Source organism: Streptomyces sp. enrichment culture, from assembly GCF_964272855.1.
Classification (GTDB): domain Bacteria; phylum Actinomycetota; class Actinomycetes; order Streptomycetales; family Streptomycetaceae; genus Streptomyces.
Genome location: NZ_OZ186847.1, coordinates 4416320 through 4470616, shown reverse-complemented (window position 1 = coordinate 4470616; position 54297 = coordinate 4416320). Strand labels below are relative to the sequence as shown.

The window sequence follows — 54297 nt, the reverse complement described above, 5'->3', positions numbered from 1 at the left end:
GCCTCGGCCAGCCGCCGGGTGCCGTCGGCGATGTCGGCGGCCCGGTCGGCCGTCGCGAAGGGCCACTCCAGCAGGGTCAGCTCCGCCTTGGCCGGCTCGTCCCGCTCCAGATTGCGGCTGACCGTCTCCAGGGCCATGGTCACGTGCGCGGCCAGGTCCCTGACGGTCCAGTCGCCGAGCCGGGTCGGCGACGCCAACTGCTCCGCGTCGAGGGTGCGTACGGCCTGCCGTACCTGCTCGAACTGGGCGAGGACCGCGGCGCGGGTCTTGACGGGGTCGTAGCTGCGGGTGCGCTTCTTGGCCGGCATGACGGTGAGCCTAGGCCAAGGCAGGCGAAGGCCCCGCCCGGTTCTCGACCGGCCGGGCGGGGCCTTCGTACGGCCTGCGGTTACGCCAGGAGCGCCGGGATGGTGCTCTCGTGGGCGGTGCGCAGCTCCTCCAGGGAGAGGCTGAACTCGCCCTGGATCTCCACCGTGTCGCCGTCGACGACACCGATGCGGGTGGCCGGGAGGCCCCGGGCGCCGCACATGTCGTTGAAACGGACCTCCTCCGAGCGGGGCACGGCGACGACCGCGCGGCCCGCCGACTCCGAGAAGAGGAAGGTGAAGGCGTCCAGGCCGTCGGGGACGACCAGGCGGGCGCCCTTGCCGCCGAGCAGCGCCGACTCCACGACCGCCTGGATCAGACCGCCGTCGGACAGGTCGTGCGCCGAGTCGATCATGCCGTCGCGGGAGGCCGAGATCAGGATCTCGGCGAGCAGCCGCTCGCGCTCCAGGTCCACCTGCGGGGGCAGGCCGCCGAGGTGGTCGTGGACGACCTGGGACCAGGCCGAGCCGCCGAACTCCTCACGCGTGTCGCCGAGGAGGTACACCAGCTGGCCCTCCTCCTGGAAGGCGACCGGCGTGCGGCGGGCGACGTCGTCGATGACGCCCAGCACGGCGACGACCGGCGTCGGGTGGATGGCCGCCTCGCCCGTCTGGTTGTAGAGCGAGACGTTGCCGCCGGTCACCGGGGTGCCGAGCTGCTGGCAGGCGTCCGCCAGGCCGCGCACGGCCTCCGCGAACTGCCACATGACCGCCGGGTCCTCGGGGGAGCCGAAGTTCAGGCAGTCGGAGACGGCGAGCGGCTTGGCGCCGGTCGTCGCCACGTTGCGGTAGGCCTCGGCGAGGGCCAGCTGCGCGCCCGTGTACGGGTCGAGCTTGGCGTACCGGCCGTTGCCGTCCGTCGCGATGGCGACGCCGAGGCCGGTCTCCTCGTCGATGCGGATCATGCCGGAGTCCTCGGGCTGGGCGAGGACCGTGTTGCCCTGCACGAAGTGGTCGTACTGGGACGTGATCCACTTCTTGGAGGCCTGGTTCGGGGAGGCGACCAACTTCAGGACCTGGTCCTTCAGCTCCTCCGAGGTCTCCGGGCGCGGCAGCTTGTTCGCGTCGTCCGCCTGGAGCTCGTCCTGCCAGGACGGGCGGGCGTACGGGCGCTCGTAGGTCGGGCCCTCGTGGGCGACCGTGCGCGGGTCGACGTCGACGATCTTCTCGCCGTGCCAGAAGATCTCCAGACGGTCGCCGTCGGTCACCTCACCGATGACGGTGGCGATGACGTCCCACTTCTCGCAGATCTCGAGGAAGCGCTCGACCTTCTCCGGCTCGACGACGGCGCACATCCGTTCCTGCGACTCGCTCATCAGGATCTCCTCGGGGGAGAGAGTCGAGTCACGCAGGGGGACGTCGTCCAGGATGACGCGCATGCCGCCGGAGCCGTTGGACGCCAACTCGCTGGTGGCGCAGGAGATTCCCGCGGCGCCCAGGTCCTGGATGCCGACGACGAGCTTCTCCTTGAAGGCCTCCAGGGTGCACTCGATGAGCAGCTTCTCCTGGAAGGGGTCGCCGACCTGCACGGCGGGACGCTTCGAGGGCTTCGCGTCGTCGAAGGTCTCGGAGGCCAGGATCGAGGCGCCGCCGATGCCGTCGCCGCCCGTGCGGGCCCCGTACATGATGACCTTGTTGCCCGCGCCGGACGCCTTCGCGAGGTGGATGTCCTCGTGCCGCATGACGCCGATGGCACCGGCGTTGACCAGCGGGTTGCCCTGGTAGCAGGAGTCGAAGACGACCTCGCCGCCGATGTTCGGCAGGCCGAGGCAGTTGCCGTAGCCGCCGATGCCGGCGACGACCCCCGGCAGCACACGCTTGGTGTCGGGGTGGTCGGCCGCGCCCATGCGCAGCGGGTCGACGACCGCGACCGGGCGGGCGCCCATCGCGATGATGTCGCGGACGATGCCGCCGACGCCGGTGGCCGCGCCCTGGTAGGGCTCGACGTACGACGGGTGGTTGTGCGACTCGACCTTGAAGGTGACCGCGTAGCCCTGGCCGACGTCGACGACACCGGCGTTCTCGCCGATGCCGACGAGCATCGCGTCGGACTGGGGGGCCTTCTCGCCGAACTGGCGGAGGTGGACCTTGGAGGACTTGTACGAGCAGTGCTCGGACCACATGACCGAGTACATGGCGAGCTCGGCACCGGTGGGCCGGCGGCCGAGGATCTCGACCACGCGCTCGTACTCGTCCTTCTTCAGGCCGAGTTCGGCCCAGGGCAGCTCGACGTCGGGGGTCGCGGCCGCGTGCTCGACCGTGTCCAGAGGCGTCCGGCTCATGCGTTGACCAGCTTCTTGAGGATCGAGGTGAAGAACGGGAGGCCGTCGGTGCGGCCGGTGCCGATCAGCGGCTCCACGGCGTGCTCCGGGTGCGGCATCAGGCCGACGACGTTGCCCGCCTCGTTGGTGACGCCGGCGATGTCGCGGAGCGAGCCGTTGGGGTTGAAGTCCACGTAGCGGAACGCGACGCGGCCCTCGGCCTCCAGCTTGTCGAGCGTGTACTCGTCGGCGACGTACCGGCCGTCCATGTTCTTCAGCGGGATGTGGATCTCCTGGCCCGCCGCGTAGTCGGTCGTCCAGGCGGTGTCCGCGTTCTCCACCCGCAGCTTCTGGTCGCGGCAGATGAAGTGCAGGTGGTCGTTGCCGAGCATCGCGCCGGGCAGCAGGTGCGCCTCGGTGAGGATCTGGAAGCCGTTGCAGATACCGAGGACCGGCAGGCCGGCCTTCGCCTGGTCGATGATCGTGTCCATCACCGGCGAGAAGCGGGCGATGGCTCCGGCGCGGAGATAGTCGCCGTACGAGAAACCGCCGCACAGCACCACGGCGTCGACCTGCTTGAGGTCCTTGTCCTTGTGCCAGAGAGCGACGGGCTCGGCACCGGCGAGACGGATCGCCCGCCGGCTGTCCCGGTCGTCGAGAGAGCCCGGGAAAGTGACGACGCCAATACGAGCGGTCACTTCACGGCCTCCGCGACTTCCTCGATCCGGACGGTGAAGTCCTCGATCACGGTGTTGGCGAGGAAGGATTCCGCAAGATCGTGGATGCGGGCGAGCGCGGCCTCGTCGACGGGCCCGTCAACTTCCAGTTCGAATCGCTTTCCCTGACGTACGTCGGAGATGCCGTCGAAACCCAGCCGCGGCAGTGCGCGCTGCACCGCCTGGCCCTGGGGGTCGAGGATCTCCGGCTTGAGCATGACGTCGACTACGACGCGTGCCACTGGCACTCCCGGTGTGTGGTGCTGAGCAGGTTCCTTCAGACTACCCGCACAAAATTTCTACGCGAGTAGAGTTGTAGGAACCTACGGAACGATCGTCACGATCCGGCATCGGAGCCACCCCTTCACGAAAAGTTCAGGGAAAGATCCCGGATCGACCCGGGATAGCTATTGCGCCGGGACACGCGGGGAGATTTAGTCGGGCTTCACATTGCTTTGCCAGGCACTGTACAAATGAATTGGCAATAGCCGACACTCGGCACGTCATCGCAGATGAGCTGCATTGAGGTGCCGCACGAAGGGACCGATATTCGTGGCGCAAAAGGTCGTGGTCACCCTCTTTGACGACATCGACGGCTCGGAAGCGGCGGAAACGATCGCCTTCGGACTCGACGGCAAGTCGTACGAGATCGACCTGAATGAAGCCAATGCCAGGAAACTGCGTAAGGCGCTCGCGCCCTACGTGGAGGCCGGCCGCAAGCGGTCGAAGTCGGGCAAGGCCTACAAGCAGACCGAGGTGGCCCCCGACCCGGCGGCGGTACGCGCCTGGGCCCAGGCCAACAAGATGGACGTGCCCGCGCGCGGCCGCATCCCCAAGAAGGTCTACGAGGCGTTCACCGCCGCGCAGTGAGCCGTTTGCGTGGGCCGTCCGCGCCGTCCGTGCCGTGCGCGCCGGCCCCGCGCGCCCCGCGCGCGGCGGGCCCGCCGACGGCCGCTCAGCCGCCCCTCACGACAACCGACTTGCGCAGCACCCCCGCTGATCAGCTAGAGTCTGGAGCACGCCGAGGGGCGAGGCCGAAAGGCCCGGCTCACGGAGTACATGCGGGTGTAGTTCAGTAGTAGAACATCCCCCTTCCAGGGGGAAGGCGCAGTGTGCAATTCCTGTCACCCGCTCTGCACCGCCGTACGGACCACTCTTGTGGATCAGGTAGGCTGGTGCTCGCGCCGGTCAGTGAGAGCTGATCGGAGGCAATGCGGACGTAGCTCAGTTGGTAGAGCGCAACCTTGCCAAGGTTGAGGTCGCGAGTTCGAGCCTCGTCGTCCGCTCCAGTCACCAAGGCCCCGGTCACCGACCGGGGCCTTCGGCGTATGTCCCACGTATCGCGCGCGATCTCTCTGACATTTGTCATGTCCGCCTATGACAGCGCGCACTGCCGAACGGCCCCGGCCGCCGGGACGCTGAAGTCATGAAAACCGACGAACACGAGCACGTGATCGAGGTCACCGACCTCAAGCGTGTGTACGGGGGCGGGTTCGAAGCTGTGCGCGGGATCACGTTCGGCGTGACCCGCGGTGAGGTCTTCGCGCTGCTGGGCACCAACGGCGCCGGCAAGACGTCCACGGTCGAGCTGCTGGAAGGGCTCGCCCCGCCGACCGAGGGCCGGGTGCGGGTGCTCGGGCACGATCCGCACGGCGAGCGGGAGGTCGTACGGCCGCGCACCGGGGTCATGTTGCAGGAGGGCGGGTTCCCGGCGGAGCTGACCGTCGCCGAGACCGTACGGATGTGGGCGGGCTGCACCAGCGGCGCCCGGCCGGTCGGCGAGGCGCTGGAGACCGTCGGGCTCGGGAAGCGGGCCAAGGTACGGGTGAAGCAGCTGTCCGGCGGCGAACGGCGGCGGCTGGACCTGGCGCTCGCGCTGCTCGGCGACCCCGAGGTGCTGTTCCTCGACGAGCCGACGACCGGACTGGACGCCGAAGGCCGCCGCGAGACCTGGGACTTGGTGCGCGCGCTGCGCGACGGCGGTACGACCGTGCTGCTCACCACGCACTACCTGGAGGAGGCCGAGCAGCTGGCCGACCGGCTGGCGATCCTCCACGAGGGGCGCATCGCGGCGAGCGGCACCCCGGACGAGGTGACCGCGGCCCAGCCGTCCCGGATCTCCTTCGAACTGCCCGAGGGCTACTTCCTCGGCGACCTGCCCGCCCTCGGCGAGCTGGGCGTCGTCGGCCACGACGTCGACGGCAGGACCGTACGGCTGCGGACGTACGAGTTGCAGCGGGCGGCCACCGGCCTGCTGGTGTGGGCGCGGGACGCCGGGGTGGAGCTGCGGAGGCTGGACGCGCGGTCCGCGTCGCTGGAGGAGGCGTTCCTGGGGATCGCCGGGCGGGCGTCGGCCCTCGCGGCGCACAAGGAGGGGTCCGGCGTATGAGCACCACGACTGTCGCGGGGCGGATGGGCGCGCTGGCGCGGGCCGAACTGACCCTGCTCGGGCGCAGCAAGGCCACACTCGTCGCCGCGGTGATCGTGCCGCTGGCGCTGCCGTTCAGCGTGCGCGGCGCGGTCGACGAGATGGACCTCGAGGGCGCGGGGCTGACCGTCGGCACCGTGATCCTGCCCGCCGCCGTCGGCTTCTCCCTGCTGTTCGCCGTCTACGCCTCCCTCACCACCGCCTACGTCACCCGCCGCGAGGAGCTGGTGCTCAAGCGGCTGCGCACCGGCGAGCTGCGGGACCGGGAGATCCTGGTCGGCGCCGCGCTGCCGGCGTCCGGGATCGGGCTCGCGCAGTGTCTGCTGGTCGCGGTGGGCAGTGCGGTGGTGCTGGACGTCGGTGCCCCGTCCGCGCCCCATCTCGCCGTGGCGGGCGTGCTGTTGGGGATCGTGATGTGCGGGGCGCTGGCCGGGGTCACCGCGGCCTTCACCAGGACCGCGGAGAGCGCCCAGGTGACCGGGCTGCCGATGATGTTCGTCTCCATGCTGGGCTCCGGCATCACCGTCCCGCTGGAGGTGCTGCCCGAAGGGCTGGCGTCCGTCTGCGAACTGCTGCCGCTGACCCCGGTGATCGCACTGGTGCGGGGCGGCTGGACCGGGGACCTCTCCGGCTCCGAGGCGCTGGGCGACCTCGCCACCGCGCTGGCCTGGACCGCACTCGCCGTGTTTGCTGTACGGCGGTGGTTCCGGTGGGAGCCGCGACGCTGACGGACGGGGGTGGCGGGCAGGTGTCCGGGCCGGGGAGATGGTGGCGGCGCAAGAGCACGCCGGCGAAGGTCGAGACGTACACGCGGTGGTCGTTCCACTTCTTCGCGGTGGCCGAGGTTGCGGTGTTCGGCCTCCCGGCCCTCGGCGAGGTGCCGCTGCCGTACGCGCCCTGGGTGTGCCTGATGGTGTGCGCGCACGCGGCGTTCGGCGCGGTGGTGGGCAGCCGGGCGCTGGACTGGACGCGCGGGCGGCGGGCGCAGCCGCTGCGGCTGATGTCGGCGTTCGGGGTGACCAGCGCGGTGTTCGCGGGCGTCACGCTCTGGCTCGTCGACCGTGGCCTGGACGGTGAGGAAGCCGCGACCGCGCTGGGCGCGGTGACCGGTGGTCTGGTCTTCTTCGGCGTCGGGATGATCACGCTCGGCATCCGCAGCAGGCGCCGGGTGCCGGCGCTGGTGCTCGGCTTCTCGGCGGGCCTTGGCCTGTTCGCCCTGGCGCTGGGAGCCGTCATGAGCGCCGCGCTGATCACGGCGCTGACGGCACTGCTGGGCACCGGCTTCTTCGCCATGACCTCGGTGTTCTCCGTCTGGCTGCTCAACGCCGTCTACGAACTCGACGAGGCCCGCGAGACCCGGGCCCGGCTCGCCGTCGCGGAGGAGCGGCTGCGGTTCGGGCGCGACCTGCACGACGTCATCGGCCGGAACCTCGCGGTCATCGCCCTGAAGAGCGAGCTGTCCGTGCAGCTCGCCCGGCGGGGGCGGGAGGAGGCCGTCGAGCAGATGATCGAGGTGCAGCGGATCGCGGCGGAGTCGCAGCGGGAGGTGCGGGACGTCGTACGCGGCTACCGGGAGGCGGACCTCGGGGTCGAACTCCTGGGCGCGCAGGGTGTCCTGAAGGCCGCCGGGATCGACTGCGAGGTCACCGGCGAGACGGCCGGACTGCCCGCCGAGGTGCAGTCGGCACTCGCCTGGGTGGTGCGCGAGGCCACGACGAACGTGCTGCGGCACGGAGATGCCCGGCGGTGTTCCGTGGGGCTGCTGATGTCCGAGGGACGTGTGGTGCTGACAGTGGAGAACGACGGCGCCGAGACCGCCGCCGGAAGCGGCGGCGGAGGCACCGGCCTCGCGGGACTGCGGGAGCGGCTGCGGGCGGTGGACGGCACGCTGGAGGCCGGGCCGGCCGGGGCCGGGGTGTTTCGGGTGGTGGCCAGGGTGCCGGTGGGAGAGGCCGTGACCGGGGACGCCGTTGCCTGCGCGCCCGTGGCCGTGGACGTCGTCGCCGGGGAGGCCGTGGCCGACGAGCGGGGGGCTGCGGCGTGAGTGTGCGGGTGTTGCTCGCCGACGACGAGCACCTCATCCGGGGGGCACTGGCCGCGTTGCTCTCGCTCGAGGACGATCTGCTCGTCGTCGCGGAGGCGGCGAGCGGGCCGGAGGCGCTGGCGATGGCACGGGCGCACGCGCCCGATGTGGCGGTGCTCGATCTGCAGATGCCGGGCGCCGACGGTGTGAAGGTCGCCACATCGCTGCGGACGGAGCTGCCCGGGTGCCGGGTGCTGATCGTGACCAGTCACGGGAGGCCCGGGCATCTGAAGCGGGCCCTCGCGGCCGGTGTGCGGGGGTTCGTCCCGAAGACGGTCAGCGCCCAGCGGCTCGCCGAGATCATCCGGACCGTGCACGCCGGAAACCGGTACGTGGATCCGGAGTTGGCCGCCGACGCGATCTCCGCCGGGGACTCGCCGCTCACCGCGCGCGAGGCCGAGGTGCTGGAGCTGGCCGCCGACGGGGCGCCGGTCGCGGAGATCGCCGAGCGGGCCGCGCTGTCCCAGGGGACCGTCCGGAACTACCTCTCGTCGGCCGTCTCGAAGCTCGGCGTGGAGAACCGGCATGCGGCGGTGCGTCTCGCACGCGAGCGAGGTTGGGTATAGTTGCTCTCGCGCCACGGCGCAACGCGGACGTAGCTCAGTTGGTAGAGCGCAACCTTGCCAAGGTTGAGGTCGCGAGTTCGAGCCTCGTCGTCCGCTCCAGTCACCAAGGCCCCGGTCACCGACCGGGGCCTTCGGCGTGTCAGCTCCAGGCGAGGCCCGTCAGGCGCTCGTACGCCTCCACGTACTTCGCCCGGGTCGCGTCCACGACCTGCTGCGGCAGCGCGGGCGGCGGCTGCTCGCTCTTGCGGTCCCAGCCGGACTCGGCGGAGGTCAGCCAGTCGCGCACGAACTGCTTGTCGTACGACGGCTGCGCGCGCCCCGGCTGCCACTGGTCGGCCGGCCAGAAGCGGGAGGAGTCCGGGGTCAGCACCTCGTCGGCGAGGATCAGGGTGCCGTCCTCGTAGCCGAACTCGAACTTGGTGTCCGCGAGGATGATGCCCCGGTCGCGGGCGATGTCCCGGGCCCGGGAGTAGACGGCGAGGGTCGCCTGGCGCAGCTGGGCGGCGGTCTCGGCGCCGACCTGGCGGGCGACCTCCTCGTAGGAGACGTTCTCGTCGTGCTCGCCGACGGCGGCCTTGGTCGCCGGGGTGAAGATCGGGGCGGGCAGCTCGGAGCCGTCGGTGAGGCCTTCGGGGAGGGCGAGGCCGCAGACCGTACGGGACTCGTTGTACTCGGCCAGGCCGGAGCCGGTGAGATACCCGCGGGCCACGCACTCCACCTGGACCATCCGCAGCGACTTGCACACCAGGGTGCGGCCCGCCCAGTCGGCGGGGGCGCCCTCGGGCAGCTCGGTGCTCAGGACGTGGCTGGGTACCAGGTCGGCGAGCTGGTCGAACCACCACAGGGAGAGCTGGGTGAGGACCCGGCCCTTGTCGGGGATCTCGGTCGGCAGCACCCAGTCGTAGGCGGAGATGCGGTCGCTGGCGACCATCACGAGGTCGCCCGCCTCGTTCTGGTACAGGTCGCGCACCTTGCCGGTGTGCAGATGTACCAGACCCGGAACCTGGAGCGGCTCGGGCTTTTCGACGAATCCGGACACGGTTCCTCCCCGTGGTTCTGTCCAATGGCTCGATTCTCCCGTACGGGAGAGTGATCACGGACAGTGGGTCAGTCACGTTTGCAGATGCGGTCCAGAAGGTTGGCGGTGGCGCGCTGGATACGCCGGTCGACGTGGCCCGGGCGGTCCAGTGCCGGGGACCAGGCGAAGGTTCCGGACGCGAAGACCCAGGCGCCGGAGGGGGCGCGGTAGAGGGACGTCTCCTGGTGGCGGGTGACGCCGTCGGCGTCGGTGTAGGGCGAGTGGGCGAGCAGGACGCGCTCGTCGTGCTCGGGGAGCGGGGCGCGCGGGAAGTACCGGTCGGCCTCACCGGCGACCAGGCCCGCGATCTCGTCGCCCTCGTGGGCGCCGGTCGCCTCCCACAGCCAGTGGCCGGCGTTGCGGACGATCAGCGGGTGGGGCTCGGGGACCTGGCCGGCGTACTGGATGCCCAGCAGTTCCTGTTCGGGGCGGTCGATCTCGCGCCACAGCACGGGCTTGCCGGGGCCCTGGCGCTTGCGGCAGGTGAGGAGGCGGTCGGGGCTGCCGGACGGGGACGGGCCCAGTTCGACCTGCCAGTACACCGAGTTGGAGGAGAGGAACACCAGGGAGGTGCCGTGGTCGCGGGCCTGCTCGGCGGCGCGGCGCATCGGCACGGACCAGTACTCGTCGTGGCCGGGGAAGATCAGGGCCTGGTAGCGGGCGGGGTCGATCCGGCCGGCGTGCAGATCGCGGGCGTCGGCGTAGGCGAGGTCGTAGCCGTAGCGCTCGGCCCAGCGGATGACGTCGTAGGCGTGTCCGACGTGCAGCGGGAGGCCCGCGCCGGCGTATGGCCGGTCGAAGGAGACGGTCGTCGCGGCGTCGCGCTCGCCGAGCAGCCGGCCGTCCTCGTCCCAGGCGTGGTAGAGGCTCGCGCCGGTGCGGCCGTCCTCCGGGTAGAGGTTGTACGCCTGCCAGGTGACGTCCGGCAGCACCAGCAGGAAGTCGGCCGGGCGGTCGTCGCGGACCGTGAAGGGCACGTGGGAGCGGTAGCCGTCGGCGGTGGTGAGGACGGCCACGTAGGCGCCGATGGGCCAGTGGGGCGGGACCTGGAGCCGCCAGGACAGCCACCAGTGGTGGCAGGAGACCGTGCGCTCGGCGGCGAGCGGCGCGGACTGGACGATGCCGGAGAGGCGGGGGCTGGTGGTGATCTTCGCGGCGCCGTCGCCCCCGTAGTGGCCGATGCGGTAGACGTCGACGCCGAATTCCTGGGGCGGGTCGACGGTGATGTGGAAGTCGACGGCCTCGCCGGGGGCGACCGCGCCGGTGGAGGCGAAGCCCTTGATCTGCCTGCGCACGTCGTCGGCGGAGCGGATGGCGCCGGGGGCGCTGCGGGGGGCGGGGACGCGGGCGCCGGTCCTGCGGCGGCCGTCGGGGGTGTCGGGGGCCGGCTCCACGTCGACGTACCAGGGGACGACCTGGCCGGTGTCGTCGAAGTAGGTCTCGCTGCCGCGCAGCCAGGGGAGCGGGCCCTGGCCGAAGGGGTCCGTCACGGCGTGCGCGAGTGCTCCCGACTCCCAGCGGCGGATGTGGTCCGAGCCCATGGTCCGTGCTCCCCTCCCTTGGGCCCCCGTGTGCCGTGGTGCGTGTGCGTGCGGTGCCTGGTGCCTGCGGTGCCTGATGCCTGCGCTGCCTGCGGTGCCTGCGATGCGTTTTCGGTGTGCTGCTGTGCCGCCTGTGCGTAGCGGTGGGGTGGCGATCTGGTGTGGCGTTCTTGTGCTTGTCGTATGTCGCAAGCCTTTGCCATGTGCCTGTTCGGTCCCAGCACATCACATTACGCACGGACTCCGTCACCGTTCGTTTCGAATTGACCGAAAGCGGAACTGCGGGCTCCGGGAAAGGGGGTTCTCGGGAGGGCCCTCAGACGAGCCGTACCGGCTTCTCCGGGCGTATGCCGACCTCGGTCAGCCAGGCACGGAGCGGGGCCGGATCGCCGTCCTCTATGAGGCTCAGGACCTTCGGGGCCAGATCGGCCGCCCGTTCGCCCTTGATCAGGAGGGAAGGGCCGTCGAGCCAGTCCAGGCCGGGAGTCGCGCCCGCGGTGTCCATCGCGGCGCAGCAGACCATCGCCGTGATGTGGTCGGCGAGCAGTTCGCGTGGGGTGCGCGGGGACTGGAGGGGGAAGAGCGGGAGGGTGCCGTCGTCCCAGAGCGGGATGTCCGGCGTCGTGGCGGCGGGGGCCGCCGTCGGGGGTGCGGCGGTGGCGGCGGTCTCCTCCTCGCGGGTGAGCTCGTCGGTGAGGCCGGCGGCCAGCGCGGCGCAGCGGGGGTTGGAGGGGGAGAGCTGGTCGGGGTCGGTGCCGTCGTCCAGGTCCGCGTCGAGGTTCGTGTCCAGGTCCGGGTCCAGGTCCCGGGGGGCGGGGGCGGCCGGGTCCGTGGGCGGCTGGGCGTCGGGGGCGGGGTGCCTGCGGGGCTGCGGTGTCAGGCCCTCGCGAGGTTGGTGGGGGTCATGCGGCTGGTGAGGCCGGCCCGTGAGGTGGTCGAGGACGCGGGCCAGGGTCGGGCCCTGCGCGTCGGGCGCGGTGCGGCGCACGCCGAGGGTGTCGAGGACGCGGTGCAGCCGGGCCGCGTCGGTACGCCATTTGCGGTCGACGACCTCCTCCGGGTACTCCTGCCAGTCCACCGGGGACCAGTCCGGGCCCTGCTCAGCCGGGCCGCCGTGGAAGAGGCGGGCGGCGAGCAGCGAGGCGGCCTCGTCCACCGCGCCGGGCTCCTCCAGCAGGTCACAGGCGGGCCGCTCGCCGAGGCGGGAGGTGAAGCCCTCGGCCAGCCGGTCCCGCCGGGAAAGTTCGGTGAGGGCGGCGACGACACCCGCGTCCAGCCGGGAGGGCCAGCGACCCATCCGCCAGGCGGGCAGCGCTACCCGGGTGAGCAGGCGGTCCCAGCCCGCGTACGCCAGGCCGACCTGTTCCTGCGCGACGATGCGGAGTCCGTAGTCCACGGCCTGTGCGCGCTCGGCGGCGGCAGCGGCGACGCCGCGCTCCATCTCGGCGGCGTGCTCCCGGCAGCCGCGCAGCAGCAGCCGGGCCAGCCAGCCTGCGCCGGCGCCGGGCAGGCGGGTCAGCGGACCGCGCCCGGGAGCGGAGGCGACGGCCACCGCGGCGTCCAGCCCCCGCACGAAGCGCCGGGCCGCGGCCAGGTCCGGGTGGGCCGAGGGGCCCGTACCGGCGACGACCGGGGCGAGGACGGCGCGCAGCTCGCCGACGCGCATCCACCACAGGAAGGGCGAGCCGATGACGAGGACGGGCGCGGCCTGCGTACGCCGGTGGACACGGCGGCCGAGGCCGGGCGGCTCGTCGGGGTCGTCGGGCGGCGGAGGCGGGCCGTGGGCCGGATGCGTGCGGTCCTCCAGCCAGCTGTCGCAGTCCGGGGTGAGGGCTATCGCCGAGGGGGCCGGCACGTCGAGGCGGTCGGCGAGGTCGCGCACCAGCCGGTACAGGTCCGGGGCCGCCTGCTCGGCGATCGGGACCGTGGGGCTGACGGCGGGGCGGGCGCGGGCCACGACCAGCGCGAAGGCGCCCGCGGCGAGCAGTACGAGCAGCGCGACCACGCAGACGGCCCAGCGGGCCGCGTCCCAGCCCGGCCCCGTCAGCCGGCCGGTGGAGCCGCCGGCCAGCAGGACCACGGCGACGGCGGCCGGCAGCAGGGCCACGGCCAGCGCGCGGCTGCGTATCCGCAGCACGGCGAGCGCACGGGACCGCGCGGCCTGTGCTCCCGCCTCCACACCCATACCTGTCACGACCCGACCTCACCCCCTCCCAAGCGGGCTGCTCTTGCTGTCCTGGCGTTGCTCACTCCCCCACTGTGGCACCCACGACTGACATCGCAATGCCGGTGGGCCAAGTGCCGGAACACTTGCGCCGCACCCTAGTTGGGGTGTCGCCGCCCGTCAGCCGGATAGGGGATCGGTCACTCGATGGAATGGCTTTGGGGAAAGGTGAGCGACGCAGGGCAAGGGTCAGGCCCCGGATTCTCTGGGAGTCCGGGGCCTGTGCGGTGCGGGTGTCGATGGAGGTCCGGGGCGCTTTACGCGCCTGCCGCCGCCTTCGCCGCGATGTCCGTGCGGTGCTGGGAGCCGTCGAGGCGGATGCGGCCGACCGCCCGGTAGGCGCGCTCGCGGGCCTGGGTGAGGTCCTCGCCGGTCGCGGTGACGGACAGGACGCGGCCACCCGCGCTGACCACGTCGTCGCCGTCGCGCCTGGTGCCGGCGTGCAGCACGTACGCGTGCGGGGCGTCCTGGGCGGCCACCTCGTCCAGACCGGTGATCGGGTCACCGGTGCGGGGGGTGCCGGGGTAGTTGTGCGAGGCGACGACCACGGTGACCGCGGCCTCGTCACTCCAGCGCAGCGGCGCCAGATCGCCGAGGTTGCCGGTCGCGGCGGCCATCAGCAGACCGGCCAGCGGGGTCTTCAGCCGGGCCAGCACGACCTGGGTCTCCGGGTCGCCGAAGCGGGCGTTGAACTCGATGACCCGCACGCCCCGGCCGGTGATGGCCAGACCGGCGTAGAGCAGACCGGAGAACGGCGTGCCGCGGCGGCGCATCTCGTCGACCGTCGGCTGCAGGACGGTCTGCATGACCTCGTCCACCAGCTTCGGGTCCGCCCACGGCAGCGGGGAGTAGGCGCCCATGCCGCCGGTGTTCGGGCCCTCGTCGCCGTCCAGGGCGCGCTTGAAGTCCTGGGCGGGCTGGAGCGGGACCACGGTCTCGCCGTCGGTGACGGCGAAGAGGGAGACCTCGGGGCCGTCCAGGTACTCCTCGATGACGACCCGCTCACAGGCCGCCGCGTGCGCGCGGGCCTGGTCCAGGTCGCTGGTGACGACGACGCCCTTGCCGGCGGCGAGACCGTCGTCCTTGACGACGTACGGCGCGCCGAAGGCGTCGAGGGCCTCGTCGACCTCCTGCGGGGTCGTGCAGACGTACGAGCGGGCCGTGGGCACGCCCGCGCCCGCCATGACGTCCTTGGCGAAGGCCTTGGAGCCCTCCAGCTGCGCGGCCTCCTTCGAGGGGCCGAAGACCGGGATGCCCGCCTCGCGCACCGCGTCGGCGACGCCCGCGACCAGCGGGGCCTCCGGGCCCACGACGACCAGCTCGGCGCCCAGCTCCGTGGCCAGCGCGGTCACCGCCGCGCCGTTGAGGGCGTCGACCTGGTGCAGTTCGGCCACCTCGGCGATGCCGGCGTTGCCGGGTGCGCAGTGCAGCGCGGTCACGGCGGGGTCGAGGGACAGGGAACGGCACAGGGCGTGTTCGCGGGCGCCGCTACCGATGACGAGGACCTTCACGGGGTCAGCCTAACCGGCGCGGGGCGGGTCGGTTTGTGCGGGCTGCTGAAGGGGTGGGGGCGGGGGGATTGTGGGTTTGTCCAAAAACAGGGGTTGGGCAGGGGTCGGACGGGAGTCCGCGGGGCGGACCGCAGGCGTCCGCCGGGGGGCTGACAGGGGTCCGCCGGGGCCTACTCGTTGGTGAACTCCTCCATCACCGTCGCCCCCAGCTCCCTCACGATCAGCTCCTGCCCGGAGAGTGCCGACTCGTCGAGGTCCGGGTCGTCGTCCTCGGGGATGTCGTCCTCGGGGGCGACCGGCACCGGGGCCGGGTCCGGGGCGGGCGGCGCCGGAGACACGGGGGTGGGCGCCGCGGCGGGGGCGGACGCGGAGGCGGAGGCAGAGGCACTGGGGGCGGGCGGGGCCGGGGGCTGCGGCTGGGCGGGGCGCTGGGGCGCGGCCGTACCGCCACCGCCGTAGCCGCCGGTGGCCGGGCCGCCGCCGTAGCCGCCGCTGCTGAAGCCGGGGGCGCCGGAGCCGCCGGTCGGTGCGGAACCGCCGGACGGGTCGACGATCGCGTCGATCTTCCACTGCACGTTGAACTGCTCGGCGAGCGCCTGCCGCAGCACGTCCTCGCTGCCGCTGCTCGCGAAGTTGTCGCGGGCTCCCGCGTTGACGAAGCCGAGCTGGAGGGTGGTGCCGTCGAAGCCGGTCACCTGGGCGTTCTGGCTGAGCAGGATCCAGGTGAAGCGGCGGCGGTTCTTCACCGCCTCCAGGATGTTCGGCCACAGGGCACGGGGGTCGAGCCCGCCGGGCGCGGGGACCTGGGCGGGAGACGGTGCGGCGGGGGGCGCGGACGGGGACGGGGCGGTCTGAGCAGGGGCGGGGGCGGGGGCGGCGGCCTGGGGGCGGCTCGCGCCGCCGCCCGGGGACGTGGCGGTGGGCCAGCCGCCGGGCCGACGGCCACTGCCCGCGGCGGTGGCGGTGGGCCAGGCGCCGGGAGCGGGTGCGGCCGCGGCGGCCGCGGGGGCAGCCGGGGCCTCCGTGGGGGCGGGCTGCTGCGGCGGGGCGGCGGGAGGCGCGCTGGGGGCGTGCACGGGGGTCGGCGCGGGTGCCGGAGCCGGGGCCGGTACCGGGGGCTGCGCGGCAGGCGGGGGCGGCGTTCCCTGGCCCTGTATGGGGGCCACGGGCGCCCCGGAGCCCCGTACGGCTGCGCGGGCCGCGGCGGCGCCGCCACCCGGCGGGACGGCCGCGTGTGCCGCGTGGGCGTCCGGACCCGGCGCGTAGGCCATGGCGGGCGCGCCGGCACCCGCCGAGAAGTTCACGCCGCGTTCCAGCCGGTCCAGACGGGCCATGACGGACCGCTCGTCCCCGTAGGCGGCGGGCAGCATGACGCGGGCGCAGATCAGCTCCAGCTGGAGCCGCGGGGAGGTGGCGCCGCGCATCTCGGTCAGGCCCTCGTTGACGAGGTCGGCGGCACGGCTCAGCTCGGCGGCGCCGAAGACGCCGGCCTGGGCCTGCATGCGTTCCAGGACGTCCGCCGGGGCGTCGATGAGGCCCTTCTCGACGGCGTCCGGGACGGCGGCGAGGATCACGAGGTCGCGGAGCCGCTCCAGCAGGTCGGCGACGAACCGCCGGGGGTCGTTGCCGCCCTCGATGACACGGTCCACGACCTCGAAGGCGGCAGCGCCGTCACCCGTGGCGAAGGCCTCGACGACGGAGTCCAGGAGGGACCCGTCGGTGTACCCGAGCAGGGAGGTGGCCATGGCATACGTCACACCCTCCTCCCGAGCGCCGGCGAGCAGCTGGTCCATCACGGACATCGAGTCACGCACGGAGCCGGCACCCGCGCGCACCACCAGCGGCAGCACTCCGTCCTCGACCGGGATGTCCTCCTTCTGGCACACCTCGCCGAGGTAGTCGCGGAGGGTGCCCGGGGGGACGAGCCGGAACGGGTAGTGGTGCGTACGCGACCGGATGGTCCCGATGACCTTCTCGGGCTCGGTCGTGGCGAAGATGAACTTCAGATGCTCCGGGGGCTCCTCGACGACCTTCAGGAGCGCGTTGAAACCGGCCGACGTGACCATGTGGGCCTCGTCGATGATGTAGATCTTGTACCGGCTGGAGGCGGGGCCGAAGAAGGCCTTCTCCCGCAGCTCACGGGCGTCGTCCACACCACCGTGGGAAGCGGCGTCGATCTCGATGACGTCGATGGATCCGGGACCGTTCCTGGCGAGGTCACGGCACGACTGGCACTCCCCGCAGGGTGTCGGGGTGGGACCTTGCTCACAGTTCAGGCAGCGGGCGAGGATCCGCGCGCTGGTCGTCTTGCCGCACCCGCGCGGACCGCTGAACAGGTACGCGTGATTGACCCGGTTGTTCCGCAGCGCCTGCTGCAACGGGTCGGTGACATGCTCCTGCCCGATGACCTCGGCGAACGACTCCGGGCGATAGCGGCGGTACAGCGCGAGAGACGACACGCTTACGAGGTTATAGGCGCCCACTGACAACCTGCCCCGCCCGAAGATCCACACCCCGGAACGCAAGCGCCCCCCACGCACCCGCCAGAGCCGACCTACCCTTGCTGCCTTCCGGCCCTGGGGGAGTTCAGTCAGATAGCGCCGCGTGAGGGGCTGCGCCAAGGCTACCTGATGCGAGGGGTCGGGAACGAGTTCGCGAGCACTCCTCTCGGTCATGTAATGTTTCCGGCGGAGGATTCGCCTAGAGGCCTAGGGCGCACGCTTGGAAAGCGTGTTGGGGGCAACCCCTCACGAGTTCGAATCTCGTATCCTCCGCCTCCGCCCAGCAGGGCAGTCGAGGGCCCCGACCGGTTCGCCGGTCGGGGCCCTCGTCGTAGACAGGGGTCAGTCCGTCGACGGCGGCGCGGACGAGGTTTCGGGAAGCGGGCTTATGCCGGGTTCGTAATGGGCCCGCAGGTAGATGCGGGTGCGGTCCGGGGCGTAGTCGTGGGCGTACAGGCGGACGCATTGTTCGTCCGATGCCGAGGCGTCGTACGCGGGCGCGCCGGGATCCTGGGAGGCCTCCGTGGCGCCCGGGCAGACGTAGCCGTAGCGCATGCCGGTGCTGAACTTCTCGGGTTCCGGGAGGCCGAGGTGGGCGAAGTCGTGGGGTGGGACGTCGATCACGGCGGCCGTGGGCTTCAGCCACCTGATGCCCTCGGCCCATCTGGAGTCGGTCCGCCGGGGCGTCTCCTGGCTGCCGGCGCACGCGGTCGGGCCGACCGGGACGGCCAGCACCACGACGGCCGTCCACGTGAGTCGCCGCACCCGGGGCGCCGGGTGCCGGGTTCCTCGGGGCGGCAGTGGCCCCGCTGGTGACGTCTGTGTCCGATCTGGTGTTCAAGGGATCAGTCGCTGTTCCTTCGCCGTCGCCACCGCGCCCGCGCGCGTGGTGACGCCCAGTTTTTCGTAGATGCGGCGCAGGTGGGTTTTGACGGTGGCCTCGCTGATGAAGAGGGTGCGGGCGATGTCGCGGTTGGTGAGGCCCTGGACGAGGTGGCCGAGGATGTCGCGTTCGCGTGGGGTGAGGGTGGGGCGTGGGGTGCGCAGGTGGGCCATGACACGACCCGCGACGGGGGGTGAGAGGGCCGTGCGGCCCTGGGCGGCGGCGTGGATCGCGGCGAAGAGTTCCTCGGGGCGCTCGGCCTTGAGGAGGTAGCCGGTGGCGCCGGCCTCGATGGCGCGGGTGATGTCCGCGTCGGTGTCGTAGGTGGTGAGGACCAGGACGTGGGGTGCCGGGTCGGTCATGGCGAGGATGCGGCGGGTCGTCTCCACGCCGTCGATGCCCTCGCCGAGCTGGAGGTCCATCAGGACGACGTCCGGGGACAGTTTGCGGGTCAGCGCGATGGCCTCCTCGCCTGTCGCCGCCTCGCCGGTCACCTCGATGTCCGGGGCGCTCGACAGCAGGGCGCGCAGGCCGGCGCGGACGACCGCGTGGTCGTCGCAGAGGAGGATCCGTACGGTCGTCGCCGTCATCGGGGCTCCGTGGGGGTCGTCAGCGGGATCGCGGCCGACACGACCGTGCCTTCGCCGGGGGCCGACTCGATCGTCAGGGTGCCGCCCAGCTGGCGGAGGCGGGCGCGGATGGCGGGGAGGCCGTGGCCGCGCACGTCGCGTGCGGGGGCGGGTGTGCGGGGGTCGAAGCCGCGGCCGTCGTCGGCCACGTCCAGCACGATCTGGTCGTCCAGGCAGGTCAGGGTGAGGGTCGCCGTGGTGGCGGCCGCGTGTTCGCGGACGTTGGCGAGGGCGCCCTGCGCGATGCGCAGCAGGGCTGATTCGACCAGGGCGGGCAGCGGGGCCGCCGGGGTGCCCTCGGTGTGCAGCCGGACGGTGAGGTGGGCGTCGCTCTCCCGCTCGGCCAGCGCGGCGAGGGCGTGGCCGATGCCGGTGCCGCCCGCGAGGTCGGCCGGGGTGAGGTCGTGGACGAAGCGGCGGGCCTCGGCGAGGTTGTGTTCGGCGACGGAGGCGGCCGTACGGATGTGGGAGCGCGCGGTGGCCGGGTCGGTCTCCCAGACCCGGTCCGCCGCCTGCAGCAGCATCCGCTGGCTGGACAGGCCCTGGGCGACGGTGTCGTGGATCTCCCGGGCGAGGCGTTCCCGTTCGGCCAGCATGCCTTCGCGGCGTTCGGTGGCGGCGAGGACGCGGCGGGTGCGGACGAGGTCGTCGATGAGGGCGCGCTGGCGGGCCGACTGGCGTTCCATGGTGACGAACACCGTGGTGGCGATCGCGGCCACGGCCGGGGGTGCGAGGAGGACGTTCGGGTCGGCCCAGCCCGCCAGTTTCAGCTGGGCCGCCACCACGAGTGCGGTGAGCAGCACGACCAGGGTGATGGCCGCGCGGAGCGGCAGGGTGCGCAGGCCGGTGTAGAAGAGCGGGACCGCGCACCAGGCGAAGCTCGGCGCCAGTGCCACCAGCGCGGCCCAGGCGGCCACCACCGCGCCGAGCCAGATCATCCGGCGCGCGGTGAGGCGGGCGCCGAGGGCCGGGCCCAGCACGTACAGCGCGGCCAGCAGCACGGACAGGGCGATGATCCACGGGGTGCGGGGTTCGGGGCCGTGCCGGGCGAGGTAGCGGGCGAGGGAGGCGCCGAGCAGCACGAAGAAGGCGGAGTGCATGACGACGGCGAGGGTGGTGCGGGCATCGCGTCCGGTCTCCCGTACGTCGCGGTCGTCCGCCGGGGCATGCGTCACGGGCTTCACCGCCTCTCGCGCCGAATCCTTCGCCGCTTCCGCACTGAGCTGGGCAAACACCTTCATTGTCGGCCCTGGGAGGCGGGGTGGGGTCAGCCGTTCGGATGACCCGGGTCAGCTGATCCGTACCGGGCGGGCCACCGTCACCTGGTCGAACTCCGACAGCCGCACGGTCGTCCTCATGGTCCACGTGCCCGGGACGGGCAGGTCGAGGCTGTCGGTGGCCCAGTAGCCGCCGCGGTCGGCCAGTTCGGCGTCGATGGGGCCGATGTCCTGGGCGGGCAGGGTGAAGGTGAGGCGGAGTTCGGGGACCGTGGCGACGCCGCCGTCGGCGCCGAAGACGACCGCCTGAACGGAGTTCTCGCCGGTGCGGGCCGGGTCCAGGGTGATCTGCACCTTGCCGCTGCCGCCGGGGGTGCCCACGTCGAAGGGGACGGTCGTGGTCGTGGTGGGGGGCAGCACGGTCGTCTGTCCGGCCGCCGCGGCCTCGTTCTCGGCGCGGCCCGGGAGGGTGCCTGTCAGGAGGGTGGTGATCAGGAGCACCGCCACGCCCACCGCTGCCTCGACGAGGACCGAGCGGCGCAGACGGCGCTGGTCGAGCGGACGCTCCGGCTCGGAAGCGGCCCCGGGCCCGGGCCCCGGCTCGGGCTCCGGCTCGGGAAGCGGTCCGCCCACCGGCTCCGGCACCCTCTCCCGTACGGTCGTCCGCTCCCCCGGCACCCGTATCAGCCGCCGCGACACCCCCGCCGCCGCCAGCAGCAGCGCGACGCCGGCGAGTTTGGCGAGCAGGAGACGGCCGTACGACGTCTGAGTGAGCGCGTCGAACGAGCCCAGGCCGCGCCAGGACTGGTAGGTGCCGGTGACGGCGAGGACGGTCACGGAGGCGAAGGCGAGCCGGGAGAAGCGGTGCACGGGGCCGGCGGGGAGGGTGCCGTGGCGCAGGCTGGTCAGCAGCGCGGCGAGGCCGCCCAGCCAGGCCGCCGTCGCCAGCAGGTGCAGCACCGAGGACGTCATCGCCACCGGCACCTGGATCCCCGCGGAGGCGTGCTCGGCGGCGGCCCAGGTGAGGGCCAGGCCCACGGCGAGGGGGACGTGGACGGCCGGCAGGGGGCGCCTGGGGAGCCGTACGAGCAGCAGGAGCAGGGCCACTCGGGCCAGCAGGGCCATGCCGGGGCGGCCTGTCAGGGTGCGGGTGAGGGCGGCGGGGTCGAAGGCCGTCCAGGGTGCCGTGCCCGTCTCGTACGGGGCACGCAGCAGGAACAGGGCGAGGGTGGACAGCAGCAGGGCCCACCAGCCGGTGACGAGCAGGCGGCGCAGCGGGCGGGGGTCGGGTGGGCGGCAGACTGCGATGAAGGCAGCCGTGCCGAGGAGCAGGGCGGCGGCGAGGTACGCGAGGTGGCGGGCGAGGGTGTGCAGGGCCTTGGTCGCCGGGTGCTCGGGCGGGCCGGTGTCCGGTACGGCCGTCGTGCGGGTGGCCTTGCCGACGGAGAAGGTGAAGACGCCGGAGACGGGGTGGCTGTCGGCGGAGACCACCCGCCAGGCCACGGTGTAGGTGCCGGTGCGCAGGCCGTCGGGCAGGGTGACGCGGACCCGGTCGTCGCCGCCGGGTACGTGACGCGGCTCCTCGACGTGGACCCGCCGATTGTCTGGGCCGAGGAGCCGTACGGAGCCGTCGAGCAGGCCGACGGACTCGGTGAAGTCCAGGGTGAGGGCGCGCGGCGCCGATTTCAGGACGGTGCCGTCGCGGGGGTCGGTGCCGGCGAGGGCGGCGTGCGCGGAGGCGGGGGCGGCGGAGCCGAGGAGGAGCAGGATCAGCAGTACCGCCGTCAGCGCCGGCCGGCGGCGCGGTCGTCCGCCCGTGTGCATCAGATCCGTACTCCCGGTGTCCGCGGCTGCCCTTCGGGAGGGATACGGACGCCGGGCTCCGGATGTTCAGTCGGCTCACCAGGCCGGCCGGGCCGTCACCCCGCCGTCCACCACGAGGTCGTGTCCGGTCACCCAGGACGCGAGCGGCGAGGCCAGGAACACGCAGGCGTCGCCGATGTCCTCCGGCCGTCCCAGCCGGCCCAGCGGCGCGGCCTGCCGCCAGCGTCGTACGCCGTCCGGCCAGGCCTCCGCCAGGCCCTCGCGGTCGATCAGGCCGGGCGAGACGGTGTTGACGCGGATGCCGAGGGGGCCGTACTCCAGGGCCGCCGCGCGGGCGTGCATCACCACGGCCGCCTTGGATGCGCTGTAGTGGGCGTGGGCCGGGGCCGGGGCGCTCGCCTCGATGGAGGCGATGTGGGTCACCGAGCCGCCCTCCCCCATGACGTCGACGGCCGCCTGTGTGCACGCGAACACGCTGCCCAGGTTGGTGTCCACGACGGTCCGCCACTCCTCGGCGGTCATCCCGGCCAGTTCGCGCATCGGTTGCACGCCCGCGTTGTTGACCAGCGCGGTGAGCCGTCCGCCGGCCCACTCGGCGGCGTGGCGGACGACACGGTGGCACGTGTCCTCGTCGGTGAGGTCGCCGCGCAGGACGACGGCCCGGCCGCCCAGGTCGTGGATGCGGCCGGCCACGGCCCGCGCCTGTTCCACCGCCGTACGGCAGTGCACGGCGACCGCCGCGCCGTGTTCGGCGAACCGCAGCGCGATGCCTCGGCCGATGCCGCCGCCCGCGCCGGTGACCAGGGCGGCCTGGCCTTCCAGGAGCCTCATGGACGGCAGAGTTCCATGATCCGCGCGGCCTGCGCCGGGTAGCGCGCCGTGAGTTCGGCGGACTCGCCGTGCTCGTAGTCGGCGTAGGTGAAGCCGGGGGCCATGGTGCAGCCGAACAGCGTCCAGGAGCCGCCGGCGGCGACCCGGCCGCCCATCCAGGTGCCGGCGGGCACGGTGAACTGGACGTGCTGGCCGCCCAGGACATCCGCGCCGAGCACGACACTGCGGGTGCCGCCGTCGGGGGCGAGCAGCAGGAGTTCCAGTGGGTCGCCGAGGTAGAAGTGCCAGATCTCGTCGGCGGGGAGGCGGTGCAGCGCGGAGTGGTCGTCCTGGGTGAGCAGGGCGATGATCGCGCTGCCCTCGGGCCGGCCGTCCGGGCGTTCGGGCCCGGCCCAGGTGCGCCGGAACAGTCCGCCCTCGCGCGGGATCGGTTCGAGTCCGTAGTGGGCGACGAGGGCTTCGGGAGTGGGTGACGTGGTCTCGTGGTCCGGGGTCACTCCGGGAAGGCTACCTCCCGGCTGAGGAAGCCCAGTTGTGCCCGCTTCTCCGGCAGGTGCACCTCCGGCAGATGGATCTCCGGCAGCACGACCGCCGGGCCCGCCACGAAGCCCTGCTTCACGAAGCGGGCTATCGCCTTGTCGTTGCGGACGTCCGGGTCGACGACGATCCGCTGCCGGCCGAGCGTGCGGAAGACGTACCCGGTGATGGCCATCGTCAGCCCCGCCGTCCAGCCGGCCCGCGCGCCGTCCGCCGGGGCGGGCGCGAGGAGCAGGTGGATGCCGATGTCCCCGGGTTCGACCGGGTAGCACTCGCCCACCCGGTCGGCCTCCGGGGCGTAGGTCTGGAGCAGGGCCGCCGGGACGCCGTCCTTGACGAGGAGGAAGGCGTGGTGGGTGTCGAGGCTGTCCAAGTGGACGTAGATCTCGGCGACCTGGTCTTTCGTCAGGTCGTTCATGCCCCAGAAGAAGGCCCGCTCCTCGCTGACCCAGCCGTGGATCAGCTCGGCGTCGCCCTTGGCGTCGAGGGGGAGGACGCGGACGGTGCCGAAGCCGGCGACCGTCTCCTCATGGACGGTTTCACGTGAAACATACGGGTCAGACATCGGTCTCCTTCATGAGCTGGTCCCAGTCGGTGACGACCGGGACGAGTTCTCCCTCGACCCATCGCGGGAGTTGGTCACGGTGGTGCGGCGAGCCGGGCACACCGGACGCGCCGAACGGCACCACCCAACGGCTGTCCTCGCGTCGGGCCAGATCCCACACGTAGCGGGCGGCCGGGCCGCGCGCGGCGAGGTCGGTGAGGCCGGGGACGGCGGAGGTGCACAGCACACAGTCATGGTCGCCGGACAGGCCGGGTTCCGCGAACGAGGTGGTGGTCAGGGCCCGCCAGGGTGCGAGGCGGTGGGTGTCGCCCCAAGTGCCCTGCGGCGGACGCGCGGCGGTCTCCTCCAGGGCATCGCGGGCCAGTGCCGCGCGGTCGACGCCGTACAGCTCCCGCGCGCGCAGCAGGTGTTCGAGGGCGTAGCCGATGCGCACGGTGAGGTTCAGCCAGGGCAGCAGGGCCTCCGGGTAGGCGGGCACGTCGGTGAGCGGCGCGAACACCGGGTGGGCGGCGAGGCTGCGGACGAGCGCGCTCCGAACGGCCGCGAAGGCGGCGGCGTCGGCGCTGGTCGCGTCCATACGGCGGTCCCAGCGCAGCAGGCGCTCGCGCAGCCGTTCCGCCCCGGGGCTGAGGCCGTCGAGGCCGGCGAGGAGGTCCAGGAGGGGCGCGGCGGAGGCGAGATGGGTGTCCGTGTGGATCGCGGGCATGTCGCCGGCCGCCCAGTGCTCCTTCTCGGCGAGCAGGGCGGCGATGCGGTCGGCGCGGTGCGGTGGGGCGAACTCGATGCCGAGGGGGGCGGCGGGGCCGCGCTGGTTGGCCATGACGGCGATGCCGTCGGTGAGGCCCGCGCGGGGCGTCTCGTGCCAGCCGGTCCACTCGTGGCCGGGTTCCCAGGCGGGCACCGGGCCGAGGCGGTTGGCGAAGGAGCGTTCCGGCACCCGGCCGGCGACCCGGTGCAGGGTGCCGCCCTCGGTGTCGGCGGCCTGGACGACGTTGACCGGCTCGGCCCACTGGTCGAAGGCACGGTCGACGTCGGCCACCGTGCGGGCCCGCAGCAGCGGCAGCAGGGCGCCGAAGCCGAGGTCGGCGGTGACGCGGGGCGGCTGGCGCAGGCTGAGGGCGAGCGGGGTGCCGTCGTCGAGGCCTTCGGGGCCCCCCGCGACGACGGGACCGCGGTCGGTCTCGATCACCTCGACGGGCACGCGTTCCTCGCCGCACACGTCGACGTACTCGGTGTGCCGGGTGGCGTGCCGCCAGGTGCCGTCGGGTCCGAGGGCCTCCACGCCCGCTCCGGTGCGGCGCAGCCGCTCCTCGTAGAGGTCCTGGTAGTCGGCCATGGCGTTGGTGATGGCCCAGGCGACGGTGCCGGTGTGGCCGAAGTGGGCGATGCCGGGGACGCCGGGCACGGCGAGGCCGACGACGTCGAACTCCGGGCAGGACAGGTGGATCTGCTGGTAGACGCCGGGATCCTCGATCCAGCGGTGCGGGTCCCCCGCGATGACCGCCTGTCCGGTGACGGTCCGCTCACCGGACACCAGCCAGCCGTTGCTGCCGGAGGTGCCGGGGCCGTCGGTGGCGAACAGGCCGACGGCCTCCGGACCGAGGTGCCGTGCGGCGTGCGCGCGCCAGAGCTTCGCGGGGAACCCGGCGAAGAGGACGTGGGTGGACAGCCAGACGGCGAACGGGGTCCAGGGCTCCCAACGGCCGGGGACCAGGCCGGTCTCGGCGAACTCGGGTGTGCGGCGGGCACCTGCCGCGAGACCGTCGTTGACGCCGTCGACGTACGCCCGTACGAACTCCGCCGACTCGGGGTCCCGTTCGGCCAGCGCGTCGAAGCAGCGGCGGGCGGTGTCGGCGAGGCGGGCGCGACGGGCGAGAATGTCCCAGGCGAGGGATTCGGTGCCGAGGAAGGCGGCGGAGGTGCCCTGGGCGCGGTGGCGTTCGACCTCCAGCTGCCAGGCGCGGTCGATGGCGGTGACCCGGCCCTGGGCGCGGGCGAGTTCCGGTGCGCTGCCGGCCCGCACATGCGGGATGCCCCAGGCGTCCCGGTAGAGCCCGTGGATCCCGCCTCTCTCGGTGGTCACCGCTATGCCCCTTTCTTGCTTTAGGTTAGCCTTGCCTAAGTGTGTGGTGGCGGAATCGTACGCGACCTGTGAAGGAGCGCCATGGGGCAGGGGCACGGTTGGCAGGGCGCGGTCCTGAAACTGATGCGCGCGAAGGACTTCGTCCTCACCGTGACCGGAGCGGAGGACGTCACCGACGACTACCGGCGGCTCCACCTCACCGACGGCGGACTGCTCGCCGCGACCGGCGTCCACCCCACCATGTGGGTCCGGCTCTGGTTCGAGAACGCGGGCAAGCCCCACCAGCGGGCCTACACCCTCGTCGACCCCGACCCGGAAGCCGGCACCTTCAGCCTCGAGTTCGCACTCCACGAGGGGTGCGCCAGCGACTGGGCGCGGGCGGCGAAGCCCGGGGACACCATCGAGGCGACGGTCCAGGGCACGGGCTTCCAGCGGCCCCGGCCCGAGCCCTCGCACGTCTTCGCGATCGGCGACCCCGCGTCGCTGCCCGCGCTCAACTCCCTCTTCCAGGAGTTCGCGGCCACCCCGGCCACGGTGTGGTTCGAGGGCGAGCCGGACGGACTCCCGAGCCGCGCCGACGCCTCCCGGCACGAGATACGGACGGTGCCCCGGGAGAACGCCGGCGCCCGCCTCGCCGAACAGGTCCGGGCCGAGCTGCCCGGGCTGCTGCGGGCCGCCCCGGACCCGTATGTCTGGATCGCCTGCGACACCGCGACGACCCGCACCCTCACGACGTACGTCCGCAAGGAACTGTCCGTGCCGAAGGACCGGATGCACGCGCTGGGGTACTGGCGAGCGACCTGACGCCCGCCCCGCGCGCCCAAGGGCGCGCCCCCGTACCCACCCAGGGCGCGCGCCCCCGCGCCGGACGCGGGATCATCGGTCCATGGACGTCACCCTCCGCCTGGCCCAGGATCCCGACGCCGACGCGCTGCTCGGCCGCAGTCCGCTCGCCGCGCTCGTCGGCATGCTGCTCGACCAGCAGATCCCGATGGAGTGGGCGTTCAAGGGTCCGGCGACGATCGCCCGGCGGCTCGGCGCCGACGACCTGGACGCCCACGACATCGCCGCCCAGGACCCCGAGGCGTTCGCCGCCGTGCTGTCGGAGAAGCCGGCCGTGCACCGCTACCCGGGCTCGATGGCCAAGCGGATCCAGCAGCTGTGCCAGTACCTCGTCGAGCACTACGACGGGGACGCCGAGGCCGTGTGGAAGGACGTCGGCAGCGGCGCCGAACTGCTCAAGCGGCTCCAGGAGCTGCCCGGCTTCGGCAAGCAGAAGGCCCAGATCTTCCTCGCCCTGCTGGGCAAGCAGCTCGGGGTGCGCCCCACGGGGTGGCGGGAGGCGGCCGGGGACTACGGGCAGCCGAAGTCGTTCCGCTCCGTCGCCGACATCACCGGCCCGGAGTCGCTGGCGAAGGTGCGGGCGCACAAGCAGGAGATGAAGGCGGCGGCGAAGGCCGCCAAGGCGGCCGGGAAGTAACGCCGGCTCCTAGGGGACGTCTCGCCGATCATGCCGGGCTCGGCCTGATCGACGAGACACCCCCTAGGGGGTGTCATCCAGGTGGCCCGCGCCCGGTGGCGGGCGGCCCGCGCGCGGTCCAAGCATGGACCATGACCGAGGCACCGTCGGGCTCCCCGTGGGGGCCCGATCACAACGACCGGAAGGTCCACCACTCCAGGCCCCCGGCGGCCGGGCACGCGCCCGAGCCGCCGTTCGAGGGCCCCCTGCACGCCCTGTCCCGCGCCGCCTGGCAGATCGTGCTGCTCACCGGCATCACGTCCCTGGTCCTGGGCATCCTGGTCCTCGCCTGGCCGGACGCCTCACTGCGCGTCGCGGGCGTCCTCTTCGGCCTCTACCTCCTGCTCAGCGGCATCCTGCAGCTGGTCTCCGCGTTCGGCACCCACAAGACGACCGCGCTGCGCGTGCTGGCGTTCATCAGCGGCACCGTGTCGATCCTGCTGGGCCTGTTCTGCTTCCGCGGCCCCATGCAGTCGATCCTGCTGCTCGCCCTGTGGATCGGCATCGGCTGGCTGTTCCGCGGCGTCGCCCAGACCATCGCCGCCGCCTCCGACCCGGGCGTGCCCGCCCGCGGCTGGCAGATCCTCCTCGGCGTCGTCACCTTCCTCGCCGGAGTCGTCCTGATCGTCTCCCCGTTCGAGTCACTCGCCGTCCTCACCGTCGTCGGCGGCTGCTGGCTGGCCGCCGTCGGAGCCGTCGAGATCGTCACCGCCCTGCGCATCCGCGGCCGGGCCCGGCAGGTCCCGCACGAGCTGTGAACAGCGCCGACCGTACGCCGAGCGGGCGGTTCCCGGGGACCGCCCGATGAAGGCCGTACACCTGCCGGGGAGACGACTTCCGTGAGTGCCGCACCGAGCCTGCCGCGCAGCCGCGCAGGGCTGCGGGTGCTCGTCCTGCTGCTGGCGCTGGTGATACCGGGCTCGCACGTCGAGGCCACCGGGATGCCGGTCGCGGCCGGTGAGGTGGCCGAGGCGGACCTCGTGGTGGTGGCGCCGCGGCCGGTGGCGCGCAGCGCCCGGCGGGCCGCCGTGCCCCAGCCGCCGGTGCGGACCGGGGCGACGGGCCCCGCCCGCTGCCTGCCGGGGCACCTCCCGGCCGCCCCGCCGCCCGCGCCGCCGTACACCCTGCGCACCCTGCGCTCCGTGGTCCTGCGCTGCTGACCGGGCCTTCTCGAACTCAGGTCAGTCGGCAGGACCACGACACAAGGAGCACAGACATGCCCGCAGATCCCTACGCGGTGCTGCGCGCCCTGCTGCGCGCGGAGGCCGCGCGCAGTGCCCCGAAGCAGGACGCGCCGAAGACCGGGCCGCAGCAGCCCCAGCCGAACGAGCAGGACCGCTGAGCCGACGGTACGGTCCGGCCGGGACTAACGCCTCCGCCGGGCCGTACCGAAGAGGGAACGGGTGATCTCGCGGCCGATCTGGGTGCCGATCGAACGGGCCAGGGACTTGAACATGCCGCTCCCGACGACCTGCTCGACGACGGACGGCTCCTCCCGCGGCCGCCTCTCCCGCCGGGACTCCGGCTCGGGCCGTTCGGGCCGTTCGAGCCGTTCGGGCCGTTCGGGCCGTTCGGGCCGTTCGGGCCGTTCGGGCCGTTCGGGCCGTTCGGGCCGTTCGGGCCGTTCGGACGGTGCGGGTTGCCCGGGCTCCGGCCGTCGCTGGAGTTTCTCGTACGCCGACTCCCTGTCCACAGCCTGTGCATAACGTTCGAACAGCGGGGAGCCCGTCACCGCCCGTTCCAGCACGGCCGGCTCGACCGGGCCCATCAGGGACTCCGGCGCCCGCAGCCGGGTCGCGGCGACCGGTGCTGGCGCGCCCTTCTCGCTCAGCACCGTCACGACCGCCTCCCCCGTGCCGAGGCCGGTCAGCAGCTCCTCCAGGTCGTACGCCGAGTCCGGGAAGGTCCGCACCGTCGCCTTCAGCGCCTTCTGGTCGTCCGGTGTGAAGGCGCGCAGCGCGTGCTGGACACGGTTGCCGAGCTGGGCGAGGACGTCGGCGGGCACGTCCTTCGGGGTCTGGGTGACGAAGAAGACCCCGACCCCCTTGGAACGGATCAACCGCACGGTCCGCGTGATCGACTCCAGGAACGCCTTCGACGCTCGTCGAACAGCAGATGCGCCTCGTCGAAGAAGAACACCAGCTTCGGCTTGTCGGCGTCGCCGACCTCGGGCAGATCGTGGAAGAGATCGGCCAGCAGCCACATCAGGAACGTGGAGAACAGCCGCGGCTCGTCCTGTACGGCGGGCAGCTCCAGGACGGAGACCACGCCCCGCCCGTCCTCCGCCGTCCGCAGGAACTCCGCGGTGTCGAACTCCGGCTCCCCGAAGAAGTCCCCCATGCCCTGCGCCTCGAACGCGGTCAGCGAGCGCAGGATCACCCCGGCCGTGGCCGGGGACAGCCCGCCGAGACTCTTCAGCTCGGCTTTGCCCTCGTCGGAGGTGAGGAAGGCGACGACCGCCGCGAGGTCCTTCAGGTCGAGCAGTTCCAGACCCTTCCGGTCGGCGTAGTGGAAGACCAGGCCGAGGGACTGCTCCTGGGCCCGGTTCAGCCCGAGCACCTTCGACAGCAGCACCGGGCCGAAGCTGGTGACCGTGGCCCGTACGGGGATGCCGTGGCCGATGCCGCCGAGCGCGTAGAACTCGGCGGGGAAGCCGGTCGCCGTCCACCGCTGGTGCACCTCGGCGGCGCGCGAGCGGACCTTGTCGCCCGCCACGCCCGGCGCGGAGATCCCGGAGACATCGCCCTTGACGTCGGCGAGGAACACCGGAACGCCCTGCGCGGACAGCTGCTCGGCGATCAGCTGGAGCGTCTTGGTCTTGCCCGTGCCGGTGGCGCCCGCGACCAGACCGTGCCGGTTGAGCATCGGCAGCGGGGTGCGCACCTGCGCGTCGGGCAGGCACGCCCCGTCCCAGAGCAGGGCGCCCAGATCCAGGGCGGGCCCGGCGAAGGCGTACCCGGAGGCGATCTTCAGGGCCTCCTCCGGGAGCGCGGGCGCGCTGCCGGGCACCTCGGGCGCGGCGGCGCCGGGCAGGGTCTCACGGTCGCTCATGGCAGGCCTTCCCTCTCAAGCCCCGTCCGTTTCGCCCTGATTCACGGCATCTTTTCCAGCGTCGCACTCCCTCTTCATGGCTGCGCCCGGAACGTCAGGACCGGTAGGCTTTCCGTGTGATCTTCAAGCGCATCGGAAACGGCCGGCCGTACCCCGACCACGGCCGGGAAAGCACCCGGCAGTGGGCGGACGTCGCGCCGCGCCCGGTCCGCCTCGATCAGCTCGTGACGACCAAGCAGCAGCTCGACCTGGAGACGCTGCTCGCCGAGGACTCCACCTTCTACGGCGACCTCTTCGCGCACGTCGTGAAGTGGCAGGGCGACCTCTATCTGGAGGACGGCCTGCACCGCGCGGTCCGCGCGGCCCTCCAGCAGCGCCAGGTGCTGCACGCGCGCGTGCTCGAACTGGACTGATCCGCCCACAGGGCCCGCCTTTGGCCCTTTCGGGTTCTTTCCCGATGCCCCGCGCGGCGTCGAGTGATCATCTAATAGGCATCGTCGTCCAGGCGCACTACGCTGCGCCCATGAGCATGCTGACTCCCCCAGGCATGGGCGGCCAGTACCGGATCACGGGGGACAAGTACCCGCGGATGCGCCGGCCCCGCCGACGCGGCAGGCTCGTGTTCCTCGGCGCCGCCTCCGCCGCCGTCCTCGGCATGCTCGGCTGGGGCACGCTCCAGCTGATCGACGTCTTCACCGGCAACAGCGGGAAGGCCTCCGCGGCCGGCCCCAGGGCCGACTGCGCGAAGAAGGCGAGCCCCTCACCCGCCGCGGACAAGCCCGCGGCGGTGCCGAAGCCGGGCACGATCACCGTGAACGTCCTCAACGCCACGACACGCACCGGCCTCGCCAAGGAGACCGCGGACGAGCTGAAGAAGCGCGGCTTCCGCATCGGCGACGTGGGGAACGCGCCGAAGGAGTACGACAAGAAGGTCAAGGGCACCGGGATGCTGCTGGGTCCCGCCGCCGCCCTCAACACCTCGCTGCCGGTGCTCGCCACCCAGCTCCCGGCGGCCGAGCGCCGCACCGACGCCGCCCGCCAGGGCACCACCGTCGACCTCGTGCTGGGCGACGCGTTCAAGGCCCTGGCGCCGAGGCCGGCCGCCGACAAGGCACTGGCCGCACTGAGCGCGCCCGAGCCGACGCCGACGGGGCCGAAGAACACCTGCTGAGGCCTGGATGGGCCGGGGCCTGGATGGGCCGGGGCCTGGATGGGCCGGGGCCTGGATGGGCCGGGGCCTGGATGGGCCGGGGCCTGGATGGGCCGGGGCCTGGATGGGCCGGGGCCTGGATGGGCCGGGGCCTGGATATGCCCCGGAGCCCGAAGAGGCCGCCTACTCGGCCGCCCCGTACATCCGGTCCCCCGCGTCGCCGAGGCCCGGGATGATGTAGCCGTGCTCGTTCAGGCGCTCGTCGACCGAGGCGGTCACGACCGTCACCGGCGTGCCGGCCAGCTCGCGCTCCATGACCTCCACGCCCTCCGGGGCGGCCAGCAGCACCACGGCGGTCACGTCGTCCGCGCCGCGCTTGATCAGCTCCTGGATCGCCGCGACCAGGGTCCCGCCCGTGGCCAGCATCGGGTCCAGCACGTACACCTGGCGGCCGGACAGGTCCTCCGGCATCCGGGTGGCGTACGTGGACGCCTCCAGCGTCTCCTCGTTGCGGATCATGCCGAGGAAGCCCACCTCGGCGGTCGGCAGCAGCCGGACCATGCCGTCCAGCATGCCGAGCCCGGCACGCAGGATCGGCACCACCAGCGGGCGCGGACGGGCCAGCTTCACGCCCGTGGTCCGGGCGACCGGCGTCTGGATGTCGACCTGCTCGGTGCGCACGTCGCGCGTGGCCTCGTAGGCGAGCAGGGTGACCAGCTCGTCGGCGAGACGGCGGAAGGTCGCGGAGTCGGTGCGCTGGTCGCGCAGCGTGGTGAGCTTGTGGGCGACCAAGGGGTGGTCGACGACGTGGAGACGCATGACCTAACAGTAACCGCGCCCGCCGGCCCCTTCCGCTCGTCGCACGCTGGCGTCAAACCCGCCGTCCGGGGGAAAGTGAAGGGACGGACTGGGAGGTGTGCCTGTGCCCGAGCTGCCGGACCTGCCCGCGCCCGACCCGGCGGACGACGGATCGCGCCCGGAGACCGACGCCGAGCGCCGCCGTCGGCGAGCGCGATTCCTGCGGGAACTCGCCGAGGCCCGGGAACTTCGTGACCGCGTCCAGCCCCGCCGCGCGAAGGCCGCCAGACTGCGCCACGCGATGCGTATGCGAACGTTCCGCTGGTAGCCGTACCGACCCGGGCCCGCCCGGAAGATCCGCGCGGCGCACCGGTGTTGTGGGGGTGGGCATGCGTGGGCGGCGCCGAAAGCCGCGTACGATCCGCAGGTGGCGGCAACGAGTGTGCTGGTGAGTCGTTCGTGGACGTGCGATCAAAACAGCCGGACACAGGGAGCCGAAGACGTCCCCTGAACGCTTTGTTTCTGCCACGATTCCGAGTGGGTGGGGCTCGGAGCCCTCGACTCCCCGCCCGTAACCTCCGCCGGGGGGACCCCCAACCGGCACGCCTATGACCAGTGGGAGAGTCACGGTGTACTTCGCCGCACTGCTCGCGCGCACCGAAGACGGGTGGGAAGCGAGCGACACAGAGCTCGACGATGTGGAAACCCTGTCGGATCTGGCCGACCTGGCCCGGGAAGCCTCTCCCGACGAGGACACGGTGCTCGTCCTGATCGAGCAGGAGGACGCCTGGTTCGGCGTCGTCCGGGTCGACGGCGAGGACGACCCTCGTATCTACGTCTCGGAGGCCGCCGCCGCTGCCCGCAGCAGCTACGGCGAGATCCTGCTCACCGACGAACTGCTCGGCCGGGAGCCCGGCGACGACGCCGCCGACCTGGACGCCCTCGACCTCGACGGCACGGAGGACGGCGAGCCGGAGCACGGCGACGCCGACGACGACGCCGAGGACGGCGGCTCCGCCGAGGCCGTGCCGCACGGCCCGGTCGGCGACCCCGGCCTCCTGGAGGACCTGGGGATCGACGCGAAGGAGCTGCTGGCCCTGGAGGGCGACGCGCTCAGCACCATCGCCGACGCCCTCGGTGCCGCGGACGTCCTGGAGGCGGTCCGCTGACCGCCCCCGAGGGCGCCGGCGGCGCTCTGGACCCGGTGCGCGACCGCTGGCGGGACGCCATGCGCCTCGCGCTGGACGAGGCGCACAAGGCCGCCCGGGGCGGAGACGTCCCGGTCGGCGCGGTGGTCCTCGCCCCGGACGGCACGACGGTCCTCGCGAGCGGCCACAACGAGCGCGAGGCCACCGGCGACCCGACCGCGCACGCGGAGGTCCTGGCGATCCGCCGGGCCGCCGCGCGGCTCGGCGAGTGGCGGCTGGCCGACTGCACCCTGGTGGTCACGCTGGAGCCCTGCACGATGTGCGCGGGGGCCCTCGTGCAGTCCCGGGTCGACCGGGTGGTCTACGGCGCCCGGGACGACAAGGCGGGCGCGGCCGGCTCCCTGTGGGACGTCGTCCGCGACCGGCGGCTCAACCACCGCCCCGAGGTCGTCGAGGGTGTCCTCGCCGAGGAGTGCGCGCGGTTGCTCACGGACTTCTTCCGCGCCCGCTGAGCCCCCGTGCGCCGGGGACTTCCGGGAAACGGATTTCAGAGCATGGCCCGGCGTGCTGTAAGGTCTCCCTCGGTAGCGTGTCCGAGCGGCCGAAGGAGCTCGCCTCGAAAGCGAGTGTGGCGCAAGTCACCGAGGGTTCAAATCCCTCCGCTACCGCAGGTAGAAGGGGCGCCCGGTTCATCGAACCGGGCGCCCCTTCGGCTTCCGTCTCAGTTTCCGTCTCAGTTCATCGCGATCCAGCGTCCGGCCGGAACAGCCGAACAGGCCCCAGCGGTACCCCACCCACCCGCGAACAAGTCAACGACATGGATCCGTCAGCGCCGACCGCCCACGAGGAAGGGGCGAGCGCCTAAATTTCGCCATACCGCTGTCGGAGTGGCCGATTTACTACCGCTTAGCCTCTGACCTGCGAAGAGTTGCGAAAACAGCGACCTTAAACGACATGTGCACCCGAAGAATTGCGGGTTCTTACAACGCCCCCTGTATCGTCCTGCTTACTCCTTCCGGGGACAAACGAACCGCGCCTTCCAGCTGGGGCGCGGATGCGTCTCCAGCGGCGCGGGGCGCCTCCCCGCCTCCCCGGCCCTCGGGTCAGGAAGGAGCCGGTCTTGAAGCCGCTTCAGTGGCTGAAGGATCGGTGGCAGGAACACGTACGGCCGCACGTCTCCTCGGAGCGTGTGAGCGCAGGCTGCGAGGTCTTCCTCGTGGTCGCGTGGCTCTCCGAGCGCTGGCCGTGGTCCTAACGCAGGTGAGCCCCAGCTGAGTGATCAGCTAGGGCTCACGACGCCACCAAAGCCCCGCCCTCGCTGTCCGCAGGCCGCTATCCCGCGGGAGGGCGGGGTCTGGTCGCCTCTGTAGACGGTATCAGTTTGGCGGTATCACTTTGACAGTACGGCTTGTGGAAACGATTTGAGGCAACCGCGCAAAGTGATTTGGCGAAACATTGGTGCCTGCGATTTCGCCAAACATTTGGTGACCAAAGTTGTGTGACGCCCGCTACCGGGCTAGGTTTCGCTGCTCACGCAGCCGGGCCAGTACCATCCTGCCTCCAGATGAGCCCGTCGAGCTGGCGCGCGATGTCTGCGCGAACCGTGTCGACCATGTGCTGGTACCGCGCCGCCATGGCCGTCGTCGACCACCCCATGAGACCCATGACGGCCCGCTCGGACACTCCGAGGATCAGCAGCACCGTAGCCGCCGTGTGCCGGGCGTCGTGCAGACGGCCGTCCCGGACCTTCGCAGAGTTCAGCAACTCCTTCCAGTCGTCGTAGTCCGTTCGGGGGGAAGTTCCGCGGCCGGTCACCGTAGCGAAGAGCCAGCCCTCATCCGTCCACTTGTCCCCGGCCGCCGCGCGCTCGGCCTGCTGCCGGCGCTCATGCGTGCGCAACATGTCCACAAGCTGTGGAGGGAGCCCAACGGCGCGTCGGCCCGCGCGGGACTTCGTATCGGCGGTCTCCGGGTTCGTCCGCTGCCGCTGCGGGCAGTACCCGGCTTTGCGACCGCAGGGCTCACTGCACCCGTGCGCGTAGCGCGGGCGCCGGCGACTCCGGCGGACCAGCAGGACGCCGTTGTCCAGGTCGACGTCCGACCACTTGAGGCCCAGCGCCTCGCCCTGCCGGAGCCCCAGCGCGAGCGCCACGGCCCAGCGTGCGGAGTTCCGTCTGCGGGCGGCGGCACGCAGCAGGTGCTGCACCTCTTCCACGGTGTACGGCTCGATCTCCTCTTCGCTCACGCGCGGCGCCTTGGCGAGCTTCACCGGGTTCTGGGCGAGGTGGCCGCGCCGGACCGCTTCGTTGAGCGCGGTCCGGAAGGTACGGTGCGCCTGGTGGGCGGTCGCGGGCCTGCTGCCGTTCGCCTGCATCTTGGCGTAGAAGGTCTCGATGTGCTCCGGCTTGAGCCGATCGAGTCGGTGGGCGCCGAGACCGGGGATCAGGTGCTTTCGTACGGCGACGCCGTAGCCGACCATGGTGTTCTCGTTGACAGCGAGGGGCGCGATGTTGTCGATCCAGTGGGTCAGCCACGCCTTGACCGTCCAGGGCTTGCCCGGCTTGCGCACCGTACCGGCGTCGCGCATCCGTTCCAGCTCCTTCACGGCCTCGACGACTTCCGCCTTGGTCTTCCGCTCGACGTGCCGCCGGTCCGGCTTGCCGTCATCGCGTACGCCGACGGTGACGCGGCCGTGCCACTTGCCGTCCTTGCCCAGGTAGATGGACGAACGGCCGTTCGGCTGTCGGGTGCGCTTCCTCTTGTCTTCCACGGGTGTCCTCTCAGGCGGCGTCGGCCATGGGCGCGGCGGCGAGGGTGGCGCGGTTGGCCGCGCGGAGTCGGGCGACGTAGTCGTTCACGGCGTCGGCGGGCACGCGGCGGAGTCGACCGACGGGGACGGACTCCAGTTCTCCCGAGCCGATGAGGCGGTAGCAGAGGGTGCGACCGATGCGGAGCCGACGGGCGGCCTCTTCCACGGTCAGCAGTACGAGGGTCGGGTCGATGGAGTCGGCGAGGTGGGCCGTGTCCATATGGGTGACGCTCCTTCGTCTCGCGACGGTGGGGGCAAGCCCCCTTGCCCGGAAGTCCGCTACATGCGCCACGGTTGCTACGTCGCAGCTCAGAGCCTGTTTCCGGCGTAGCGGTAGGGCGTGATGTAGCGAAAGCAGCCGCTACGCGCTCGGGCGCTGTAGCGGCTGCGGGATGTCCGTAGCGGGGGCGTAGCGGCTTACGTGGGTAACAGCCGCTACGCCGTTTCCGCTGGTCAGACGGTGATCAGTCGGTGTCGGTGGCGGGTGTAGCGGACTCCTTCGACGCAGGGCAGTAGCGCTTCCACGCGTCATACAGGTCCGCGGCGTAGTAGCCCTTGACGACTCCGGCTCCGCTGCGGATGTTGCGGGCCTTGATCGGGGTGTTGTCGGCGGTGACGTACTCCCCGAGTCGCTTGGCGAGCTGGCGGGAGTCGAGCGGCTTGCCGCCCATGTCGGCCCAGGGCGCTTCGTCCATGGCGTTGAGCGTGGCCAGGATCTGCGCGGTGGGCATCCGGTCGGCGCCGTTGAACACCACGTCGCGCAAGTCGGTCAGCAGTCGGATGCCCAGGGACGCCTTGTCCCCGGCCGTGGCCGCGGCGACCAGTTCGACGCACGCTTCGCGGGCGCGCCGCGGCCAGTCCCCGCCGACCGCGTCGGCGATGGCAAGCAGGGGTTCCCACACGTCCGCGGGGCGGTCGGAGACTCCGTCGGGCATCTCGGGGAAGGCGTCCTGGAGTCGGTTCCGTACGGTGTCCGCCCATGCGGCCAACCGGTCACGCAGGGCGCGGCCCTCGGGTTCGTGGAGTCGGCTGCGGAAGGATTCCACGATCTCGTTGGGCGCCCGGCGGCGCATGCGGATGATGATCGAGCGAGTCAGGATCGTGTCCGGCAACCAGCCGAGACCAGCGACGGCGACCGCGGCGTACGAGGGGAATGCCTGCACGCTCTGATTGCCGCCGTCCCCGACGCACCGGTACGAGACGCCGGTCCGGCGGTGGCCCGCATTGAGCAGGCCGCGCAGCTCCTCGTTGTCCTTGGCCTTGGGGCCGAAGACGGTGTCGATCTCGTCGAACAGGATCGTGGGGCGCCCGGACTCCATACCGGAGACCGCGCGGAACAGCGCTGCCGGGGACGCGTTGACGGCCACCATCGGCTGCGGGACCAGGGTTCCGCAGATCTCTAGCGCGCGTGTCTTGCCCGACCCCGGCTCCGGAGACAGGAAGGCCAGGCGAGGGGTGGACTCGAACGCGTCCAGCAGGTGCGCGTGCGCGTCCCATAGGGCGACGGCAACGTAGGCGGCTTCGGTCGGGAAGACGTTGAAGCGGCGGTGGAAGGCCTCCACCTCATTGAGCAGCGCGGCGCCGTCGATGCTGTCGGTCATGCGGCGGCCCTCCCTTCCTGGGGGATGCGGAGCGGGCAGGTGGTGCGGTGGGCTTCGTGGTCGGTGATCAGAGCGAGCACCCGCGTGTGGCCTACGGCGCTGCGGTCCCGGCCGCACTCGCACCGCGAGGTGGCGGTGGGCACGGCTCCGTACGGCGCAACGATGTGCAGGCAGGCCACGGGGTACCGACCGTCCCCGCGCTGCGGGTCAGCGCGAGCAGCAGTTCGGACGCCCTTACGGGCGGCGCCCTTCGGCTCGCCCACGGCCGTCGGAGGCGCGGCAGGCCCGGCGGTGTGCGCGCCGGTCGGGGTGGTGGGGAGGCTCTTCAAAGGGCGGCGGGGAGGGGGGCTCATGCCGCCGCCCCCGTGCGGGCCTGGTTGTGGGTGATGGACCAGTCCAGGGCGCTGCGCAGAGTGGCGCGGCACTCGGCAGCGGACAGTCCGGCCGACTCCCCCGCCCTTTGAAGAGCCGTTTCCACCTCGGTGCGGGTGAGGTCGCCGGATGCGACGAACCGGCCCAGCGCCCGCCCGGCCCGCAGCAGCGTCGCATTGCGCTGCCCCTGCCGCGCCGTGGCGACAGCGGTGGTCTCCCGGGTGAGGGCCGCATCGACGTAGGGGCGGTGGCGCTGTCCGGCCGGTTCGGCTGCGGGCCGGTTAACCGGGTGCGGCGGCACCACAAGCGCCTTGAGCCAGTCGGGCAGGGGCCGCAGCAGGGCGGGGCCTACGGTCTCGTACCGGGCGCCGTCGACAGTGCTGCCGGCAGCGACGACGTATCCGCCCCACGCCCGGGTGTCGACCAGCGGGGCGAGGGTCCCGGCAGTGTTGTGCAGCCGCACCGCGGCGGGGGCGGTGAAGTACAGGTGGGTGCCGCCGCTCGCGGTCCGGATCGTGCGGGTGTGTGGGACGGGCTGCCCGGTGCGCTCGCAGAGCGCCGCGAAGGTCGCCGCGCCGCCAGGCGCGTCCGCATTGCTCTTGTTCTTCGGCTGGTCCAGGTCGATGACCAGCAGCCCGGAGGGGCCGGTGGCGATACCGACGTTGAACGGCGCTCGGGACCAGGCGGTGCGGATGCGGTCCGGGTCGGTGGTGGCCCGCTCCTCCCACTTGCGGTGCCCTCCCGCGCACGGGCCGGTGCCGGGGCAGGCGGCCTCACCGTGCAGTGCCGGGCGCTTAGTTCCGGGGCGGAGGGGGAAGACGTGCCATCCGCGTTCGGCGGCGTTCAGGGCGGCGCGCATCAGGTCCTCGTTCATGCCGCCGTCTCCAACCCGGTTGTTGTCAGCAGGGTGAGGGCGGCGCGGCCGATGTGCTGGGTGTAGGCCGGGGGGATGCACTCGCGGATGCCGTCGCGGTTCATCCACGGCACCCCCAGCACCTTGCGGGCGAGGGGGACGCCGGAGAAGTTGCCGACGAACTGCCCGTAGTGGCCGGGCGGGACAGGTCGGCCCATCTTCGCCTGGGGCACGAGGTGGGCGGGGTGGGCGGGCTGGGTGAGGGTGAAGCCACCGCCGGTCTCGAAGTACCGGTGCCGGTAGTTGGCGAGCTCGAACATCTGCCCGCACAGCATCACCGGATCGAGCAGCTTGGGCACCGCGCCGCGCACGTTCTCCATCACCCACGGCCGGCCGGTCGTCTCCAGCGCGGCACGGGTCGGGCCGATCAGGTCGGGGTGGGTGTTGCCCTGCATGCGCTGGCACTCGGTGTCGTGCTGGCACGGCGGGGAAGCGTGGATGAAGTCGAACGCGGCCCCGTGCTCCAGGACGAACGCGATCGCGTCAGCCTGGGCGAACCGGTACGGGTAGCGCGGCTGCGGGGCAATGTCGACGCCGGTCACGTCGAACCCGGCGTCGACGTAGCCCTTGGCGGCGCCGCCCTGACAGCAGAACAGATCCAGCAGCCGCGGCCGTCGGCCGCGCACTCGCCGGATGGTGGCGGGTTGCGTCATGCTGGGAGACCTCCACAGGTCAGGTGATGGCAGGTGGACAAGGGCGGCCCCGGTTCTTTGGCGAGATGCGGGGGCCGCCCTTGGCGTAGCTAGGTGTGCTTGCCGCGGAACAGGCGGAGGGTGATCCCTCCGACGCCGATGGGTCCGGCGGCGCCGGCGATGGCGACGGCTGTGTGGGCGGCGAAGTCGAGCAGCGCGAGGAACGCGGCCACGAGTCCGAACACGCCGACCACTCCCGCGCCGGCGATGGCGATTGGGAGCAGGCAGTGCCGCAGGGGCCGGCCGGTGCGGTCGGTCGTGTGGACGACGATGACAACGGGAGCGCCGGTGGTTTCGGCGCGGCGGTAGGCGTCGGCGGGGATGTGCGGGGCGATGATCCCCGGCGGGTCGCGGTGGGTCATCCAAGCCTTCCTCGGGAGTACTGCGGGCCCGCGCCGCTGGGTGGCGCGGGCCCGTGCGGGTGGGGTGTCAGACGCGGGTGTCAGGGGGTGTCACGGTCGGGTTTCAGGAGCGCGTGACAGCGCGTCTGCCTAGGGGTTTGGGTGTCAGGCTGGCGTGACGGTGTCAGGTGTCAGGCGGCGGCCATGGCGGGGACGATGCGCCACCGGCCGGTGGTGTTCGTCGGCTCCAGCCGGCCGTCGGCGGCGGCTTCCTTGAGGCGGGCGGAGACCCACGGGCGGGAGAGCTGGTGGCGGTCGCACCAGTCGGTGAAGTCCTTCGGGCCCACGATCATCTGACCGTTCTGCTCGAACTCCTCCAGCGCGGCGGCGAACAGCTCCCGCGCTTCCTCGGGGGACGGCTTGCGGCCGGTGTCCTGTCCGAAGATCGGGGAGTCGTCGCCCTCCTCGGTCCCGGGCAGGTCCGCCTCCGGGTCGATGTTCGCGTCTTCGGGGTCGACCAGCAGGCCGCCGTGGTTCATGTCGTCCTCCTCGGTGACGGCCCGGAGCGCCGTCGGCTGCGGGCCGTCGGCGGTGCGGCCGGTGTAGGCGGTGCCGGCGACGCTCACGGCGGCCCCGGCGGTGACCGGGTCGGCGTGGGCGCCGTTGCGCTGCGCCCACGTGGCCAGCAGCTCCATGACCGGCACGGCCCGGTGTGTGAACCGGCGGGTGCGGCCCGGGGAGGCGTAGCGGTCCTCGGGGATGCCCGGGGAGACGACGTAGCAGTAGCCGGGTCGGCGGTTGCCCCACGCGCCGGGGTGGGCGCCCGCGGCCAGCACCTCATCCGGCAGCGAGAACCCTTCGTCGCGCGGGTCGCAGCCGAGCGCGATCACGGACGGCAGGGAAGCGCGGGTGGAGGTGGACATCTGGTCGTAGGAGGGCCGCTGGAGCGACACGATCAGCGAGATACCCGCGGACCGTGCTTCCTGCGCGATGCCAGTGAAGGCGTCGTCCCCGAGTGCGCGGAGGGTGTTGGCGGCTTCCTCGAACCAGGTGACCAGGAACGGCATGCCGGGGCAGCCGCACGGCCGGCCGTCGGGTCGGCAGGTGTGCTCCGGGCTGGTCTGCTGCTCTGCAGCAGCCGGTACCCACTGCCGGTAGCCATGCGCGCCGAGCCAGCGGGTTCGGGCGGGGATGGCCTCCTGGACGGCGGCGACCATGACCTCTGTCTGCGTGCCGCCCTCCGCAGCCCAGTCCAGGCCCGGCCGCAGCGGCGCGAAGTCCTGGAACGCCTTCGGGTCGGAGAACCACACGATCACGTCCCGGCGGGACAGGATCTCGGTCAGCAGATTCAGCGCCGTGTCACCCTTACCGGACCCCGTGCCGCCCGCGATCAGCACATGCGTGCTGTTACGGCCGACCTCCGGGTCACCGGGCAGCCACATGACCAGCGGGGCGCCGTCGTCGTAGCGGCCGATGACCAGCGGCTCGGCTATCGAACCACCCAGGTTCGACGGGCCGTCCCACTCCACCACCTCGGCGAGCATGTCTTCCGGGACGATGACCAGCTCGCCGCGCCGGTTGGAGTCGGGGTCGGGGGTGTAGCGGATGGCGCTCTTTGGCAGGTCCAGGGCGGACGCAACGTTGCCGAGCGCCTTGGTCATGTCGTCGTTGGTCTGCTCGCCCGCGGCGAGCGCGACCGGCGCAGTGACCCGGTTCGGCTCCACCTTCGCCTCCCCGATCTGCGCCCGCGCGAGCCCCACCTTGGCCAGCAGGCCTTTGTCAGAGTCTTCACCGGACGGGTCGGCGTTGTGCCGCAGGACCATCCGCACATTCCACGACAGGGCCAGCGCCGGGCCGCCCATCAGGTACAAGTCATCGATCGGGCCTGCGGTCGGGCCTGCGAGGCAGGCGGCAGTCACCCACGCGGAGCCTGCGGCCACGGTGATGGCAGAGTGCAGGCGCCGCTGCTGGCTGGTCGACTTGCCCGCCCACCAGGTGACGCCGGTCAGCGCCACCGAGGCGAGCGTGAGGCCGACGCCGGCGGCGGCGCTCTCGCCCCACCGCCAGTTCCCCAGCGCGCCGGCCACACCGGCGCCGCCGACGGCAAGCCACGGGGGCAGGTGCGGCTTGGCCCGGTGCAGCAGGTAGCCGCGCACGCTGCCCCCACCGCCCTCACCGGGCAGCAAACCGGTACCGGTGTACTGGGCGACCATCCCGTTGTCGAGGAAGTCGGTGTGCCGCACGCGGCGGCCGTTGTTCCGTGACATCAGCCAGCCTCCTTACTGCTGGGACCAGTTCATGACCGGCTGCTGCGGGCGCCGGGCCCGGTGCCGGACCCGGTTGATCTCCTCCTCGAACTCCTGCTGGAACACGGAGTAGCAGGCGGCGGCGTTTTTCGCGGCGTCCCGCAGCGCGTCCGCGGACCGCTGCATCTTCCGCGCCACCTTCGCCGCCCTCACCCGCGAGCCGAACGCCCGCCCCTCCGGGTCCGGCACCGCGGCGAGGATGCCCTTGAGGATTTCGGCGCCCATCGCCACCTCGATCGACAGGGTGACGGCGGCGGCCCGCAGGGTGTTGCAGTAGTTGCGCACCTGCGCCGGGGAGGTGAACTCCGGGGACGGCAGCAGGCTCTCGGCGTGCGAGCGGCCACCGCCGCCGCGGGGCCCGCTGCTCTTGTTGTTGTTCACGGTGACGTTGACGGGCGGGACGAACGAGCCGCCCAGCGCGCCGACGAAACCGCCCGCGGCGGCGCCGGCGTTGGCGAACTTGTTGCCCTTGTCCCCGCTGCTGCTGTTGTTGCGCGTCGGAGTAGCCATCTGGTCGGGTCTCCTCGGGTCAGTGGGTGCGGCGGACGATGAGCCAGGCGGTCTGGGCGGTGATCAGGGTGAGCAGCCACCACAGCTCCAGCGCCCCGGCGAGCGGGCCGAACCCGGCGGCGGTGGCGAGCCAGGCGAGCGCGGACGATGCCAGCACAGCCAGGCCGGTGCGCCAGGCGAGGACGGAGCCGGTGGCGGGGCGGCGGCGCTGCATGAGCAGCAGCCAGAGCAGCGGGCCGGCCGCCATCGGGGCGAGCAGCAGACCGGACCACCACGCGATGACGTGGAGCAGCCCGGCCACCACCAGTGCCAGAACGGCGAGCACGGTCGGGAGGAGCGCGCGGCGCGAGCGCCACAGCAGCCCGCCCAGCGCGGTCAGCGCCTCGCGGGTCAGGGAGGGGCGCTCGGGGACCACGACGACGAACGGGGCACTGCTGCGGCGGCCACGCTGGCGGGGGATGCGGACGGTGTGAACCCCGGCGGCCGTCTTCACGCCGCGGGCACGGGTACGACTGGACACAGGACACTCCTGTTCAGGGAGTCGGGAGGTGGTCAGGCGGCGCGCTGTTCGTCGGGGAAGGCGCAGGTGGCGCACATGCCGAGCGAGGGCGGGATGACGTATCCGGCGTCGCGTCGGCACTCCGGGCAGATACGGCGGGCGGCGTTGGCCTTGGCCAGCGCCGCCCGCTTGGCCGGGGTCATCGGCCGGACGGGCTTGGCCTGCTCGATGGAGTAGAGGTAGGCGACCAGCGGGCCGCGGCGGCGCCGCGGTCGCTCGATCTGCGCGGCCACATCCTGCCCGCCCGGCCGCAAGCCCAGGGCGCGCAGCTGCCGGCGGGTGGCCAGGCCGTCAGGGGCGAGCCGCCACCGGTAGACCGGAACGGCACCCATCAGCGGCTCGCAATGGCCAGCTCAGCACCGTGGGCGCTGGGGACGCGGTGTTCGGCGTAGCGGGCGGACACCCACCCGACCGACCAGCCGCACAGCTCGGCAGCGGCGCGCACCGGCAACCCGGCCTCGAACGCGGCCTGCACGGTCGCGCGCGCCCGGTCCTCCGGGAACTTCTCGACGGCGGGCCCGGCGGCCAGCAGGGCGGCGCGTTCACGCTCGGCCCGCTCCTCGCGCTCGGCCCGTTCACGGCGTTCACGCTCGATGCGCTCCTGCCGCTCCCGCTCGCGCCGCTCGGCCGCTTCGCGCTCAGCGCGTTCACGCTCCTGCTGGAGCCGTTCACGCTCGCGCTCACGGCGTTCACGCTCTTCCCGCGTGGCCCGCTCGCGGGCTTCCTCCCGCTCGCGTTCCTCACGGCGGGCGCGCTCCTCCCGCTCGGCCTGCTCGCGGGCCAGGCGGGCTTCGTGTTCACGCTGTTCACGCGCCAGCATCGCGGCGTGCTCGCGCTGCTCACGCGCCATCCGCTCGGCCGCCTCGCGCTCTTCCCGCGCGGCTTGCCGCCGTGCCTCCCGCTCCGCCTGCTGCCGTTCCTCCAAAGCTGTCACGGCGGCGGCGATGGCGCGCCGGTAGGCAAGCCCGGTCTCTGCCGTGACGATGAGCAGCAGCGGGGCGACCGCGTGCACGGCCACGCCCACAAGGTCCCTGTTCAGCGCAGAGTCGGCGACGTTCAGGGCCAGGGTCATGCAGCCGGTCATCCAACGCAGGGCGACCGGCCAGCGCCCACCGCGCCCGCCCAACCGTGCCAGCACGGCATCGAGCCGGACCACGATGACGACGGCGGCGTCGACTACGAGGGGCAGGATCGGCGCCGTCCAGTCCCACTCATCCGGCGTGTGCTCGGCTGCGAGCGGGGTCACGGTGAGGATCGAGTAGAGCATGGCGCCCGCCACGATCAGCCACGTGCCGACCGACAGGGCCCGTTCCGCTGAGCGGATCTGATCAGTGTTCACGCGCCCGCCGCCATCCATGAACACACCCGAGTCGCGGCGATCAGCACGACCGGGGAGGACGGGTCGTCGGGGTCCTGACTGTCCTCCGTCCACCGCCACTCGGCCCCCGGAACCGGCTCGAAGCCCAGCACGCTGAGCGCTTCCGTCCGCTCCGTGAGCGTCGGCACCGGAGCAGCCCGGTCGAAGCTGAACTCCGGCCACAGGTCCGTGGTGTTCAGCAGAACGACGTACAGGCGCCACCGGCCCTTGTACACGGACATCTGCGCAGTGAACTCACGCGCCATCAGGCCACCTCCGGCGCGTCGGCGCCGTCCCGGTTGGCAAGGTCCCGGCGAGCGGCCAGCACCATGCGGCGGGCCCGGCGCAGCCGGCGCGCGTCCAACTCGGTCACCGGCCGGTCCATGAGGCTGATCTGAACGTCCAGCTCCTCGACCTCCGCGCGGATGAGCGGCATCTCGGCGTCGATGGCGCTCAGCTCCGCGTCCGTCGGTTCGCGGTCCTGCTCGGTCGCGTCGATGTCGGACAGCAGGTGAAGGGGGAGAATCTTCATGGGTCGTGTTCCTCTCGAAGGGTGGAACGGCCCGAACGCGGCTCCCGGGTGGCACCCCGGGGGCCGCTTGCCGTTGAAGCCGGGAACGTCTCGGCTCCCCGCGCCCCGCCCGTACGGACCCCGCGCGGTACGCGGGCCCGGACGGGCGAGGGAGGCAACCGGCCGCAGCGCTAGCCGCTGCGATGGCAGGAAGAGAGCGGACCGGATTGGCCGCGAGCGCGCGTTCCGCTCACCGGCCGGGATGCCGCACTGGCGCCCGTCGGCCGGTCCATCGCGGCGGCGCCCAAAGTCTTCGTCGGTGCACTGGAGGGCCTCTCAGTCGGGATCAACAGGGATGAAGCACTGCAAGGGGGACCACGTCCCCACCCTCCGGCCGTTGCTCGCGGTCACCGGGCCACCTCGCCAGTCAGGCCGAAGCCCTGTCCCCTGGCCTTCAGCGGGATTGCAGCGTCCCCGCCTTCTGCGCGTGCGGCATGAAGCCGCCTTCCGACCGAGGTGTTGCGCTCCGTCGTCGCAGTACCTGTTTTACAGGTACTGCATGAGCTCTCGTCAAGTACGCGGACGGAACCTCTCGGTTTTCGCGCCGGAACCTCTTGGCGCACATTCAGAATCGCGCCAGGTCAGGGGAGTTGGTTACCTCGCACGTAGACAGCTCCCGGCCTTCTGGCTACGGTCAAGAAGTCCCTAGAAGTCCCTACGGGGGTGCAGATGTCGAACGAGCGTCTACGGTCCGCCCTCCTCGCCCGCGGCATGACCGTCCAGAGCCTCGCCGAAGAGATCGGCGTCATCCCGAAGACCGTCGAACGCTGGATCACGCAGGGGAAAGTGCCGTACCGGCGTCACCAGTACGCGACGGCGGCGGCGTTGAACGTCGACGTGACGACGCTGTGGGATGACAGCCGGACCATCGACAGCGCCGCGGATCTGACCAAAGCCGAGATCGTTGCTGTCTACCCGCACCGGCACACGGTGCCGCCCGGTCTCTGGCGTGAGCTCTACGAGCGAGCCGAGAGCAACCTAGACGTTCTCGTCTACTCCGGGCTCTTCCTGTCCGAGGATCCGCTGTTCCACGATCTTCTGAAGAAGAAGGTGAAGGCGTCCACGCAGGTGCGGATCCTGCTCGGGGACCCGGACTGCGAAGCCGTCCGGCAGCGCGGCATAGATGAGGGGCACCGGATCATGGATGGCAAGATCCGGAACGCATTGGTGAACTATCGGCCCCTCATGGAGAGCCACCCTGAAATCGGCTTCCGGCTCCACGCGACCACGCTCTACAACTCCATCTACCGGTCTGATGACGAGATGTTGGTCAACCCCCACGTGTACGGCATCGGCGCCTACATGGCTCCCGTCTTCCACCTGCGGCGCATGCCGGGCGGCGGCCTCTTCGACACCTATGCGAATAGCATCGAACAGACCTGGGGAGGCGCCCGCCAGGTCACGGATCGCGACATCACAGGAGCCTGAGCATGGGACGCATTGACTACCTGCACGACCCCGACGCCCCGCCGGCCAACTCCGTCGTGCCGTCCGTCGTCGCGTTCGTGCAGAACGACGCGGGTCAGGTGCTGGTGATCCAGCGGTCCGACAACGGGCGCTGGGCCCTGCCCGGGGGCGGCCACGACGTGGGCGAGTCGATCAGTGACACCGTCGTGCGTGAGGTCTGGGAAGAGACCGGGATCAAGGTGGAAGTCGTCGACGTGTCCGGGCTCTACACGGACCCCGGGCACGTGATGCAGTACGACGACGGCGAGGTGCGCCAGCAGTTCAGCATCTGCTTCCGTGCCCGGCCGGTCGGCGGTGAACTCCGTACGAGCAACGAGACGACTCAGGTCCGCTGGGTCGACCCCGCGGACCTGTCGACGCTGGACGTGCACCCCACGATGCGGCTCCGGATCGAGCACGCCATGGACCGGACGCGCACGACTCCTTACATCGGCTGACGCTTGGCCGCGGCGACCCGTTCGAGTACACGGGACGTGCAGGCCAGGATCTCGGGTTCCGCGCGACGGATGAACGTCCCAATCAGGCTGTCCGGCCCGTAGCGCCCCGCGATCTCGTTGATCCGGTCGATCGGGTTCGTGGGCGTGCCGTCCGGCGTCGTGTTCATGTCGCAGAAGCACAGCGCGTCATTGAGGTGCGCGCCCTCGCGGGGGAACTCGCCCTCCAGCTCCTCGCGCAAGCCGCGGGCTTCCGCCTCCATCCAGGCACAGGAGTGGTGGGCGACCAGGTTGATGACCCGTGCGTCAGCGTCGGCCACGTCCCGGAGGTAGCGCGCGCCGTCCAGCGGGTGAAAGCCCGTCTTGGCGAGGTCCGGCGCATAGCCGATGTCGTGCAGGACCGCCGCGGCCTCCAGCAGATCCGCGTCCTCGTCAAGGATGAGCGCGATCGTGCGCGCCCTCTCGGCGACCCCGAGGCAGTGATTCCACCGCCGCGGTAGCGGCTCGGCGAGCAGGGACTCAGCCAGGGGATAAGCCCACTCCGTCAACTTCGGCAAGCTATGAACGCTCCTCTCGCGTCGGCACGGCGCGGACCGTCCGCACCCTGCCCTGTCCGCCCCCCGCCAGCACGCCGGCGGTCTCCAACTTCTCCAGCGCCTTGGTCACCGTGGGACGGGAGACCCCGAACCGTTCGGCCAGCGCGGAAGCGCTGGGGAATGGCTGCCCCACTTCGAGCCCGTCAGCAGTGATGATGTCCGCGATCCTCTGTTCGAGCGGTCGCCGGTCGACTCGCGCACCCGGGCGAAGTACGCGCCACCGACCGCCCGGCACCGGCTCGGCCACACCTTCCTGCCTCAGCACAGCAAACGCGCGGAGAGCGACCCCACGCGAGACCTTGTGGTCGCTCATGACCTGAGCCAGGGACGGGAGCTCCGTCATGTCCGAGTCTGTCTCGATCCACGTCTTCAGCATGTCGGCGATCTTTAGGAAAGTCCCCCGAGGGTTGGCCTGATGCGACACTCGCTCTCCCTCTCCGCTCGCCCGTAGTTATCCCAAGAATCCCACGAGTGAGGCCCATCCCGGAGAGGGTCAGACAGGCCGCAGCTGTCTATGACAGCTCTGCTGCACGAGCTCAGCGCTTGCTGACATAGGCATAGGAGCCTGACAACACGAGGTGCCAGGCTCCTATGCATGTCCGTCACCGGAAGAGGTGTACCGGAACCGTGAACTGCTCCTCCAAGTCCTTCCAGAGGGTGTCCCCAGTGACCAGCGGGCGGTACAGGCGCTCGCCGAGGGCGACGCACAGGGCGTCCCCAAGGGCCAGCGTCCGGCCTCCGTAAAGCTGCCGGTCACGGTGAGATTCGTAGATAAGCTGTCCAGCCCGAACCATCTGATCAGTGGTGGTGTTCTCGACCCTGAGCCCCAGGGCGGTCAGGTCCTGGTGCAGCTGCTCGGGCGGGTGCAGATACCCGCGCCGAAGACAGACGGCGACCACCTCCGTGAAGTTGGCGGCTGCCATGGTCGCCTCGGGCAGCAACTCGTCGACGACATCGGCTCCCTTCTCATTGAAGACCCAGGCCACTACGGCACTGGAGTCAAGGACGACGGGGGATTCGGGATTCACTAGTACTCCTCAGCGGTGCCGTCACTTAACGGGCGGACCAGCCCGAGAGGCGGGCCGATCCGATAGCTCCTGAGGGGTGCTGAGGTGATTCATTCGGCTTCCTTCGGCGTCGCGCAGGGCGCGGACCTCCCCGACTGCGTCAAAGTTCTCCGTCTCCGCTGTCGGCGGGATGCCGGCGCGGATGCGGTCCTTGACCGCTTGCGGGGTCTCCACGATGACGACACCGGGCCGCAGGGCCCTGATGATCACCTCGGCCCCCTCGGTGAGGCCGACAGCCCGCTGAACGGCAACGGGAACCGTCACCCGGCCGCGGGGGCCGACCTTGGTGCGAGTGGGCTCGAACATAAGTACCTGCTCCAGGTAGTGGAGCCAGGCGCCTGGCAGGGCTGCGATACCTCCGGGCGTCTGGCTCGGCGCGCACCCCGACCTCGCCACCTCGCGCGCCACGGCGAGATGTGGAGGCCTGTAGGCAGCGGTCGCCTTCCTTGTCGTTGTCTCTTCCGGGACGGGTTTCGAGTAGGCGCCCCCGGCGGCTCCCACATCGCTCAGCGTGGGAGTCACAGGGAAGAGTGGACGCCATACCTAGATGTTACACACCCCCGCTCCTGTGTCACAAAGATTAAAACCTCCCACAACCTCAAGAACTGCGGGTAGAACCGCTTTGATCGAGTCGAGGCAGGGCGGACTTAAGGCGGCAGTCCGCAGCGCGCACATCGCCGACGAGGGTTTTCGGGACCGCCGGACCGTCTCAGTTCCCGTCTCATTCACCACCGTCCGGCCCCGTTCACGGGCCGCCCCCTCCCCCGCCTGTCGTACGGCCGTGAACGGCCACGAACAGCGTCGGATCGTGCTCCTACCAGCACGAACAGACCTCGAAAGCGAGTGTGGCGCAAGTCACCGAGGGTTCAAATCCCTCCGCTACCGCTGAGAAGGGCCCCGTCGGAAGACGGGGCCCTTTGTGCGTCCAGGGGTTCTTCGTGCCCGCGGCCGGGGGAGGCGGCTACGGGGGATTCAGCCGCCTCCCCCGCTGGGGGCCGACCCGCAGTACGCCGCGTCCGCGGGGAGGCAGCGCGGCGCACCCCGCAGAGGGGTCGGCCCCGGTTCCCCACGGTCTCCTGCCGGATCCGGCGGGGCAGAGCTCCATCCTGCGCCGCCGGCCCGGCCCGCGGACCCGGCGAAGGGCCCCTACATCAGGGTCGTAAGTCCTTAAATACGATGTGAGTGACGGGGTGGCAGTTACACTCACCGCCGGCAACAGGGGCCCCTCGGGGCACGCAGTCACAGGGGAGGCCGCGGTGGCGGTGAACGCCAAGAAGATCGCCGTCTATCTGGTCGTGGTCTTCGTCCTGTACGTGATCATCACGGACCCGGCCAAGGCCGCCGACTACGTGCAGATAGGCTTCGAAGGCATTTCGGACGCCGCCAAGGCCCTCGGCGACTTCGCGACGTGGGTCGCCAACGGAGGAAAGTCATGATCCGCCACCTGGTCCTCTTCAAGCTCGACGAGGGCGTCGACCGCGACGACCCGCGCGTGGTGAAGGGAGTCGAGGCGTTCCGCGCCCTCGACGGCAAGATCCCGGAGATCCGCTTCTGGGAGCTGGGCTGGAACCTCAGCGACCGGCCCATCGCCTACGACTTCGCCATCAACTCGGGCTTCGACGACGCCGACGCGCTGCGCCGGTACGTGGAGCACCCGGAGCACCAGGCGGGCGTGGCGCTCTGGAAGGAGTTCGCCACCTGGGTGATCGCGGACTACGAGTACTGAGCCGCGCACCCCTTCCCGGCCGAGCCCTCCGCCGTCCAGGCGGGGGGCTTTTTGCCGTCATATGCCTCAACTCATCCCCCAACACGGTGTTATGGGGTGCTTGCACACAGTGCACATGTCTTGTGATGCTATGACCGCTTTTGACGGATGAGTTGACGGATGAGTTGACCGATGAAGAGGTGGCGTTGACCGTGTCGGCCAGTACTGCGCCGCCCCAGGAAGCCGCACCGCGCAGCCGCGGTGCCGACACCCGGGCCCTCACCCAGGTGCTCTTCGCCCAGCTCAAGGAGCTAGAGCCGGGCACGCCGGAGCACGACCGGGTGCGCGGGGCGCTGATCGAGGCCAACCTGCCACTCGTCCGTTACGCGGCCGCCCGCTTCCGCTCCCGCAACGAACCCATGGAAGACGTCGTCCAGGTCGGCACCATCGGGCTCATCAACGCCATCGACCGCTTCGACCCGGACCGGGGAGTGCAGTTCCCGACCTTCGCGATGCCGACCGTGGTCGGCGAGATCAAGCGGTACTTCCGCGACAACGTGCGCACCGTCCACGTACCGCGCCGGCTGCACGAGCTGTGGGTGCAGGTCAACAGTGCCACCGAGGACCTGACCACGGCCTTCGGCCGTTCCCCGACGACCGCCGAGATCGCCGAGCGGCTGCGGATCACCGAGGACGAGGTGCTGTCCTGCATCGAGGCCGGGCGGTCGTACCACGCCACCTCGCTGGAGGCGGCCCAGGAGGGCGACGGACTGCCCGGCCTCCTCGACCGGCTCGGGTACGAGGATCCCGCCCTGGACGGCGTGGAGCACCGGGACCTCGTCCGGCACTTGCTGGTGCAACTTCCGGAACGCGAACAGCGCATCCTTCTCCTGCGCTACTACAGCAACCTCACCCAGTCGCAGATCAGCGCGGAGCTCGGCGTCTCCCAGATGCACGTGTCCCGGCTCCTGGCGCGCAGCTTCCAGCGGCTGCGGTCGGCGAACCGCATCGAGGCCTGAGAGACCCGAGAGACCCGGGACGCGCGTGACGCCCGTATGGAGCCGTTTGCGGGCCTGCTGAATCGAACCGGCGCACAACCGAAAACCTGATCCATCGGTCACCGTGGCGGGCGAATCGCTCACCTGGGCCGTTGCCGGTGAAACAGCGCCGAAAGCCCGTCAGACCCCTTGTTTCCAGGGCGGATTCGCGTCTTGCATGTCGACATGTCACTACAGCGTGTTGCCGACATGTGACATTCTGCGGGAAGAGCGTTTGCCGGTGCCCCGGCTCCGGTATTCAGGTGAAGGCTGCGTTCCCCGGTGGGAGCGTCCGCCGCGACCGTCCCGCGACCCAAAGGGGGTGGCATGTCCGCAGACCAGGGCAGCTCGAAGGTGCTCACGCTCACGAAGAGCGAGGCAGCGACCGTCGAGCCCGACGTGCTCGACGACGTTACGGCGCTCGAGGCCGTGCCGGCCCCGGCCATCCCGACGGCGCCGGAGGCCATCGACACCCGCACCCTGTCCCGCTCCCTGTTCCTGCGGCTCGCCGCACTCGACGAGGACAGCCCCGAGCGCGCCTACGTCCGGGACACCCTGATCGAGCTCAACCTCCCCCTCGTGCGCTACGCGGCCGCCCGGTTCCGCTCCCGCAACGAGCCGATGGAGGACATCGTCCAGGTCGGCACCATCGGCCTGATCAAGGCCATCGACCGGTTCGACTGCGAGCGGGGCGTGGAGTTCCCGACGTTCGCGATGCCGACCGTCGTCGGTGAGATCAAGCGGTTCTTCCGCGACACGTCGTGGTCGGTGCGCGTGCCGCGCCGGCTGCAGGAGCTGCGCCTGGCCCTGACCAAGGCCAGCGACGAGCTCTCCCAGAAGCTGGACCGCTCCCCCACGGTCGGCGAACTCGCCACCGTGCTCGGCGTGTCCGAGGACGACGTGGTCGACGGCCTCGCGGTCGGCAACGCGTACACCGCCTCCTCCCTCGACTCGCCGGCCCCCGAGGACGACGGCGGCGAGGGCTCCCTGGCCGACCGGCTCGGCTACGAGGACTCGGCGCTGGAGGGCGTGGAGTACCGCGAGTCCCTGAAGCCCCTGCTGGCCAAGCTGCCGCCCCGCGAACGCCGCATCATCATGCTGCGCTTCTTCGCCAACATGACCCAGTCGCAGATCGGCGAGGAGGTCGGCATCTCCCAGATGCACGTGTCCCGCCTGCTGACGCGCACGCTGGCGCAGCTGCGGGAAGGGCTCATCTCGGACTGACGGTTCTCGACCGACGGTTCTCGACCGACGGTTCTCGACCGACGGTCCTCGACCGGCCGTCCCCATCTGGCGCGGCGTCAGTCACCACGGCCCGATGCTTCGGGCATCGCTTCGAACGACATGGACTCGTGGCCGCCGAGGCGCCCTGACCGGCGCATCGGCGGCCGTCGTGTGCCCGGGGGACAGCCCGAGTACGTCACCTGAGCGGGGCTCGGGGCCGGAGCCGCGGCCGGAAGGTTCACCACCGCCGGCGCCGGCCCGGACCGCGGAGCCGAAACCGGGACCGACGCCCACGTCATCGCCCACGACCCCGACGACACCCCCTCCCGCACCCGCCGAGCTGAGCGCCGGCGTCGTCGCGCGGGACGGGACGGACAAGCGGTGGTGCGAGGAGGTGACCGTCGCCTTCCGGAACACCGGCGGTACGGCGGTGCGCGACGGCACGGTGACCTTCGGGACGCACGTCATCGGCGCGCCGGGGGTCGACTGGGGGACCGGGGAGAGCACCGAGGAGCTCCCGGTGCCGATCGAGGCCGGCACGCGGAAGGAACGGGCCTGGACGGTGTGCGTCGACGCCTGGAGAGTGCCGCTCGGCATGCACTTCGAGACGCGGGACGTGTCCGTCCAGGGGGAGTGAGGGCGCGGCGGCGCGCGTTACTTCAGCGCCAGCCAGGCGACGGCGGCGACGATCGCCACGGCGACGACGACGCCGACGATCAGACCGATACGGGGGCCCGCCGGGGCGGGCGCCTGCTGCCGGGCCTGGGGCGCCTCGTCGACGAACGCGCGGAACATCTGGGTGCTGCCTGCGGGGTCGTGGTTGCCCTGCGGGTTCTGGGTGTTGGCCATGTCCCGAGACCCTAGCGAAGACACCGGGTCCGGCCCAAGGCCGGCTCTGCGACCTGCGTCTTTACACCCGCCAATACTTGCCTTTGCCAAGTTTTTATGCCCCGCATGCCCGTTTTAGTTTGCCTGCGGCAACCATCCATTCCTATGGTTGCTCTAAGCAACAAAGAACCGGGAGATGCCACATGGCCGAGCAGGCGCAGTACGAGGAGCTCGTGCGTCAGTTCAGTGCTTTCGGGGCCGTGAAGCGGGAGATGGGACGGATCCTGCCGTCCGACTGCCCCGCCGGCTCCGCTGCCGTACTGACGCTGCTCGGCCGGCACGGCGAGATGCGCATGAGCAGGCTCGCCGAGCTGCTGAGCGTGGACATGTCGGTCACCAG

Annotated in this window: 60 protein-coding genes, 5 tRNA genes, 1 other RNA gene and 1 pseudogene (2 of these 67 only partly in view); 29 read left to right on the top strand and 38 right to left on the bottom strand. The window is 71.8% G+C overall.

Going from position 1 to position 54297, the window contains the following annotated elements:
* The 4 genes from ACSU6L_RS19505 to purS all read right to left on the bottom strand — a co-directional run.
* Positions 1–308, bottom strand: partial view of a sterol carrier family protein gene (locus tag ACSU6L_RS19505; protein ID WP_437058485.1) — the 5' end (the start) only. 487 nt of this gene lie to the left of the window's left edge; the window shows 308 of its 795 coding nt (coding positions 1–308); it begins with the start codon at positions 306–308; its stop codon lies beyond the left edge, outside the window.
* A gap of 80 nt (positions 309–388) precedes the next feature.
* A complete protein-coding gene (purL, locus tag ACSU6L_RS19500) occupies positions 389–2647 on the bottom strand; it encodes a phosphoribosylformylglycinamidine synthase subunit PurL (protein WP_437058483.1) in 2259 nt (752 codons plus the stop codon).
* Positions 2644–3324, bottom strand: coding sequence for a phosphoribosylformylglycinamidine synthase subunit PurQ (gene purQ, locus ACSU6L_RS19495; RefSeq protein WP_437058481.1), 681 nt, complete (start codon positions 3322–3324; stop codon positions 2644–2646). Before purQ ends, purL begins: the two co-directional genes overlap by 4 nt.
* Positions 3321–3584, bottom strand: a complete 264-nt coding sequence (gene purS / locus ACSU6L_RS19490) for a phosphoribosylformylglycinamidine synthase subunit PurS (protein WP_073945147.1) — start codon at positions 3582–3584, stop codon at positions 3321–3323. The genes purQ and purS overlap by 4 nt, the downstream gene beginning before the upstream one ends.
* Before the next feature lie 310 nt (positions 3585–3894).
* Between purS and ACSU6L_RS19485 the strand changes: the two genes are divergently transcribed.
* From ACSU6L_RS19485 to ACSU6L_RS19450, 8 genes are all read left to right on the top strand, one after another.
* Positions 3895–4212 (top strand): histone-like nucleoid-structuring protein Lsr2, encoded by a 318-nt coding sequence (locus ACSU6L_RS19485; protein WP_073945146.1) that lies wholly within the window; start codon positions 3895–3897, stop codon positions 4210–4212.
* A 191-nt stretch (positions 4213–4403) separates the two neighbouring features.
* Positions 4404–4475 (top strand) — tRNA-Gly (locus tag ACSU6L_RS19480).
* Between the two features lie 80 nt (positions 4476–4555).
* Positions 4556–4631, top strand: a tRNA-Gly gene (locus ACSU6L_RS19475).
* 137 nt (positions 4632–4768) lie between these two features.
* A complete protein-coding gene (locus ACSU6L_RS19470) occupies positions 4769–5731 on the top strand; it encodes an ABC transporter ATP-binding protein (RefSeq protein WP_437058478.1) in 963 nt (320 codons plus the stop codon).
* Positions 5728–6498, top strand: coding sequence for an ABC transporter permease (locus ACSU6L_RS19465; RefSeq protein ID WP_437058476.1), 771 nt, complete (start codon positions 5728–5730; stop codon positions 6496–6498). Before ACSU6L_RS19470 ends, ACSU6L_RS19465 begins: the two co-directional genes overlap by 4 nt.
* 20 nt (positions 6499–6518) lie before the next feature.
* Positions 6519–7814 (top strand): histidine kinase, encoded by a 1296-nt coding sequence (locus ACSU6L_RS19460; protein ID WP_437064968.1) that lies wholly within the window; start codon positions 6519–6521, stop codon positions 7812–7814.
* Positions 7811–8419, top strand: a complete 609-nt coding sequence (locus ACSU6L_RS19455) for a response regulator transcription factor (protein WP_086170015.1) — start codon at positions 7811–7813, stop codon at positions 8417–8419. The genes ACSU6L_RS19460 and ACSU6L_RS19455 overlap by 4 nt, the downstream gene beginning before the upstream one ends.
* A 23-nt stretch (positions 8420–8442) precedes the next feature.
* A tRNA-Gly gene (locus ACSU6L_RS19450) sits at positions 8443–8518 on the top strand.
* A 40-nt stretch (positions 8519–8558) separates the two neighbouring features.
* Here ACSU6L_RS19450 and ACSU6L_RS19445 read toward each other — a convergent pair.
* The 6 genes from ACSU6L_RS19445 to ffs all read right to left on the bottom strand — a co-directional run bounded on the left by ACSU6L_RS19445 (position 8559) and on the right by ffs (position 17390).
* Positions 8559–9458, bottom strand: coding sequence for a phosphoribosylaminoimidazolesuccinocarboxamide synthase (locus tag ACSU6L_RS19445; protein WP_437058474.1), 900 nt, complete (start codon positions 9456–9458; stop codon positions 8559–8561).
* 68 nt (positions 9459–9526) lie between these two features.
* Positions 9527–11038: a N,N-dimethylformamidase beta subunit family domain-containing protein gene (locus tag ACSU6L_RS19440; RefSeq protein ID WP_437058472.1), complete on the bottom strand. Its 1512-nt coding sequence runs from the start codon at positions 11036–11038 to the stop codon at positions 9527–9529.
* Between the two features lie 316 nt (positions 11039–11354).
* The gene (locus tag ACSU6L_RS19435) at positions 11355–13223 is read right to left on the bottom strand and encodes a hypothetical protein (protein WP_437064966.1); all 1869 of its coding nucleotides are present in this window, start codon (positions 13221–13223) and stop codon (positions 11355–11357) included.
* 296 nt (positions 13224–13519) lie between these two features.
* On the bottom strand, positions 13520–14773 hold the full coding sequence (gene purD, locus ACSU6L_RS19430) for a phosphoribosylamine--glycine ligase (protein ID WP_437058470.1): 1254 nt from the start codon (positions 14771–14773) through the stop codon (positions 13520–13522).
* A gap of 170 nt (positions 14774–14943) precedes the next feature.
* Positions 14944–17232 carry a DNA polymerase III subunit gamma and tau gene (locus ACSU6L_RS19425; protein WP_437058468.1) on the bottom strand — a complete coding sequence of 763 codons (2289 nt, stop codon included), beginning with the start codon at positions 17230–17232 and terminating at the stop codon, positions 14944–14946.
* Positions 17233–17291: 59 nt separating this feature from the next.
* An RNA gene (ffs, locus tag ACSU6L_RS19420) (signal recognition particle sRNA small type) lies at positions 17292–17390 on the bottom strand.
* A 72-nt stretch (positions 17391–17462) separates the two neighbouring features.
* On the opposite strand from ffs, the gene ACSU6L_RS19415 reads away from it, so the two are divergent.
* A tRNA-Ser gene (locus ACSU6L_RS19415) sits at positions 17463–17547 on the top strand.
* 69 nt (positions 17548–17616) lie between these two features.
* On the opposite strand, the gene ACSU6L_RS19410 is transcribed toward ACSU6L_RS19415, so the two are convergent.
* The 8 genes from ACSU6L_RS19410 to ACSU6L_RS19375 form a co-directional block, all read right to left on the bottom strand.
* Positions 17617–18039, bottom strand: coding sequence for a hypothetical protein (locus tag ACSU6L_RS19410; protein ID WP_437058466.1), 423 nt, complete (start codon positions 18037–18039; stop codon positions 17617–17619).
* A gap of 72 nt (positions 18040–18111) precedes the next feature.
* Positions 18112–18747, bottom strand: a complete 636-nt coding sequence (locus ACSU6L_RS19405; RefSeq protein ID WP_073945136.1) for a response regulator — start codon at positions 18745–18747, stop codon at positions 18112–18114.
* Positions 18744–19886, bottom strand: coding sequence for a sensor histidine kinase (locus tag ACSU6L_RS19400; protein WP_437064964.1), 1143 nt, complete (start codon positions 19884–19886; stop codon positions 18744–18746). Before ACSU6L_RS19400 ends, ACSU6L_RS19405 begins: the two co-directional genes overlap by 4 nt.
* 189 nt (positions 19887–20075) lie before the next feature.
* Positions 20076–21827: a copper resistance CopC/CopD family protein gene (locus ACSU6L_RS19395; RefSeq protein ID WP_437058463.1), complete on the bottom strand. Its 1752-nt coding sequence runs from the start codon at positions 21825–21827 to the stop codon at positions 20076–20078.
* A gap of 75 nt (positions 21828–21902) precedes the next feature.
* Entirely contained in the window at positions 21903–22658 is a 756-nt protein-coding gene (locus ACSU6L_RS19390) for an SDR family NAD(P)-dependent oxidoreductase (protein ID WP_437058461.1), read from the bottom strand.
* Positions 22655–23155: a cupin domain-containing protein gene (locus tag ACSU6L_RS19385; RefSeq protein ID WP_437058459.1), complete on the bottom strand. Its 501-nt coding sequence runs from the start codon at positions 23153–23155 to the stop codon at positions 22655–22657. The genes ACSU6L_RS19390 and ACSU6L_RS19385 overlap by 4 nt, the downstream gene beginning before the upstream one ends.
* Positions 23152–23760, bottom strand: a complete 609-nt coding sequence (locus ACSU6L_RS19380; RefSeq protein WP_437058457.1) for a GNAT family N-acetyltransferase — start codon at positions 23758–23760, stop codon at positions 23152–23154. The genes ACSU6L_RS19385 and ACSU6L_RS19380 overlap by 4 nt, the downstream gene beginning before the upstream one ends.
* Complete coding sequence (locus ACSU6L_RS19375) at positions 23753–25843, bottom strand: penicillin acylase family protein (RefSeq protein ID WP_437058455.1); 2091 nt, start codon at positions 25841–25843, stop codon at positions 23753–23755. Before ACSU6L_RS19375 ends, ACSU6L_RS19380 begins: the two co-directional genes overlap by 8 nt.
* A gap of 81 nt (positions 25844–25924) precedes the next feature.
* On the opposite strand from ACSU6L_RS19375, the gene ACSU6L_RS19370 reads away from it, so the two are divergent.
* From ACSU6L_RS19370 to ACSU6L_RS19350, 5 genes are all read left to right on the top strand, one after another.
* Positions 25925–26647 carry a siderophore-interacting protein gene (locus tag ACSU6L_RS19370; RefSeq protein WP_437058453.1) on the top strand — a complete coding sequence of 241 codons (723 nt, stop codon included), beginning with the start codon at positions 25925–25927 and terminating at the stop codon, positions 26645–26647.
* Positions 26648–26729: 82 nt separating this feature from the next.
* Positions 26730–27323: an HhH-GPD-type base excision DNA repair protein gene (locus ACSU6L_RS19365; protein WP_073945129.1), complete on the top strand. Its 594-nt coding sequence runs from the start codon at positions 26730–26732 to the stop codon at positions 27321–27323.
* A gap of 131 nt (positions 27324–27454) precedes the next feature.
* A complete protein-coding gene (locus tag ACSU6L_RS19360; RefSeq protein WP_437058451.1) occupies positions 27455–28120 on the top strand; it encodes an HdeD family acid-resistance protein in 666 nt (221 codons plus the stop codon).
* A gap of 81 nt (positions 28121–28201) precedes the next feature.
* Positions 28202–28522, top strand: a complete 321-nt coding sequence (locus ACSU6L_RS19355; protein WP_437058449.1) for a hypothetical protein — start codon at positions 28202–28204, stop codon at positions 28520–28522.
* Between the two features lie 56 nt (positions 28523–28578).
* Positions 28579–28704: a hypothetical protein gene (locus ACSU6L_RS19350; protein ID WP_437058447.1), complete on the top strand. Its 126-nt coding sequence runs from the start codon at positions 28579–28581 to the stop codon at positions 28702–28704.
* 24 nt (positions 28705–28728) lie between these two features.
* On the opposite strand, the pseudogene ACSU6L_RS19345 reads toward ACSU6L_RS19350, so the two are convergent.
* Positions 28729–30413: pseudogene (locus tag ACSU6L_RS19345) on the bottom strand (helicase HerA-like domain-containing protein).
* A gap of 116 nt (positions 30414–30529) precedes the next feature.
* Here ACSU6L_RS19345 and ACSU6L_RS19340 point away from each other — a divergent pair.
* Positions 30530–30826, top strand: a complete 297-nt coding sequence (locus tag ACSU6L_RS19340; protein ID WP_004943146.1) for a type II toxin-antitoxin system VapB family antitoxin — start codon at positions 30530–30532, stop codon at positions 30824–30826.
* A 134-nt stretch (positions 30827–30960) separates the two neighbouring features.
* Positions 30961–31584, top strand: a complete 624-nt coding sequence (locus tag ACSU6L_RS19335) for a LytR C-terminal domain-containing protein (protein ID WP_437064962.1) — start codon at positions 30961–30963, stop codon at positions 31582–31584.
* 162 nt (positions 31585–31746) lie between these two features.
* Here the strand turns inward: ACSU6L_RS19335 and upp are convergent, their stop codons facing one another.
* Positions 31747–32382, bottom strand: a complete 636-nt coding sequence (gene upp / locus ACSU6L_RS19330; RefSeq protein WP_073945124.1) for a uracil phosphoribosyltransferase — start codon at positions 32380–32382, stop codon at positions 31747–31749.
* Between the two features lie 112 nt (positions 32383–32494).
* Here upp and ACSU6L_RS19325 point away from each other — a divergent pair, with 112 nt between their 5' ends.
* The 5 genes from ACSU6L_RS19325 (at position 32495) to ACSU6L_RS19305 (ending at position 34764) form a co-directional block, all read left to right on the top strand.
* A complete protein-coding gene (locus tag ACSU6L_RS19325; protein WP_073945183.1) occupies positions 32495–32689 on the top strand; it encodes a hypothetical protein in 195 nt (64 codons plus the stop codon).
* Positions 32690–32990: 301 nt separating this feature from the next.
* The gene (locus ACSU6L_RS19320; RefSeq protein WP_437064960.1) at positions 32991–33530 is read left to right on the top strand and encodes a tRNA adenosine deaminase-associated protein; all 540 of its coding nucleotides are present in this window, start codon (positions 32991–32993) and stop codon (positions 33528–33530) included.
* Positions 33531–33589: 59 nt separating this feature from the next.
* Positions 33590–34021 carry a tRNA adenosine(34) deaminase TadA gene (tadA, locus tag ACSU6L_RS19315; protein WP_437064959.1) on the top strand — a complete coding sequence of 144 codons (432 nt, stop codon included), beginning with the start codon at positions 33590–33592 and terminating at the stop codon, positions 34019–34021.
* A 71-nt stretch (positions 34022–34092) separates the two neighbouring features.
* Positions 34093–34177, top strand: a tRNA-Ser gene (locus ACSU6L_RS19310).
* Positions 34178–34629: 452 nt separating this feature from the next.
* Positions 34630–34764 carry a hypothetical protein gene (locus ACSU6L_RS19305; RefSeq protein ID WP_437058445.1) on the top strand — a complete coding sequence of 45 codons (135 nt, stop codon included), beginning with the start codon at positions 34630–34632 and terminating at the stop codon, positions 34762–34764.
* Between the two features lie 275 nt (positions 34765–35039).
* Here the strand turns inward: ACSU6L_RS19305 and ACSU6L_RS19300 are convergent, their stop codons facing one another.
* The 13 genes from ACSU6L_RS19300 to ACSU6L_RS19240 all read right to left on the bottom strand — a co-directional run bounded on the left by ACSU6L_RS19300 (position 35040) and on the right by ACSU6L_RS19240 (position 45500).
* Positions 35040–36278 (bottom strand): tyrosine-type recombinase/integrase, encoded by a 1239-nt coding sequence (locus ACSU6L_RS19300; protein WP_437058443.1) that lies wholly within the window; start codon positions 36276–36278, stop codon positions 35040–35042.
* A gap of 10 nt (positions 36279–36288) precedes the next feature.
* Positions 36289–36537 (bottom strand): excisionase family DNA-binding protein, encoded by a 249-nt coding sequence (locus tag ACSU6L_RS19295; RefSeq protein ID WP_376730938.1) that lies wholly within the window; start codon positions 36535–36537, stop codon positions 36289–36291.
* A 244-nt stretch (positions 36538–36781) separates the two neighbouring features.
* A complete protein-coding gene (locus ACSU6L_RS19290) occupies positions 36782–37918 on the bottom strand; it encodes a DUF3631 domain-containing protein (RefSeq protein WP_437058441.1) in 1137 nt (378 codons plus the stop codon).
* 349 nt (positions 37919–38267) lie between these two features.
* Positions 38268–39164: a bifunctional DNA primase/polymerase gene (locus tag ACSU6L_RS19285; protein ID WP_437058439.1), complete on the bottom strand. Its 897-nt coding sequence runs from the start codon at positions 39162–39164 to the stop codon at positions 38268–38270.
* Positions 39161–39856 carry an SAM-dependent methyltransferase gene (locus tag ACSU6L_RS19280; RefSeq protein ID WP_437058437.1) on the bottom strand — a complete coding sequence of 232 codons (696 nt, stop codon included), beginning with the start codon at positions 39854–39856 and terminating at the stop codon, positions 39161–39163. The genes ACSU6L_RS19285 and ACSU6L_RS19280 overlap by 4 nt, the downstream gene beginning before the upstream one ends.
* Positions 39857–39945: 89 nt before the next feature.
* Complete coding sequence (locus tag ACSU6L_RS19275) at positions 39946–40257, bottom strand: hypothetical protein (RefSeq protein WP_437058435.1); 312 nt, start codon at positions 40255–40257, stop codon at positions 39946–39948.
* Between the two features lie 170 nt (positions 40258–40427).
* A complete protein-coding gene (traB, locus tag ACSU6L_RS19270; RefSeq protein ID WP_437064957.1) occupies positions 40428–42449 on the bottom strand; it encodes a plasmid transfer protein TraB in 2022 nt (673 codons plus the stop codon).
* 66 nt (positions 42450–42515) lie between these two features.
* Positions 42516–43052, bottom strand: a complete 537-nt coding sequence (traA, locus tag ACSU6L_RS19265) for a plasmid transfer protein TraA (protein WP_437058433.1) — start codon at positions 43050–43052, stop codon at positions 42516–42518.
* A gap of 19 nt (positions 43053–43071) precedes the next feature.
* Positions 43072–43572: a hypothetical protein gene (locus tag ACSU6L_RS19260; protein ID WP_437058431.1), complete on the bottom strand. Its 501-nt coding sequence runs from the start codon at positions 43570–43572 to the stop codon at positions 43072–43074.
* 32 nt (positions 43573–43604) lie between these two features.
* Positions 43605–43943, bottom strand: coding sequence for an RRQRL motif-containing zinc-binding protein (locus tag ACSU6L_RS19255; RefSeq protein WP_437058429.1), 339 nt, complete (start codon positions 43941–43943; stop codon positions 43605–43607).
* Positions 43943–44950 carry a DUF2637 domain-containing protein gene (locus ACSU6L_RS19250; RefSeq protein WP_437058427.1) on the bottom strand — a complete coding sequence of 336 codons (1008 nt, stop codon included), beginning with the start codon at positions 44948–44950 and terminating at the stop codon, positions 43943–43945. Before ACSU6L_RS19250 ends, ACSU6L_RS19255 begins: the two co-directional genes overlap by 1 nt.
* Positions 44947–45234: a DUF6303 family protein gene (locus ACSU6L_RS19245; RefSeq protein ID WP_437058425.1), complete on the bottom strand. Its 288-nt coding sequence runs from the start codon at positions 45232–45234 to the stop codon at positions 44947–44949. Before ACSU6L_RS19245 ends, ACSU6L_RS19250 begins: the two co-directional genes overlap by 4 nt.
* Positions 45234–45500 carry a DUF6284 family protein gene (locus tag ACSU6L_RS19240; protein ID WP_437058423.1) on the bottom strand — a complete coding sequence of 89 codons (267 nt, stop codon included), beginning with the start codon at positions 45498–45500 and terminating at the stop codon, positions 45234–45236. The genes ACSU6L_RS19245 and ACSU6L_RS19240 overlap by 1 nt, the downstream gene beginning before the upstream one ends.
* A 708-nt stretch (positions 45501–46208) precedes the next feature.
* Between ACSU6L_RS19240 and ACSU6L_RS19235 the strand changes: the two genes are divergently transcribed.
* Positions 46209–46967, top strand: coding sequence for a helix-turn-helix domain-containing protein (locus ACSU6L_RS19235; protein ID WP_437058421.1), 759 nt, complete (start codon positions 46209–46211; stop codon positions 46965–46967).
* Positions 46968–46969: 2 nt separating this feature from the next.
* Positions 46970–47443: an NUDIX domain-containing protein gene (locus ACSU6L_RS19230; RefSeq protein WP_437058419.1), complete on the top strand. Its 474-nt coding sequence runs from the start codon at positions 46970–46972 to the stop codon at positions 47441–47443.
* On the opposite strand, the gene ACSU6L_RS19225 is transcribed toward ACSU6L_RS19230, so the two are convergent.
* The 4 genes from ACSU6L_RS19225 to ACSU6L_RS19210 all read right to left on the bottom strand — a co-directional run bounded on the left by ACSU6L_RS19225 (position 47431) and on the right by ACSU6L_RS19210 (position 49409).
* Positions 47431–47997, bottom strand: a complete 567-nt coding sequence (locus tag ACSU6L_RS19225) for an HD domain-containing protein (RefSeq protein ID WP_437058417.1) — start codon at positions 47995–47997, stop codon at positions 47431–47433. The two genes, ACSU6L_RS19230 and ACSU6L_RS19225, sit on opposite strands and share 13 nt — an antisense overlap.
* Before the next feature lies 1 nt (position 47998).
* A complete protein-coding gene (locus ACSU6L_RS19220; RefSeq protein ID WP_437058415.1) occupies positions 47999–48412 on the bottom strand; it encodes a GntR family transcriptional regulator in 414 nt (137 codons plus the stop codon).
* 226 nt (positions 48413–48638) lie between these two features.
* A complete protein-coding gene (locus ACSU6L_RS19215) occupies positions 48639–49064 on the bottom strand; it encodes a PIN domain-containing protein (protein ID WP_437058413.1) in 426 nt (141 codons plus the stop codon).
* A gap of 21 nt (positions 49065–49085) precedes the next feature.
* Entirely contained in the window at positions 49086–49409 is a 324-nt protein-coding gene (locus ACSU6L_RS19210) for an AbrB/MazE/SpoVT family DNA-binding domain-containing protein (RefSeq protein ID WP_437058411.1), read from the bottom strand.
* A 950-nt stretch (positions 49410–50359) separates the two neighbouring features.
* Between ACSU6L_RS19210 and ACSU6L_RS19205 the strand changes: the two genes are divergently transcribed.
* The 5 genes from ACSU6L_RS19205 to ACSU6L_RS19185 all read left to right on the top strand — a co-directional run bounded on the left by ACSU6L_RS19205 (position 50360) and on the right by ACSU6L_RS19185 (position 53706).
* On the top strand, positions 50360–50539 hold the full coding sequence (locus tag ACSU6L_RS19205; RefSeq protein ID WP_073945121.1) for a hypothetical protein: 180 nt from the start codon (positions 50360–50362) through the stop codon (positions 50537–50539).
* Positions 50536–50829 (top strand): Dabb family protein, encoded by a 294-nt coding sequence (locus ACSU6L_RS19200; protein WP_437058409.1) that lies wholly within the window; start codon positions 50536–50538, stop codon positions 50827–50829. Before ACSU6L_RS19205 ends, ACSU6L_RS19200 begins: the two co-directional genes overlap by 4 nt.
* Before the next feature lie 152 nt (positions 50830–50981).
* The gene (locus tag ACSU6L_RS19195) at positions 50982–51827 is read left to right on the top strand and encodes an RNA polymerase sigma factor SigF (protein ID WP_073945119.1); all 846 of its coding nucleotides are present in this window, start codon (positions 50982–50984) and stop codon (positions 51825–51827) included.
* A gap of 345 nt (positions 51828–52172) precedes the next feature.
* Positions 52173–53069 carry an RNA polymerase sigma factor SigF gene (locus ACSU6L_RS19190; protein WP_073945118.1) on the top strand — a complete coding sequence of 299 codons (897 nt, stop codon included), beginning with the start codon at positions 52173–52175 and terminating at the stop codon, positions 53067–53069.
* A gap of 394 nt (positions 53070–53463) precedes the next feature.
* On the top strand, positions 53464–53706 hold the full coding sequence (locus tag ACSU6L_RS19185) for a hypothetical protein (RefSeq protein WP_437058406.1): 243 nt from the start codon (positions 53464–53466) through the stop codon (positions 53704–53706).
* 17 nt (positions 53707–53723) lie between these two features.
* On the opposite strand, the gene ACSU6L_RS19180 is transcribed toward ACSU6L_RS19185, so the two are convergent.
* Entirely contained in the window at positions 53724–53918 is a 195-nt protein-coding gene (locus ACSU6L_RS19180; RefSeq protein ID WP_437058404.1) for a hypothetical protein, read from the bottom strand.
* 182 nt (positions 53919–54100) lie between these two features.
* On the opposite strand from ACSU6L_RS19180, the gene ACSU6L_RS19175 reads away from it, so the two are divergent.
* On the top strand, positions 54101–54297 hold the 5' end (the start) of the coding sequence (locus tag ACSU6L_RS19175; RefSeq protein WP_437058402.1) for a MarR family winged helix-turn-helix transcriptional regulator. The gene runs 328 nt beyond the window's last position; the window shows 197 of its 525 coding nt (coding positions 1–197); its start codon is at positions 54101–54103; its stop codon lies off the right edge, out of view.

What these genes read in the sequence shown, in the direction of transcription:
- tadA (WP_437064959.1), top strand. Translation starts at nt 33,590, where the DNA reads ATGCGCCTCGCGCTGGACGAGGCGCACAAGGCCGCCCGGGGCGGAGAC.
- ACSU6L_RS19335 (WP_437064962.1), top strand. Translation starts at nt 30,961, where the DNA reads ATGGGCGGCCAGTACCGGATCACGGGGGACAAGTACCCGCGGATGCGC.
- ACSU6L_RS19245 (WP_437058425.1), bottom strand. Translation starts at nt 45,234, where the DNA reads ATGGCGCGTGAGTTCACTGCGCAGATGTCCGTGTACAAGGGCCGGTGG.
- purL (WP_437058483.1), bottom strand. Translation starts at nt 2,647, where the DNA reads ATGAGCCGGACGCCTCTGGACACGGTCGAGCACGCGGCCGCGACCCCC.
- ACSU6L_RS19230 (WP_437058419.1), top strand. Translation starts at nt 46,970, where the DNA reads ATGGGACGCATTGACTACCTGCACGACCCCGACGCCCCGCCGGCCAAC.
- ACSU6L_RS19395 (WP_437058463.1), bottom strand. Translation starts at nt 21,827, where the DNA reads ATGCACACGGGCGGACGACCGCGCCGCCGGCCGGCGCTGACGGCGGTA.
- ACSU6L_RS19370 (WP_437058453.1), top strand. Translation starts at nt 25,925, where the DNA reads ATGGGGCAGGGGCACGGTTGGCAGGGCGCGGTCCTGAAACTGATGCGC.
- ACSU6L_RS19255 (WP_437058429.1), bottom strand. Translation starts at nt 43,943, where the DNA reads ATGGGTGCCGTTCCGGTCTACCGGTGGCGGCTCGCCCCTGACGGCCTG.
- ACSU6L_RS19440 (WP_437058472.1), bottom strand. Translation starts at nt 11,038, where the DNA reads ATGGGCTCGGACCACATCCGCCGCTGGGAGTCGGGAGCACTCGCGCAC.
- ACSU6L_RS19400 (WP_437064964.1), bottom strand. Translation starts at nt 19,886, where the DNA reads ATGCACTCCGCCTTCTTCGTGCTGCTCGGCGCCTCCCTCGCCCGCTAC.
- traB (WP_437064957.1), bottom strand. Translation starts at nt 42,449, where the DNA reads ATGGTCGCCCAGTACACCGGTACCGGTTTGCTGCCCGGTGAGGGCGGT.
- ACSU6L_RS19200 (WP_437058409.1), top strand. Translation starts at nt 50,536, where the DNA reads ATGATCCGCCACCTGGTCCTCTTCAAGCTCGACGAGGGCGTCGACCGC.
- ACSU6L_RS19210 (WP_437058411.1), bottom strand. Translation starts at nt 49,409, where the DNA reads ATGTTCGAGCCCACTCGCACCAAGGTCGGCCCCCGCGGCCGGGTGACG.
- ACSU6L_RS19280 (WP_437058437.1), bottom strand. Translation starts at nt 39,856, where the DNA reads ATGACGCAACCCGCCACCATCCGGCGAGTGCGCGGCCGACGGCCGCGG.
- ACSU6L_RS19285 (WP_437058439.1), bottom strand. Translation starts at nt 39,164, where the DNA reads ATGAACGAGGACCTGATGCGCGCCGCCCTGAACGCCGCCGAACGCGGA.
- traA (WP_437058433.1), bottom strand. Translation starts at nt 43,052, where the DNA reads ATGGCTACTCCGACGCGCAACAACAGCAGCAGCGGGGACAAGGGCAAC.
- ACSU6L_RS19360 (WP_437058451.1), top strand. Translation starts at nt 27,455, where the DNA reads ATGACCGAGGCACCGTCGGGCTCCCCGTGGGGGCCCGATCACAACGAC.
- ACSU6L_RS19390 (WP_437058461.1), bottom strand. Translation starts at nt 22,658, where the DNA reads ATGAGGCTCCTGGAAGGCCAGGCCGCCCTGGTCACCGGCGCGGGCGGC.
- ACSU6L_RS19295 (WP_376730938.1), bottom strand. Translation starts at nt 36,537, where the DNA reads ATGGACACGGCCCACCTCGCCGACTCCATCGACCCGACCCTCGTACTG.
- ACSU6L_RS19235 (WP_437058421.1), top strand. Translation starts at nt 46,209, where the DNA reads ATGTCGAACGAGCGTCTACGGTCCGCCCTCCTCGCCCGCGGCATGACC.
- ACSU6L_RS19435 (WP_437064966.1), bottom strand. Translation starts at nt 13,223, where the DNA reads ATGGGTGTGGAGGCGGGAGCACAGGCCGCGCGGTCCCGTGCGCTCGCC.
- ACSU6L_RS19405 (WP_073945136.1), bottom strand. Translation starts at nt 18,747, where the DNA reads ATGACGGCGACGACCGTACGGATCCTCCTCTGCGACGACCACGCGGTC.
- ACSU6L_RS19240 (WP_437058423.1), bottom strand. Translation starts at nt 45,500, where the DNA reads ATGAAGATTCTCCCCCTTCACCTGCTGTCCGACATCGACGCGACCGAG.
- ACSU6L_RS19180 (WP_437058404.1), bottom strand. Translation starts at nt 53,918, where the DNA reads ATGGCCAACACCCAGAACCCGCAGGGCAACCACGACCCCGCAGGCAGC.
- ACSU6L_RS19275 (WP_437058435.1), bottom strand. Translation starts at nt 40,257, where the DNA reads ATGACCCACCGCGACCCGCCGGGGATCATCGCCCCGCACATCCCCGCC.
- ACSU6L_RS19365 (WP_073945129.1), top strand. Translation starts at nt 26,730, where the DNA reads ATGGACGTCACCCTCCGCCTGGCCCAGGATCCCGACGCCGACGCGCTG.
- ACSU6L_RS19290 (WP_437058441.1), bottom strand. Translation starts at nt 37,918, where the DNA reads ATGACCGACAGCATCGACGGCGCCGCGCTGCTCAATGAGGTGGAGGCC.
- ACSU6L_RS19220 (WP_437058415.1), bottom strand. Translation starts at nt 48,412, where the DNA reads ATGCTGAAGACGTGGATCGAGACAGACTCGGACATGACGGAGCTCCCG.
- upp (WP_073945124.1), bottom strand. Translation starts at nt 32,382, where the DNA reads ATGCGTCTCCACGTCGTCGACCACCCCTTGGTCGCCCACAAGCTCACC.
- ACSU6L_RS19190 (WP_073945118.1), top strand. Translation starts at nt 52,173, where the DNA reads ATGTCCGCAGACCAGGGCAGCTCGAAGGTGCTCACGCTCACGAAGAGC.
- ACSU6L_RS19465 (WP_437058476.1), top strand. Translation starts at nt 5,728, where the DNA reads ATGAGCACCACGACTGTCGCGGGGCGGATGGGCGCGCTGGCGCGGGCC.
- ACSU6L_RS19470 (WP_437058478.1), top strand. Translation starts at nt 4,769, where the DNA reads ATGAAAACCGACGAACACGAGCACGTGATCGAGGTCACCGACCTCAAG.
- ACSU6L_RS19350 (WP_437058447.1), top strand. Translation starts at nt 28,579, where the DNA reads ATGCCCGCAGATCCCTACGCGGTGCTGCGCGCCCTGCTGCGCGCGGAG.
- ACSU6L_RS19380 (WP_437058457.1), bottom strand. Translation starts at nt 23,760, where the DNA reads ATGTCTGACCCGTATGTTTCACGTGAAACCGTCCATGAGGAGACGGTC.